This window comes from Waddliaceae bacterium (genome assembly GCA_018694295.1).
Lineage (GTDB): Bacteria > Chlamydiota > Chlamydiia > Chlamydiales > JABHNK01 > JABHNK01.
Genome location: JABHNK010000021.1, coordinates 57,672 through 114,685, shown reverse-complemented (window position 1 = coordinate 114,685; position 57,014 = coordinate 57,672). Strand labels below are relative to the sequence as shown.

The 57,014-nt window shown below is 43.6% G+C and carries 63 protein-coding genes and 1 tRNA gene (2 of these 64 cut by a window edge); 23 read left to right on the top strand and 41 right to left on the bottom strand.

Going from position 1 to position 57,014, the window contains the following annotated elements; translation table 11 throughout:
• Together HN980_02690 and HN980_02685 are read left to right on the top strand one after the other, a co-directional pair.
• On the top strand, positions 1 to 237 hold the end of the coding sequence (locus HN980_02690) for a hypothetical protein (protein ID MBT6928387.1). The gene continues 828 nt to the left of window position 1, outside the view; only the last 237 of its 1,065 coding nucleotides appear in the window; its start codon lies beyond the left edge, outside the window; it ends in the stop codon at positions 235 to 237.
• Positions 238 to 308: 71 nt separating this feature from the next.
• Positions 309 to 692, top strand: coding sequence for a RidA family protein (locus HN980_02685; GenBank protein MBT6928386.1), 384 nt, complete (start codon positions 309 to 311; stop codon positions 690 to 692).
• Positions 693 to 747: 55 nt separating this feature from the next.
• On the opposite strand, the gene HN980_02680 is transcribed toward HN980_02685, so the two are convergent.
• The 5 genes from HN980_02680 to HN980_02660 form a co-directional block, all read right to left on the bottom strand.
• Positions 748 to 1,164: a hypothetical protein gene (locus HN980_02680; GenBank protein ID MBT6928385.1), complete on the bottom strand. Its 417-nt coding sequence runs from the start codon at positions 1,162 to 1,164 to the stop codon at positions 748 to 750.
• A gap of 199 nt (positions 1,165 to 1,363) precedes the next feature.
• Positions 1,364 to 2,539, bottom strand: a complete 1,176-nt coding sequence (locus HN980_02675; protein MBT6928384.1) for a cation:proton antiporter — start codon at positions 2,537 to 2,539, stop codon at positions 1,364 to 1,366.
• A 72-nt stretch (positions 2,540 to 2,611) separates the two neighbouring features.
• Positions 2,612 to 3,361 carry an ATP-binding cassette domain-containing protein gene (locus HN980_02670; protein ID MBT6928383.1) on the bottom strand — a complete coding sequence of 250 codons (750 nt, stop codon included), beginning with the start codon at positions 3,359 to 3,361 and terminating at the stop codon, positions 2,612 to 2,614.
• A complete protein-coding gene (locus HN980_02665) occupies positions 3,358 to 4,248 on the bottom strand; it encodes an ABC transporter permease (protein ID MBT6928382.1) in 891 nt (296 codons plus the stop codon). Before HN980_02665 ends, HN980_02670 begins: the two co-directional genes overlap by 4 nt.
• Entirely contained in the window at positions 4,241 to 5,215 is a 975-nt protein-coding gene (locus HN980_02660) for a hypothetical protein (GenBank protein MBT6928381.1), read from the bottom strand. The genes HN980_02665 and HN980_02660 overlap by 8 nt, the downstream gene beginning before the upstream one ends.
• Before the next feature lie 574 nt (positions 5,216 to 5,789).
• Here HN980_02660 and HN980_02655 point away from each other — a divergent pair.
• Positions 5,790 to 6,242, top strand: a complete 453-nt coding sequence (locus tag HN980_02655) for a hypothetical protein (GenBank protein MBT6928380.1) — start codon at positions 5,790 to 5,792, stop codon at positions 6,240 to 6,242.
• A 12-nt stretch (positions 6,243 to 6,254) separates the two neighbouring features.
• Here HN980_02655 and HN980_02650 read toward each other — a convergent pair whose 3' ends face one another.
• Entirely contained in the window at positions 6,255 to 7,565 is a 1,311-nt protein-coding gene (locus tag HN980_02650; GenBank protein ID MBT6928379.1) for a DEAD/DEAH box helicase, read from the bottom strand.
• Between the two features lie 311 nt (positions 7,566 to 7,876).
• On the opposite strand from HN980_02650, the gene HN980_02645 reads away from it, so the two are divergent.
• Positions 7,877 to 9,205, top strand: coding sequence for an aminotransferase class I/II-fold pyridoxal phosphate-dependent enzyme (locus tag HN980_02645; GenBank protein ID MBT6928378.1), 1,329 nt, complete (start codon positions 7,877 to 7,879; stop codon positions 9,203 to 9,205).
• 382 nt (positions 9,206 to 9,587) lie between these two features.
• Here the strand turns inward: HN980_02645 and HN980_02640 are convergent.
• From HN980_02640 to HN980_02505, 28 genes are all read right to left on the bottom strand, one after another.
• A tRNA-Leu gene (locus tag HN980_02640) sits at positions 9,588 to 9,671 on the bottom strand.
• Between the two features lie 84 nt (positions 9,672 to 9,755).
• The gene (locus HN980_02635; protein MBT6928377.1) at positions 9,756 to 10,673 is read right to left on the bottom strand and encodes a hypothetical protein; all 918 of its coding nucleotides are present in this window, start codon (positions 10,671 to 10,673) and stop codon (positions 9,756 to 9,758) included.
• A 294-nt stretch (positions 10,674 to 10,967) separates the two neighbouring features.
• Complete coding sequence (gene gap / locus HN980_02630; GenBank protein MBT6928376.1) at positions 10,968 to 11,972, bottom strand: type I glyceraldehyde-3-phosphate dehydrogenase; 1,005 nt, start codon at positions 11,970 to 11,972, stop codon at positions 10,968 to 10,970.
• Positions 11,973 to 12,119: 147 nt separating this feature from the next.
• Complete coding sequence (gene rplQ / locus HN980_02625) at positions 12,120 to 12,545, bottom strand: 50S ribosomal protein L17 (protein MBT6928375.1); 426 nt, start codon at positions 12,543 to 12,545, stop codon at positions 12,120 to 12,122.
• 10 nt (positions 12,546 to 12,555) lie between these two features.
• Positions 12,556 to 13,686 carry a DNA-directed RNA polymerase subunit alpha gene (locus HN980_02620; GenBank protein MBT6928374.1) on the bottom strand — a complete coding sequence of 377 codons (1,131 nt, stop codon included), beginning with the start codon at positions 13,684 to 13,686 and terminating at the stop codon, positions 12,556 to 12,558.
• Between the two features lie 48 nt (positions 13,687 to 13,734).
• Positions 13,735 to 14,088 (bottom strand): 30S ribosomal protein S11, encoded by a 354-nt coding sequence (rpsK, locus tag HN980_02615; protein ID MBT6928373.1) that lies wholly within the window; start codon positions 14,086 to 14,088, stop codon positions 13,735 to 13,737.
• Between the two features lie 71 nt (positions 14,089 to 14,159).
• A complete protein-coding gene (gene rpsM / locus HN980_02610) occupies positions 14,160 to 14,543 on the bottom strand; it encodes a 30S ribosomal protein S13 (protein MBT6928372.1) in 384 nt (127 codons plus the stop codon).
• A 94-nt stretch (positions 14,544 to 14,637) separates the two neighbouring features.
• Complete coding sequence (gene secY / locus HN980_02605; GenBank protein MBT6928371.1) at positions 14,638 to 16,014, bottom strand: preprotein translocase subunit SecY; 1,377 nt, start codon at positions 16,012 to 16,014, stop codon at positions 14,638 to 14,640.
• Positions 16,015 to 16,090: 76 nt separating this feature from the next.
• Complete coding sequence (rplO, locus tag HN980_02600) at positions 16,091 to 16,540, bottom strand: 50S ribosomal protein L15 (GenBank protein MBT6928370.1); 450 nt, start codon at positions 16,538 to 16,540, stop codon at positions 16,091 to 16,093.
• A 1-nt stretch (position 16,541) separates the two neighbouring features.
• Positions 16,542 to 17,051: a 30S ribosomal protein S5 gene (gene rpsE, locus HN980_02595; protein MBT6928369.1), complete on the bottom strand. Its 510-nt coding sequence runs from the start codon at positions 17,049 to 17,051 to the stop codon at positions 16,542 to 16,544.
• Positions 17,052 to 17,064: 13 nt separating this feature from the next.
• Positions 17,065 to 17,436, bottom strand: coding sequence for a 50S ribosomal protein L18 (locus HN980_02590; protein ID MBT6928368.1), 372 nt, complete (start codon positions 17,434 to 17,436; stop codon positions 17,065 to 17,067).
• Positions 17,437 to 17,455: 19 nt separating this feature from the next.
• Complete coding sequence (gene rplF, locus HN980_02585; GenBank protein ID MBT6928367.1) at positions 17,456 to 17,995, bottom strand: 50S ribosomal protein L6; 540 nt, start codon at positions 17,993 to 17,995, stop codon at positions 17,456 to 17,458.
• Positions 17,996 to 18,019: 24 nt separating this feature from the next.
• Positions 18,020 to 18,427, bottom strand: coding sequence for a 30S ribosomal protein S8 (gene rpsH / locus HN980_02580; protein ID MBT6928366.1), 408 nt, complete (start codon positions 18,425 to 18,427; stop codon positions 18,020 to 18,022).
• Between the two features lie 12 nt (positions 18,428 to 18,439).
• The gene (gene rplE, locus HN980_02575) at positions 18,440 to 18,988 is read right to left on the bottom strand and encodes a 50S ribosomal protein L5 (GenBank protein ID MBT6928365.1); all 549 of its coding nucleotides are present in this window, start codon (positions 18,986 to 18,988) and stop codon (positions 18,440 to 18,442) included.
• A gap of 10 nt (positions 18,989 to 18,998) precedes the next feature.
• Positions 18,999 to 19,373: a 50S ribosomal protein L24 gene (gene rplX / locus HN980_02570; protein MBT6928364.1), complete on the bottom strand. Its 375-nt coding sequence runs from the start codon at positions 19,371 to 19,373 to the stop codon at positions 18,999 to 19,001.
• A gap of 24 nt (positions 19,374 to 19,397) precedes the next feature.
• Positions 19,398 to 19,766: a 50S ribosomal protein L14 gene (gene rplN, locus HN980_02565; protein MBT6928363.1), complete on the bottom strand. Its 369-nt coding sequence runs from the start codon at positions 19,764 to 19,766 to the stop codon at positions 19,398 to 19,400.
• A gap of 18 nt (positions 19,767 to 19,784) precedes the next feature.
• Entirely contained in the window at positions 19,785 to 20,042 is a 258-nt protein-coding gene (gene rpsQ, locus HN980_02560; GenBank protein ID MBT6928362.1) for a 30S ribosomal protein S17, read from the bottom strand.
• Between the two features lie 16 nt (positions 20,043 to 20,058).
• Positions 20,059 to 20,256 carry a 50S ribosomal protein L29 gene (rpmC, locus tag HN980_02555; protein ID MBT6928361.1) on the bottom strand — a complete coding sequence of 66 codons (198 nt, stop codon included), beginning with the start codon at positions 20,254 to 20,256 and terminating at the stop codon, positions 20,059 to 20,061.
• Between the two features lie 11 nt (positions 20,257 to 20,267).
• Positions 20,268 to 20,687, bottom strand: coding sequence for a 50S ribosomal protein L16 (gene rplP / locus HN980_02550; GenBank protein MBT6928360.1), 420 nt, complete (start codon positions 20,685 to 20,687; stop codon positions 20,268 to 20,270).
• Positions 20,671 to 21,342, bottom strand: coding sequence for a 30S ribosomal protein S3 (rpsC, locus tag HN980_02545; protein MBT6928359.1), 672 nt, complete (start codon positions 21,340 to 21,342; stop codon positions 20,671 to 20,673). The genes rplP and rpsC overlap by 17 nt, the downstream gene beginning before the upstream one ends.
• On the bottom strand, positions 21,342 to 21,704 hold the full coding sequence (gene rplV / locus HN980_02540; GenBank protein ID MBT6928358.1) for a 50S ribosomal protein L22: 363 nt from the start codon (positions 21,702 to 21,704) through the stop codon (positions 21,342 to 21,344). Before rplV ends, rpsC begins: the two co-directional genes overlap by 1 nt.
• A gap of 12 nt (positions 21,705 to 21,716) precedes the next feature.
• Positions 21,717 to 21,980, bottom strand: coding sequence for a 30S ribosomal protein S19 (gene rpsS / locus HN980_02535; GenBank protein ID MBT6928357.1), 264 nt, complete (start codon positions 21,978 to 21,980; stop codon positions 21,717 to 21,719).
• A gap of 17 nt (positions 21,981 to 21,997) precedes the next feature.
• Positions 21,998 to 22,843: a 50S ribosomal protein L2 gene (gene rplB / locus HN980_02530; GenBank protein ID MBT6928356.1), complete on the bottom strand. Its 846-nt coding sequence runs from the start codon at positions 22,841 to 22,843 to the stop codon at positions 21,998 to 22,000.
• A gap of 14 nt (positions 22,844 to 22,857) precedes the next feature.
• Positions 22,858 to 23,208 carry a 50S ribosomal protein L23 gene (gene rplW, locus HN980_02525; GenBank protein MBT6928355.1) on the bottom strand — a complete coding sequence of 117 codons (351 nt, stop codon included), beginning with the start codon at positions 23,206 to 23,208 and terminating at the stop codon, positions 22,858 to 22,860.
• A 20-nt stretch (positions 23,209 to 23,228) separates the two neighbouring features.
• On the bottom strand, positions 23,229 to 23,915 hold the full coding sequence (gene rplD, locus HN980_02520) for a 50S ribosomal protein L4 (GenBank protein MBT6928354.1): 687 nt from the start codon (positions 23,913 to 23,915) through the stop codon (positions 23,229 to 23,231).
• Between the two features lie 23 nt (positions 23,916 to 23,938).
• Complete coding sequence (gene rplC / locus HN980_02515) at positions 23,939 to 24,595, bottom strand: 50S ribosomal protein L3 (protein ID MBT6928353.1); 657 nt, start codon at positions 24,593 to 24,595, stop codon at positions 23,939 to 23,941.
• A 619-nt stretch (positions 24,596 to 25,214) separates the two neighbouring features.
• Entirely contained in the window at positions 25,215 to 25,553 is a 339-nt protein-coding gene (locus HN980_02510) for a hypothetical protein (protein ID MBT6928352.1), read from the bottom strand.
• Positions 25,550 to 26,671 (bottom strand): RsmB/NOP family class I SAM-dependent RNA methyltransferase, encoded by a 1,122-nt coding sequence (locus tag HN980_02505; protein ID MBT6928351.1) that lies wholly within the window; start codon positions 26,669 to 26,671, stop codon positions 25,550 to 25,552. Before HN980_02505 ends, HN980_02510 begins: the two co-directional genes overlap by 4 nt.
• Before the next feature lie 54 nt (positions 26,672 to 26,725).
• On the opposite strand from HN980_02505, the gene lnt reads away from it, so the two are divergent.
• From lnt to rsmA, 11 genes are all read left to right on the top strand, one after another.
• Positions 26,726 to 28,345 (top strand): apolipoprotein N-acyltransferase, encoded by a 1,620-nt coding sequence (lnt, locus tag HN980_02500; GenBank protein ID MBT6928350.1) that lies wholly within the window; start codon positions 26,726 to 26,728, stop codon positions 28,343 to 28,345.
• A gap of 112 nt (positions 28,346 to 28,457) precedes the next feature.
• The gene (locus HN980_02495; protein MBT6928349.1) at positions 28,458 to 29,315 is read left to right on the top strand and encodes a UDP-3-O-acyl-N-acetylglucosamine deacetylase; all 858 of its coding nucleotides are present in this window, start codon (positions 28,458 to 28,460) and stop codon (positions 29,313 to 29,315) included.
• Positions 29,316 to 29,327: 12 nt separating this feature from the next.
• On the top strand, positions 29,328 to 29,783 hold the full coding sequence (fabZ, locus tag HN980_02490; protein ID MBT6928348.1) for a 3-hydroxyacyl-ACP dehydratase FabZ: 456 nt from the start codon (positions 29,328 to 29,330) through the stop codon (positions 29,781 to 29,783).
• A 19-nt stretch (positions 29,784 to 29,802) separates the two neighbouring features.
• Positions 29,803 to 30,597, top strand: coding sequence for an acyl-ACP--UDP-N-acetylglucosamine O-acyltransferase (lpxA, locus tag HN980_02485; GenBank protein MBT6928347.1), 795 nt, complete (start codon positions 29,803 to 29,805; stop codon positions 30,595 to 30,597).
• A 2-nt stretch (positions 30,598 to 30,599) separates the two neighbouring features.
• On the top strand, positions 30,600 to 31,544 hold the full coding sequence (locus tag HN980_02480; GenBank protein MBT6928346.1) for a methionyl-tRNA formyltransferase: 945 nt from the start codon (positions 30,600 to 30,602) through the stop codon (positions 31,542 to 31,544).
• A gap of 130 nt (positions 31,545 to 31,674) precedes the next feature.
• Entirely contained in the window at positions 31,675 to 32,346 is a 672-nt protein-coding gene (locus tag HN980_02475; protein MBT6928345.1) for a hypothetical protein, read from the top strand.
• A 152-nt stretch (positions 32,347 to 32,498) separates the two neighbouring features.
• On the top strand, positions 32,499 to 33,251 hold the full coding sequence (locus tag HN980_02470; GenBank protein ID MBT6928344.1) for a hypothetical protein: 753 nt from the start codon (positions 32,499 to 32,501) through the stop codon (positions 33,249 to 33,251).
• 156 nt (positions 33,252 to 33,407) lie between these two features.
• Entirely contained in the window at positions 33,408 to 34,298 is an 891-nt protein-coding gene (locus HN980_02465) for a hypothetical protein (protein MBT6928343.1), read from the top strand.
• A 134-nt stretch (positions 34,299 to 34,432) separates the two neighbouring features.
• Positions 34,433 to 35,185, top strand: coding sequence for a hypothetical protein (locus tag HN980_02460; GenBank protein ID MBT6928342.1), 753 nt, complete (start codon positions 34,433 to 34,435; stop codon positions 35,183 to 35,185).
• Between the two features lie 124 nt (positions 35,186 to 35,309).
• Complete coding sequence (locus HN980_02455) at positions 35,310 to 36,347, top strand: hypothetical protein (GenBank protein ID MBT6928341.1); 1,038 nt, start codon at positions 35,310 to 35,312, stop codon at positions 36,345 to 36,347.
• Between the two features lie 12 nt (positions 36,348 to 36,359).
• Entirely contained in the window at positions 36,360 to 37,274 is a 915-nt protein-coding gene (gene rsmA / locus HN980_02450; GenBank protein MBT6928340.1) for a ribosomal RNA small subunit methyltransferase A, read from the top strand.
• Positions 37,275 to 37,454: 180 nt separating this feature from the next.
• Here rsmA and HN980_02445 read toward each other — a convergent pair whose 3' ends face one another.
• Positions 37,455 to 38,657: a D-alanyl-D-alanine carboxypeptidase gene (locus tag HN980_02445; protein ID MBT6928339.1), complete on the bottom strand. Its 1,203-nt coding sequence runs from the start codon at positions 38,655 to 38,657 to the stop codon at positions 37,455 to 37,457.
• A 146-nt stretch (positions 38,658 to 38,803) separates the two neighbouring features.
• Between HN980_02445 and HN980_02440 the strand changes: the two genes are divergently transcribed.
• Positions 38,804 to 39,226, top strand: a complete 423-nt coding sequence (locus HN980_02440) for a hypothetical protein (GenBank protein ID MBT6928338.1) — start codon at positions 38,804 to 38,806, stop codon at positions 39,224 to 39,226.
• Here HN980_02440 and HN980_02435 read toward each other — a convergent pair.
• The 5 genes from HN980_02435 to HN980_02415 form a co-directional block, all read right to left on the bottom strand.
• Positions 39,207 to 39,629: an ATP-binding protein gene (locus HN980_02435; protein ID MBT6928337.1), complete on the bottom strand. Its 423-nt coding sequence runs from the start codon at positions 39,627 to 39,629 to the stop codon at positions 39,207 to 39,209. The two genes, HN980_02440 and HN980_02435, sit on opposite strands and share 20 nt — an antisense overlap.
• Positions 39,630 to 39,634: 5 nt before the next feature.
• Positions 39,635 to 40,213, bottom strand: a complete 579-nt coding sequence (locus HN980_02430) for a hypothetical protein (GenBank protein MBT6928336.1) — start codon at positions 40,211 to 40,213, stop codon at positions 39,635 to 39,637.
• A 30-nt stretch (positions 40,214 to 40,243) separates the two neighbouring features.
• Positions 40,244 to 41,248: an outer membrane protein assembly factor BamD gene (gene bamD / locus HN980_02425; GenBank protein MBT6928335.1), complete on the bottom strand. Its 1,005-nt coding sequence runs from the start codon at positions 41,246 to 41,248 to the stop codon at positions 40,244 to 40,246.
• A 65-nt stretch (positions 41,249 to 41,313) separates the two neighbouring features.
• Positions 41,314 to 45,090 carry a DNA polymerase III subunit alpha gene (gene dnaE / locus HN980_02420; protein ID MBT6928334.1) on the bottom strand — a complete coding sequence of 1,259 codons (3,777 nt, stop codon included), beginning with the start codon at positions 45,088 to 45,090 and terminating at the stop codon, positions 41,314 to 41,316.
• A 410-nt stretch (positions 45,091 to 45,500) separates the two neighbouring features.
• Positions 45,501 to 46,871, bottom strand: a complete 1,371-nt coding sequence (locus tag HN980_02415; protein ID MBT6928333.1) for an MFS transporter — start codon at positions 46,869 to 46,871, stop codon at positions 45,501 to 45,503.
• Positions 46,872 to 47,020: 149 nt separating this feature from the next.
• Between HN980_02415 and HN980_02410 the strand changes: the two genes are divergently transcribed.
• The 7 genes from HN980_02410 to HN980_02380 all read left to right on the top strand — a co-directional run bounded on the left by HN980_02410 (position 47,021) and on the right by HN980_02380 (position 55,990).
• A complete protein-coding gene (locus tag HN980_02410) occupies positions 47,021 to 48,937 on the top strand; it encodes a hypothetical protein (protein ID MBT6928332.1) in 1,917 nt (638 codons plus the stop codon).
• Positions 48,938 to 49,182: 245 nt separating this feature from the next.
• On the top strand, positions 49,183 to 49,836 hold the full coding sequence (locus HN980_02405; protein ID MBT6928331.1) for a hypothetical protein: 654 nt from the start codon (positions 49,183 to 49,185) through the stop codon (positions 49,834 to 49,836).
• 413 nt (positions 49,837 to 50,249) lie between these two features.
• Entirely contained in the window at positions 50,250 to 51,530 is a 1,281-nt protein-coding gene (locus HN980_02400) for a histidine--tRNA ligase (GenBank protein ID MBT6928330.1), read from the top strand.
• Positions 51,531 to 51,551: 21 nt separating this feature from the next.
• Entirely contained in the window at positions 51,552 to 53,324 is a 1,773-nt protein-coding gene (gene aspS / locus HN980_02395) for an aspartate--tRNA ligase (protein MBT6928329.1), read from the top strand.
• Between the two features lie 26 nt (positions 53,325 to 53,350).
• Positions 53,351 to 54,121, top strand: coding sequence for an FKBP-type peptidyl-prolyl cis-trans isomerase (locus tag HN980_02390; GenBank protein MBT6928328.1), 771 nt, complete (start codon positions 53,351 to 53,353; stop codon positions 54,119 to 54,121).
• 10 nt (positions 54,122 to 54,131) lie between these two features.
• Entirely contained in the window at positions 54,132 to 55,403 is a 1,272-nt protein-coding gene (locus HN980_02385) for a hypothetical protein (GenBank protein ID MBT6928327.1), read from the top strand.
• 128 nt (positions 55,404 to 55,531) lie between these two features.
• Complete coding sequence (locus HN980_02380; protein MBT6928326.1) at positions 55,532 to 55,990, top strand: tRNA (cytidine(34)-2'-O)-methyltransferase; 459 nt, start codon at positions 55,532 to 55,534, stop codon at positions 55,988 to 55,990.
• A gap of 24 nt (positions 55,991 to 56,014) precedes the next feature.
• Here the strand turns inward: HN980_02380 and HN980_02375 are convergent, their stop codons facing one another.
• A protein-coding gene (locus HN980_02375; GenBank protein MBT6928325.1) for a hypothetical protein crosses the window boundary here: on the bottom strand, positions 56,015 to 57,014 show its 3' portion. Its footprint extends 98 nt past the window's final position; the window shows 1,000 of its 1,098 coding nt (coding positions 99-1,098); its start codon lies off the right edge, out of view — the gene reads right to left on this strand; its stop codon occupies positions 56,015 to 56,017.

Genomic DNA, 57,014 nt, shown 5'->3' with positions numbered 1-57,014 from the left:
TATGGCGACTATGGCACCGACGATATAGCTTGGCTCCTCGAGACTTCTGACGTAAAAGACACTGTACGTGTCGAGACCGATGGCGGCGTATACCACCTGCCTTTAGGACGCTTTGACAATAGGATTGACAAAACAACATTTGCCCATGGTCCCGTCGAAGACTGGAAAGACAGCGACATTGCCGAGATACGTGCTGGCCTCGAAGAGGCTTTTGCTCCTCTTACAGGAAATGGCTAAGCCACAGAGTATATCGAAAAACAGAAGGTCGCTCATCTGGGCGGCCTTCGTTTATATAATGGTAAAGTAATATGACACAAAAAATAACTACAGAAAAAGCTCCCAAGGCGATAGGTCCGTATTCACAGGCTGTCGTTGCTGGAGGTTTTGTTTTCGTCTCTGGGCAGGTGCCTATAGACCCTGACACTGGCGCTCTCGTCGACGGTGATATAACGACGATGGCAGAAAGAATCCTCGACAACATCGAGAACGTCTTAGAAGCTGCTGGTTGCGGCATGGAAGACGTCGTCCGCGTTGATATCTTTATGAAAGATCTCAATGATTTCGTTGCTGTCAACGATGTATATGCTAAGAGATTTACTGGCTCTGTCCTTCCTGCGCGACAGACTGTAGAGGTAAGCAGACTCCCTATCGATGCCGTCCTTGAGATGTCGTGTGTTGCTGTGAAAAAATAGAATCATAAAAAAAACGCCACCTAACGGTGGCGCTTTTATCTACGTTTCGAAACTATCATCTTGTCGTGTGCTGAGCCATCCTAGCAGCTCCAGGCGCGAAAAGAAAGACAGCGGGCAAAGCGTCTTTATGGCTACTGACTTTTAATACCTCTCGAACAAACGTATCTTTAAAAATAGAACACGGTCTAACTGTTTCCGGAATGGCTTTCTTCTTTATATTTTTACCAATAATCACGATATCATGAGAAAGCACTCCCAGCACAGATACTTTTAATCCAGCAAGCAGTAAAGGACCTACGGAAAAAACAGCACCTGCTGCAAGAAGAGCGCCAAAAATTCTAACAGCAATAGAAGCTACTCTATATTTTAATGCATCTCCCTTGAAAACAGTTTTGATGTCATTACCTAGCTCACTTAAAAAATCTCCAGCAATTTTTATTGGTTTGCTTATCATTGGATTGCTTACAGTCATAATCATTCTCCTTAAGTTTGTTGATTCTATGCTACAGTTATAAACGAAAACGGGGATTTTGTCAATAAGATCCTTGATATTCCGGATTGCTATGATATTTAGTACAAAAGGCTTACACGGTGAAATGGGGATTCTACTATACAGTAATCAGCAAGGTACACAAAAGGCGTAAATCGTCGTGGTAAAAGATGGCGTTCTGCTAGACGGTAGGTCTTTTACCTTCTTTAGATTTAATGAGTGCTATCTCCGTCCCTATAGGTCCTATTATTTCGTCGAACACTATCGATGCTAGAACTATAGCTGTTATCGTTGCTGATATTTCTGGGATAATATCTTTCACGATATATATCAGTCCTATTGCCACCCCTGCTTGTGGGACGAGCCCGAGTCCTACATATTTCTGTACGACTTTTGGTGCTTTACTGATACGCGCCCCAAGCATTCCGCCGAAGACTTTCCCGCACCATCGCGTTGCGACATACATCAGCACGAGGTGCCACACCTGTGGTATCAATGCTATCTGCAGTCGTGCTCCTGCTAGGGCGAAGAACAGCACTATTATTATCTCTTCGATATTTTCTACTGCTTTAAACAGTTTTCTCGAGGCGTGGAATGTGTTGGCGACGAAACATCCTGCGACCATATTCGTCAAGAGCGGAGATATATTCAGCGCTATTGATACACCACATCCTAATAGCACCAGGCTTACTGCTATATATATGTGGTAACTATCTTTTTTATTGCCGTTAACAATATAGTTTATGCTAAAGCCGATAAGCATCCCTATAACAATAGCTCCTACCAGCTGCACGAGTGATGTCAGGATGACATGCCAGCATTCTGTCGAGCCATTTCCCATCATCGCCAAGACTATAGCGGCGACGACGCCGAAAAGTGCTAAGCATATCGCATCGTCGATAGCTACTATCGCTAACAGTGTTTTTGCTAGGGGTCCTTTAGCTTTAAGTTCTTTGATTATAGCGAATACTGCTGCAGGTGCTGTTGCGGCGCTTATCGCTGCAAGCAGTGCCGCTATAGGCGCTGATCTGCTGATGAAATATATCCCTATAAAGACGAGGATGAAAGTCGCTAGCGCCTGAAAGACTGTTATGAATATAATGTGTTCTTTTAGCTTGCGTAGTGCGCTGATTTTTATCCTTCCGCCAATGATAAAAGCGATGAACCCTAGGGCGGTATATCCTATGAAGTCGAGGTCTTCGATGATTTTGGCATTGACGATATTTGTCACGGAGGGCCCAAGGACAAGCCCTACGATGATATACCCTATTATTGCTGGGAGTTTCAAGAACGTCATAATTCTGCTAGACGTATATCCCAGAAGAAAAAACAACCCTAGCGCTAAAATATCGTTCATGGCGATGTCCTATTTTGTTTGTATATAGACATTTCTTATCACAAACATCGCTAATGAGACAATGAAAAAACATTAGTAGCACATTTTCAATATATCATCTTTAGTGAGGGAGGATTTATTTTCTTCTCTCATATCACAAACGACCCTCCCCTCTTTCATTCCTAAAATTCTGTTTCCGTAATCGATGGCGTGTTGTATATGGTGTGTAACCATTATCGTTGTGATATTCTTCTGTCGTATTATTTCTGTCGTTATTGCCATTACGTTTTCCGCCATCGTATGGTCTAGTGCGCTGGTATGCTCGTCGAGCAGAAGCAGCTTTGGTGGGTGCATAAGACACATCGCCAGCCCCAGCAGTTGTTTCTCTCCTCCCGAGAGTTTTTTTGCTGGCATTTCCATCATATCGCAAAACCGCGGCAAGAATGTTTTTAGATACTTTCGATATTTTTCATATAGCGCTGTTTTTTTATAAGGCACAGGTTCCGTTCCTTTTGTGTCTGCGAGAAAACAGTTTTCAAATACCGTCATATCTCCAAATGTTGACATCTCGACGTCTTGCGTCAGCGTCCCGACGAACCGTGAGATATCTTTTATCGTCATGGTTTTCGCATCACGCCCATCGACGACGATCTTTCCTTGTGTAGGTTTGAAGGTGCCGTTCAGCATTTTTATGCAAGAGCTTTTCCCTGAACCATTACCTCCGAGGAGGACGATGAAGTCTCCTTGTGACACTGTGAGGTCGAGGTTTTTTATTATTGCTCTGCCATTTTTCGACAATACGAGTGTTGTATCTTCGAATGTGGCGATAATATCTTCTTTCATAATGCTCCCTCCATATGTTTTTCTGGTTTTGCTGTCATAAGAAAAGATGCTAATGTCACTCCCATTATCATCTTCAAATATATGGGGTTTAGCTGCAGTTTTATGAAGAAATTCATCGCCGTGAAATATATTACGACGCCGGCGAAGCAGAACATCAGCATAACATGGTGAGGTTTTTTCTCGTCGCCGAATGCCGCGCCATATAGTTGGTTACCTATTATCACTGTCCCTATACCTATAAGGCCGACTCCTAGCCCCATGGCACTATCGGCATATCCATTGACTTGTGCTGTCAGCGCCCCACACATTGCTGCGAGGGCGTTGCTGATGACGAGTCCTATTATGCGGTACATCTCGGCGTCTTTTCCTATCCTTAGTAGAAACTGTTTATTGTCTCCGAAAGCGCGTAGGAACAGTCCTATCCGCGAAGACATCATCACGCTGAGGAACGTCATCGTCGTTGCTGCTACGATTATGAAGAACAGCGTTTTAGACGCCTTTTCTTGTAATGGCATAAAACCTTGGAAGATCGTTATGATGGTATCTTTTCCTAAAATACTGATGTTTGGCCTTCCCATAACGATAAGCGTCGCCGAGCTCAGTATGAAGATGGCGAGCACCCCTGATATCAGGGGTGCTACGTTACATCTATGCATAAAGCTCGTCATCGTTCCTGCCAACGCTCCTGCCATACACGCTGCTGCCATTCCAACAAAAGGGTCGTAGTTTTCCGTCAAGAGTCTGGCGAACACCGCCGCTCCTATAACGAAACTTCCTTCGACGGTGAGGTCTGGGATTTTCAGTATGTTAAAGCTTAGAGAAACCGCCGACACTAGAGGAAAAAAGATACAGCTTTGCATTATAATTTGTATTATGCTGTTACCCATGGCTTTCACCTTCGGAATCTACGATGATGTCGTGATACCCCTCTTTCTTCGCGCATGTCGCTATTGCATCGGAATCAATTCCTTGTGCTTTGCATGCTGCTGTGTTGATAAAAACCTTAAGGTCTTCGAGAACAACAACGGCTTCGAGGTCTTCACTTTCTCCTTTTAGGATCTTTTTTATCTGTTGTCCGCCGATAACGCCGATATCTTTCTCTTCAACGGCGAGAGCGAAAGCCCCTCCTGTTGCTATAGATCCCAGGTCTGATGTTATCAGTGGAACGCCAAGCTGTGCGGCTTTCTGTGCGAGGGTTCCGCATGCGCTGACGACAAGGTGATCTTTTAAGATAACGATAGCGTCAGTTTTGCTGTCGATGGCGTTGCTTATCGCATACATATCGGCGAGACTCTGAACCATCAATCCCTGCACCTCTATCCCTGCATCTTTCGCCACAAACGAAAACTCGTGTGCATCGTTATATGCCTTCAATGAGGCGCTATATACTATGGTAAGGTGTCGAATATCGACGACTGCCTTCTTTATAAAGTTTAGCTGTGTCGCCAACGATATCTCGTCTAATATCACCGAAAATTTCTCGGGGCTATAATTTTCTTGTTCTTCGACAGCATAGCTTGCAAGTCCTACGACGGGGATATCGTCTGACATCTTCAGCGCCATAAGCGTAGCGTCGGTGCCGATAGGCGCTATGACGTCGACCTTGTTATCGATAAACTGCTGTATGATGCTTCTCTGCATCTCCGCTTCGCCATAGGCGTTCTGTACGACGATATTAATATCGTCGTCATCTAAAGCCTCATACACTCCTGCCACGATCTCGTCCATAGCGACGTGCGGCATCGGGACGACGACACCGACGACCTGTCGATGATCTTTCGTTAGGGACGTAGTATATATGGCATAACTTGTTATCGCCACTGCTATGGCGATGATATAATAATATTTCTTCATTGGTAACCTCATAAATAAATGGTAAAAAAAATTGACGCAGCACATCACGCTGATTGTGCGTACGTATCAATATATTACTGACCTTACGCGCCACTCTCACTTTATTGGCGTGCTGCAAGGAACAATCTACTAAGTATTCCTCCTCACCCAGCTCTTCAGAGCTTGGTTCGTCGGAAATACTTGCATCTTGCCCCTTTCGCTACACCACTAAAGCAAGATTAGCGTGCAACATCAGTATGTTATATGAAAACAGGGAGGATTGTTATGGCCTGGGCGGCCACCAAGAGAAAAACGGCAGTACACTGCTATGCGTCGAAGCGTCGACTTCTAACAAAACAATGCTAGTATCTATAGAGTTTTCCATGAAATGTACTATACCTTATATAATTGACATCATGTTACTTAACTATCAAAAAAAATACAAGGAAATTTTTAGCCCATGATTGAGACCTAATCTCTTCTACCATAGATTCCTCTTTTTTTATTGCAAATAAAGACTATATTCTTTATAATATCCTGATAAACAATGAGATATCGGTTAATAACAACAAAAAACAACGGTAATAATAAAATTATGGAAATACAACCTAAAGCGGCAACTTTTGATCAAGGACACGCCTTACAAGAAGGCGCTCCAGCTGCCGATCGCCAAGAACAAGGTGTTAATTTTTCTTCTGCCAGCAGGGAAACAATTGCGGCGATTAGGCTCCTTACTGGTGACTTTTTTAGTTTGCGACTAAAAAAAGAAGAAGAAGAAGAAGAAGAAGAAGAAGTGAAGATTCTAGTAGGTCTCTGTAAAAAGCAGCCTCCCGCTAATACAGACCATTTAAGAGCTACAGTAATTCCTAGAGGAAATGTTTCTAAATGTCTTAAACCTAGAACTCCGTTCAAGGTTGATAGCTCATTTTACAGAAAACAAGCCCAAAGAAAAGATGAAAAAGCTAGCAAAAAGAAAAGAGGTTCAAGTAGAGATGTATCGTCGATAGAAAACAAACGCCCTCGTTCACTTACTGATAGTAGCCAATAACATATAACTATTTTATCCTGTACGTCTACGTCGTCCTTGTGCAGCGAAACCATGTTTTTCCTGCCTTCCGCCTTTCTTTCCGAACGAGTTCGATTTTCCACGATATGATTGCGTTTGTTTATTTTTGCCTTCTCTTTTGCCATGAGAGGCATTGCGTCCTTGTCTGATAGGCTCAGCCTTTATCGAAGGGTCAGGCTCATATCCTGGCATCACCTCTTTCGGCAATTCACGCTTTATCAGAAGTTCGATATCCCTAAGAAGTTTATGTTCGTCGATACATACCAACGACATCGCCTCGCCTTCCATTCCTGCGCGGCCAGTACGGCCGATACGATGTATATAATCTTCTGGAACGCTTGGCAGGTCGAAGTTTACAACGTGGGGAAGCTGGTCGATATCAAGTCCTCGAGCAGCGATGTCTGTAGCTGCGAGCACACGAACATTTCCAGCCTTAAAATCTGCCAACGCCTTGGTACGTGCTCCCTGACTTTTGTTGCCATGGATCGCCGCGGCGGTGATGCCATCGCTTTCGAGCTGTTTAGCAAGACGATTGGCGCCGTGTTTTGTCCGTGTAAAGACGAGGATCTGCTTCCAATTATTCGAAGTGATAAGATGTGACAGCAGCTCGCGCTTACGCTCTCGGTCGACAGGATGAACTACCTGTCCTATTCCTTCAGCCATAGCATTGCGTCGCGCCACCTCTATAAGAACCGGCGAATCTAACAAGCCATCGGCAAGTTTCTTTATGTCGTTGGAGAATGTCGCCGAAAACAGTAAGTTCTGGCGTTTTTTTGGTAGCAGCGCAATGATCTTACGGATGTCGTGGATAAAACCCATATCGAGCATGCGATCGGCTTCATCGAGGACAAGTATCTCGACCCTAGAAAGGTCAACGCTTTTCTGTCCAGCGAGGTCAAGTAGGCGTCCTGGCGTTGCCACCAAAATATCAACACCTTGTCGCAGCCTCACCATCTGTGGCTTAATATTGACACCGCCAAAAACAACGGTAGACTTCAATGGCAGATGCTTGCCGTAATCTTCTACGCTTTCACGAACCTGAGCAGCGAGCTCTCGCGTCGGTGTAATAATCAGTGCCCGCACACGCCGCGGGCCTTTGCCGGGGGCATCTTTGCTGAGAAGCTGTAGCAGCGGCAAGGTAAAACCTGCAGTCTTTCCCGTCCCTGTCTGTGCGCCGCCCATAATATCGTTTCCCTTAAGAATAATAGGAATGGTCTTGCTCTGTATCGGTGTTGGCTCGGTGTAACCTTTCTCGGAAACAGCACGAAGCAGCTCGGCCAAAAGGCCTAGTGAATCAAATGACATATAAAATACTCCAAAAAATGTCTGCACAAGACTTATGCCCTTGTACGATCCAGACAAGATATGATTTGTTTCGAGGCGAAGCAATCAAGCTTCATACCACGAAAATGTTAGGCGCAGACCGAAAGTGCGCCGAAGATTAAACATCATACCACAACCGTCAACAGAAGTCACTAACAATAAAATACTTCATCGCAAAACACTGTTATATAGGAGCACTTTTTCATTTTCTCTTTAATTTTGCTTAACAATCTGTGGAAGAAAATGGTAGACTCACGATAATCATGCAAGATACAAAAAAGGGAGGGTGTTGTATGAATAAACCCATACTATCGCATCATTTTACGACAAGGCAGCCTTCTTCGATCCGTCTGTCACAGATCGAATTTCTTAAGAGAACAGACGGCGTCGAAGCCATCAATGTCGCCATCGGTAATGTAAGTCTACCGATGCATCCGGCGATGATTGAAAGGATGAAAACGCTTACTGACGAAGGCTCCCCTTTCAGTGAAGGCGTCGTCTCCTATTCTCCTTCTATGGGGGCGCCTGAAGCGAATATAGCCTTCAAGAATATCATTGCTTCTTCTGGTTTCGACACCGCCAACCTACGAACTATCGTAACCGATGGCGGTAGCATGGCGATGGAGCTTATGATCCTCGGAGTCTGTGGCGCTGCCGGCGCCGACGAGAAGCCTCTCATGCTCATCGACGCCGTCTATACCAACTACATCTCGTTGGCAGAAAGAACTGGCAGAAAAACTGTTTCTGTAAGGAGGACTCTGCTTGCTTCAGGGCAGTTCTCTATGCCCGACATTGCCGAAATCGAAGAGGTCATCAAGAAAAACAGGCCCGGCGCGCTTCTCGTGATACCTTACGATAACCCTACGGGGCATTTTATCAACATCGACATGCTTACCGCTCTGGCGAAGCTGTGCGTAAGATACAACATGTGGCTTGTCAGTGACGAAGCCTACCGCGAACTGTTTTACACGGAAGAAGCTGTTTCGAGCATATGGGCTATCGACGACGCCCTTGTCAAAGGCATCGAAGGTCGTAGGATAAGCATAGAGTCGGCATCGAAGGTATGGAACGGCTGTGGCCTGAGGGTAGGCGCTCTCGTCACCGACAACCAAGAATTCTATAACAAAGCTCTGGCGGAATACACTTCGAATCTATGCGCAAATACTATAGGACAATATATCTTCGGCGCCCTTGCTCACGAAAAACACGAAGACATACGCAACTGGTATCAGCAACAGCGCGAGTATTATAAACCGATGATGAACGAAGTCCGCGAAGGGCTTATCAAAAGGCTCCCAGGGATCATCGTCTCATCACCAAGCGCCGCTCTATACTCCGTCATCGACGTACGCGATATCGCCAAGCCATCGTTCAACTCCAAAGACTTCGTGCTGTATTGTGCAAAAAAAGGATCTATAGAAATCGACGGCAAGAACTACACCCTCCTCGTCACTTCAATGTCGGGTTTCTACAAAGTCCACGACGATGAAGCCAACCCCGGAGATTGCCAGATGCGCATCGCCTATGTTCTTCCCCCCGACACGATGCGTCTCGTCCCCGTCCTCTTCGAGAAGCTCTTCCACGACTACGAACGACTACAAATTTCGCATCATACCGTCTAACAATGGCCTTACGCAACAGCCGTTATTATGAACTGATGTTACGCGCTAATCTTGCTTTAGTGGTGTAGCGAAAGGGGCAAGATGCAAGTACTTCCGACAAGCCAAGCTCTGAAGAGCTGGGTGAGGAGGAATACGAAGCAGATTGTTCCTTGCAGTACGCCAATAAAGTGAAAGTAGCGCGTAAGGTCAGTTATTAAGGAATTTCGGAATAGGAATTACTACCACGGAGGCACGGAGTGCACGGAGAAAAAAAGTTTAAAGAAGAAAAATGGCTTATAAATTGAGGTGTAAAAAAAAGAGAGCTACTCCGGCGAAGGTGTAGCTCTCAAAGTGAAAAGGCAAGCAGTCTTGTTCAAGGACCACCGCCTTCTCGCAGTTTGGCTGCTCGGAGCCGGACTCGAACCGGCACAGCCTTGCGGCCGAGGGATTTTAAGTCCCTTGTGTCTACCAATTTCACCATCCGAGCATATAGAGGATGTATTATACTTTTCTATTGATATTGCATCAAGAGAAAGCATGCGCCCTCAGTGTTTTGAGGGCGCATTTTTGTTTATCCATCGAACTCTTCATCGAGTAGCGATAAGAACGACTGTGTTTTTTCTTTGAAGACCTCTTTTTCTACAAGCGCCTTTTTTGGTTTCGGAGGTTCTTGTGGTGTTTCTTTGGTCTTTTCTTTTTTCGTAGCTTCTTTTTTCTTTTTCGGCTTCGGTTGTTTTTTCTCTTTTTTCTCTTTTTTCGGTTTCTTTTCTTTTTCGGAAGTTTCTTCTTTAGGAAGAAGTTCTTCTACATTTTCTGCCGAGGGAGGTTCTAAGAGAATAACTTCTTTGTTTTCTTCAGAAGCTTCTTTGCCTTTTTTTCTGTCGAAGATCAGTGTTTTTGGTGGTGGTATGAGGCTTTTCATTGCAGGCGCTGGAACATCTATTGTTTCATCGCTGCTGCCCCTGCCCATGCCTTCGGCATTGCCATCCTTTTCTTCGACGTTATCGTCTTGTGTACGTTTACGTCGTGTATTACGGCGACGTTCGCGTCGTTTATCTGAACGAAGATCTTGAGTATCTTCGGCAGATTTATCTTCTTTGTCTTCGGTTTTATCTTCTTTCGGTTCTTTTTCGACCTTTTTCTTCGCTGCTGATGTTGTAGTTTTTTTCTTCGCTGTTGTTGTTGCGCTTTTCTTCTTATATGAGGAATCTTTTCCTCCGCCGATTTTTATTGTTTTTTCTACGGCGGTATGTTTCAGTACTAGGCGCGTATCGCGAACTTCTATGACATCGTAGTCGGAGACTGGCAGTAGGAAGGCTTTAGGTTTTTCTACCGATCTGAAGAATATTGCATTTCCGAAGGCTATGATTTCTACGGCGTCGACAAAATATTCTTCTTGTCCTACGCCTTTGCTATTGCGGACCACCAACTTAAACCCTTCGCGGGGTGTAATGACGGTCTCTGTCACTGGTTCTCTTGTAAAATGCACTGGTATATCCGTGGTTTTGTTATTATTCTTGTTATTTTTCAAAATAGAGGGTGTAATTTTCGTTCTTTTGTGTAGCATTCCCTCTACTTTGCTTATCACTGACGTTACGCGCCACTCTAACTTTATTGGCTTGCTACAAGGTGCAATCTGCTGCGTATTCCTCCTCGCCCAGCTCTTTAGAGCTTGGCTCGTCGGAAATACTTACATCTTACCCATTTCGCTACGCCACTAAAGCAAGATTGGTGCGTAACGTCAGTTATCAATGATACATCATTATCTCTTAAGAAACAATTATTATTGTTCTATCATATATAGCATGAGGTCTATGATCCGGCATGCGTATCCCATCTCGTTGTCGTACCATGATACTAGTTTGAAGAAGGTATCGTTTAGCGCTATTCCTGCGTTTTTATCGAAGATCGAGGAGTAGTTGCTTCCTATGAAGTCGCTTGAAACGACGTCATCTTCGGTATATCCCAGGAATCCTTTCATTGGCCCTTCTGATGCTGCTTTTATTGCTTCGCAAATAGCGTCGTATGATGTTGGCTTTGAGACCTTTACTGTGAGGTCTACGACGGAGACGTCGGCGGTAGGAACGCGGAATGCCATACCTGTAAGTTTCCCTTTAACTTCTGGTATACATATTGCTACAGCTTTAGCTGCTCCTGTTGAAGCTGGCACTATATTAAGCGAGGCGCATCTTCCGCGTCGAGGGTCACGAGCGCAAGGCCCATCTACTGAGGGCTGTCCTGCTGTCATAGCGTGTATTGTCGTCATAAGTCCTTCTTCTATGCCGAAGTTATCGAGTACGACTTTTGTTACTGGTGCCAGGCAATTTGTCGTACATGAAGCGTTAGAGACGACGTAGTCAGTTTCTGGATTATATTTAGTGTGGTTAACGCCCATAACGAACGTTGAGACGCCCTCTTTTCCTGGCGCTGAGAGTATTACTCGCTTTGCTCCTGCGGTGATATGTTTTTCTGCTCCTTCTTTGGTACAGAATAGCCCTGTCGACTCTATGACGTATTCTACGCCGAGCTCTCCCCATGGGAGTTGTTCTGGGTCACGTTCTGAGCATACGGTAATTTTTTTGCCGTTAACGATTAGGTTCTTTTCTTCGACGGATACTTCGCCATCGAAGCGTCCGTGTACGGAGTCATATTTCAGAAGGTATGCGAGGTTTTCTGCGGGAACGAGGTCGTTGATAGCGACGATATTAATTTCAGGGTTTTTATTTGCGGCGCGTAATACTAGTCTTCCTATGCGTCCGAATCCATTTATTGCGATATTTATAGTCATATTATATTCATCCTCATTTATTATGGGTTTATGGTTTGTTTATTTGCCATAATAATCGAGATTGTCACGATTGTAAAGGTGAAACAAAAAAAACCTTACGGCCCGAGGGTCGTAAGGTTTTAACATCTTAAATGTCTGTAGTTTTCGTTATTTAACGAATTCTATGATACATGTTTCGGCGTTATCACCGGCGCGTGGTTTGTTACGCATTATGCGTGTATATCCGCCGTTACGCTCTGCGAACATTGGCGCCCATTCTCCGAAGAGTTTTTTTATGACGTTTCTATCGTTATTATATGCTGTGGTGTCGCCATTTTTTACGGCGCGAGCTTCTTTTGTTGTGAGGGTATTATATCGTACCATCATTTTTGCCACAGCGCGTCTTTTATTTGCTACGGAGTCATTTTTCGCCAAGGTGATCATTTTCTCGGCATGCTTTCGTAGTTCTTTAGCTTTAGGCACTGTTGTCTCGATACGTCCGTGCTCGATAAGAGCTTTGAGCATATTGGCCATCATGCATCGTCTATGTGATGATGTGCGGTTCAGTTTACATGTTTGCTTTTTATGTCGCATTGCTTCTTTCCTATACTAAAGGCCCTAGGTCCTTTTCGTTTATATTTGATGAGTTATCTTTTTTTTCTTCGTTATATTTCGTTATGATATCGCGGACATTATCATCGTTGATGCCATATTTTTCCAGGTCCATCCCTAGTGAGAGTCCCATTTCTGTAAGTTTTGCTTTTATTTCGTTGAGGGATTTCTTTCCGAAATTTCTGAATTTAAGCATTTCAGATTCTGGTTTAACGACGAGTTCTCCTATAGTCTCTATTTGTGCTCCGCTTAGGCAATTTGTTGAGCGCACCGACAGCTCTATTTCGCCGATACGTAGTGCTAATTTCCCCATCATCTCGTCATCGGCGGTATCCACTGTAAGCCCGCCTTCTTCGAAGATTAGTCCTTGCTCTTCAACGTGTGCTAGCACTTCTAGGTGTTTAATCCCTATTTGTGCTGCGAATGATATAGCTTCTTGTGGTGTCACTCTTCCGTCGGTGGTGATTTCGAAGATGAGTTTATCGTAGTCAGTATCTTGTCCTACGCGTGTATCTTCGACGTGGTAGTTCACCAATCTTACTGGCGAGAATGAGGAGTCTATAACGATCTCGTCGATGATTTTATCTTGTATATCATGACGTTCTGATGTTACGTATCCTCTTCCGATAGCGACCTTAAGTTTCACCTGCTTTTTTATTGGCTTTGTTACGGTGAAGAGGTGCAGTTCTGGGTTTACGACTTCGAAGTATCCATCTTTGACGATATCGCCGAAGGTGACTTTATATTGTCCGCCATTTTCGTCGATCATCTCTTTCGTCACTATTATTTCCGAGTCGACATTTTTCGGCTCTCGAGTATTTTTCGTTTCTTCGGATGGAAGGTGTCTTAATAGTGCCATTTTGAAGTTTAGGACGATATTCGTCATATCTTCTATTATACCTTCTGCTCCCATATATTCATGAGGAACGCCTTCGATATTTACTGATATTATCGAGGGAGCTTCTAATGAATTAAGCATCATACGACGCATGGCGTTCCCTATGGTGTATCCGAAGCCACGTTCGAACGGTTCAGCGATGACGCGTGCAAACGTCGATGTCATCGTCTCTTTTTCGAACATTATGTTATTGGGTATTTCAAACTTGCCATATTTTACTGACATTTGTTTTTTTCTCCCTGAAAAGTAGTGTTTTTATATATTTTTATTATTTTACGGGCGTCGTCGTTTTTTAGGACGGCATCCGTTGTGTGGTATTGGTGTTTTATCGCGTATTACTGTGACGATAAGTCCTGCGCTTATCAATCCACGTACTGCAGACTCTCGTCCTGCTCCTGGTCCGCGAAGGTTAACTTCTACTTCTTTGAGTCCTAATGCTTGTCCGGTTTTTGCAGCATCTTGTGCTGTTGTTGTTGCTGCGAACGCCGAAGATTTCCTTGACCCTGAGAAGTTCATTTTCCCTGCAGACGACCATGCTATAACTTTTCCTGCAGGATCGGTGATAGAGACGATTGTATTGTTAAAAGTAGCTTTAACGTGTGCAATACCTGCTGGTATTGTCCGCATTGCTTTTTTTCGTACTTTTTTCGTCTTTTGTGTAGCTTGTTGTTTTGCCAATGTTCAGGCTCCTCAATTATTTATTTTGCTGTTGGGGCTTTCTTTCTTCCCGTCATGGTTTTTTTCTTACCTTTTTTCGTACGTGCATTCGTCCTTGTTCTTTGTCCTCTGACTGGTAGTCCTAGTCTGTGGCGCAGTCCGCGGTACGAGTGTATATTGACGAGGCGCTTAATATTATTTTGCACCTGTCGTCGTAGTGTCCCTTCTACGATATAGTCATTTTGCAGCATCTCGTTGAGGTGTGCTATATCCTCTTGTGAGAGTTCTTTTGCTTTCATATTTGGGTCGAGTTTAAGCTTAGCGATAACCTCTTCGGCTAGCGTTGGGCCGATGCCGTATATATATGTGAGGCTTATCACCAATCGTTTTTTCTCTGGGATGTCGATACCAATAATTCGCGGCATTATTCTCTCCTGCCTTGTTATTTTTGTTTCATAATTATAACGTTTTCAAAGGGCTATAACTATACTGTTTTTCCTTTTAACTTTCAACGTATTTTTAGTTACGTCCTCTAATTCTTTTTCCTTTTGTCATAAATCCGTCGTAACGTTTCATTATCAGGTGTGATTCTATTTGTTTCATAGTATCGAGGATTACTCCTACCATTATCAATAATGACGTTCCGCCGAAGAAGTAGCTTATTTTTGCGTCTACGTTCATGATTTTCCCTAATATTGTCGGTGAGACAGCTATCAGTGCCAGGAATATTGCTCCTATCAGTGTTATTCTATTCATTGTGGCTTCGAGGAAATCCTTTGTAGGTTTTCCTTGTCGTATTCCTGGTATGAACGCTCCATTTTTTTTCATATCGGAGGCTATTTGTTCTGGGTGGAACTGTGTTGCTGTCCAGAAGTACGTGAAGAATATTATGAGTATAACGAACAGTATGGTATACGCCACGCTTCCGGGGTATAGCATCCGTGTTACTGATCCTATCACCGAGTTATTTCCTAGGAAGCTTCCTATTGTTGCTGGGAACATAAGCAGTGAAGATCCGAAGATTACAGGTATTACTCCTGCGTAGTTAACTTTTAGTGGTATATGTGCTGCTGTTCCTTGTATTTCTTTATTCCCTACGATACGTCTTGCGTATTGTAGTGGTATACGTCGTTGTCCTTGAATGATGAGTATTGTTCCTATTGTCACGGCGACGAATATTGCCAATAGAACTATTAGTGTAGCGAAGGACATTTGTCCAGCTTCTTGTGAGTCGAGGTTCAGTTGTGTGATGATATTTCCGAATGCTGTTGGCAATGACGACAGGATATTTATTGTGATGATAAGGCTTATTCCGTTACCGATACCTTTTTCTGTTATTTGTTCACCTATCCACATTAGCACTACTGTTCCTGTGGTCATCGTTATCATTACGGTGAGCATAAAGAGCAGTGGTATTCCGAAGACTTGTGCTTCTGCCATTTCTCCGACGATAATTCCCGGCGTTCTCATGTTATTTGCCAGGGCATATCGTGCGAATAGCAATGCTTGGAAGAGTGCTAGTGCTACTGTCAGCATTCTCGTCCATTTTATTACCTTACGTCTTCCTGCGTCGGGATTTTCTTTCATCTCGCGTTGCAGTTCTGGCATTAGTGCTGTCATAAGCTGGAGTATTATCGACGCTGATATATATGGCACTATTCCCAGGGCCATTACTGTCATGTGTGAGAATGCTCCTCCAGAGAAGATATCGACGAGTTGGAAGAGGTTTTGGCTTCCTCCCACTTGTCGTTGGAATATTGCAGTGACGAGTTCACCGTTGATTCCTGGTACGGGGATAAACACACCTAGCCTACATACTGCTAGCAGTGCCAGTGTATATAGAATTTTTTTTCTAAGATCGGGGACGCTAAATATACGTTTTATTGTTCCAAACATCGCAACGGGCAACCTTTTTTTGTGACGTATCGCCATCGTTTTTACGGTGACGTTTTATCATTTTAATTAAGTCTTATTATATAACGCTGAAGGTTATGCCGGCATCTTCGAGCTTCTTTTGTGCTCCTGCTGATATGGCATTTACTGTCATTGTAACTTTCTTCGTTATCTCGCCATTTGCCAGGACTTTTATTCCGTGGCATTTTCCGCTTACGAGGCCGTGTTTACGTAAAGATTCTTCGTTAACGTCTTCGGCATCGTCGTAGAATTTTTCTATCTGCCATAGGTTTACGATATGGAGTTCTTCGCGAAAGCGTGCCCGTGAAAATCCTCTTGTTGGGAGTTTCATATATAATGGGAACTGTCCGCCTTCGTTGCCGTAGCGTTTCTTAGCTCCCGACCGTGCTCCTTGTCCTTTATGTCCACGTCCAGACGTTTTTCCTCGTCCTGATCCTGGTCCACGACCTACACGTTGTTGTCTGTCCTTTGGCTTATTATTTTTCAGTGTGTGTAATGATGTTGTCATATTATCCTCTTAGCGCTTGGACTTTTTCTGGGTTACGCAGTGCTTTAAGAGCTTTAAACGTTGCTCTCACCTGGTTTACCGGGTTATTTGAACCGAGGTTTTTTGCTACGACGTCTTCTATTCCTGCTAGTTCTAGTACAGACCTTACCATCGACCCTGCTACTACGCCGGTACCTTCTGGTGCTGGTTTCATCATGAGTCGTGCGCCGTCTTGTTTCGCTATAATCTCGTGTGGTATTGTCGTTCCATTCTGTTCGAATGTTATAATATCTTTAAGCGATGCTTCACGAGCTTTACGTATAGCGTCTGTGAGTTCGTTAGCTTTTGCGAATCCGTAGCCTACTTTTCCTTTACCGTTTCCTGAGACTATAAGTGCTGAGAAGCTAAATTTTCTTCCACCTTTTAGCACTTTAGCGCAACGGTTTACGAAGACGACTTTTTCTTCATATTCGCTTACTACTTCTTCTTTTGGCTTTCTTCTATTATCTTTTCTTTCGTTATTTTTTTTCATAGTCTACCTTGTATTAAAACTTAAGTCCGGCTTTACGTGCTGCGTCTGCCAATGCTGCCAACACTCCATGATATTTCGATGCTCCGCGGTCGAAGACTATTTTCTCTATTCCTTTTTCTTTAGCTTTTTCTGCTATGGCAGTACCGAGTTGTTGTGCAGCGGCCTTACTTTTACGGTTGAATTCTGTTGTACGGAATTCTTTCGCTAGCGTCGATGTTGCTGCTATGGTGTTGCCTTTATCATCGTCGATAATTTGCACGCCGATATGCTTATTAGTTTTAACAACACAGAGGCGAGGTTTTTCGCTGGTGCCTCTAATGTGTTTACGTACGCGTTTAGCACGCATCGCTTTTTTTGTATGTAAATTCTTTCTTTTCGTTAGCATGATGCTTTTTTCAACCTTATTATTGTTTCGCGGTTTTACCTGCTTTTCTGCGGATATATTCTCCGCGATATTTTATTCCTTTACCTTTGTATGGTTCTGGTTTACGCATTGCGCGGATATCTGCGGCGAACTGTCCAACGGCTTGTTTATCATTACCGGAGAGTACTATGGTAGTATTCTTTTCGACTTTCGCTGTTATTCCTTCTGGAATTTTCCTGCTTGTCGGGTGTGAGCATCCTATTTGCAGGTCTATGGTGTTACCATTTACTGCGGCGCGGAATCCTACTCCTACCATTTCCAGCGTCTTCGTAAATCCTTCTGTCACTCCTATCACCATGTTATTGACGAGCGAGCGGTATAGGCCATGGAAGTTTTTTTTCTCTTCGTGACCTTTAGCAAGTGTTACTGTAGCCTCATCATTTTCGACATGCATTTCTATGCCGTCGATGAGTTTTTGTGTAAGGACGCCTTTTGGCCCTTTAACGGTGATGATGCCATCTTTGACGTTAGCATCTACACCTTTGGGAAGTGCTATTGGTTGTTTTCCTATCCGAGACATAGTATTCTTTTCTCCCTTATATCCTTACCAAATATTTCCGACGTGTTCACCGCCGATCTTACGTTTACGGGCTTCTTGTCCACTCATCACCCCGTGTGATGTTGACATTATTGCCATTCCCATACCGCCGAAGACTCGTGGTACGTTTTTATGGTCGGCGTAGATATGCAGTCCTGGCCGTGAAACACGTTTTATTCCTTGTATTACCGGTAATCTTCCGGAGGCATACTTCAAGAATACGCGCATAATACCGCGGCCATTATCATCGAGATCTTTTGTTATAAAGTTCTCGATATATCCTTGTTCTTTTAACAATTTTACTATCGCGACTTTGAACTTTGACCGGTCAACATCGATATATCGATGCTCGGCTTTAAGTCCATTACGGATGCGAGTAAAAAGGTCGGCTATTGGGTCATTTATTGCTGACATCCTTGGTCTCTCCTATGCAACATTTTTCTTTTTAAAAGGAAGGCCTAGCTGTGTTAGCAGCTCACGACATTCGTCATCGGATTGTGCCGATGTTACGAATGTTATATGCATTCCTTGTGTCCTTTTGACATCATCTAAATTTATTTCTGGGAAGATCTGCTGATCATCGACGCCGAGGCTATAGTTCCCTCTTCCGTCGCATTTAATCGAGAATCCTCTAAAGTCACGGATTCGCGGGCATACGATGTTGAAGAATCTATCCATGAATTCATACATTCTTTCTCCACGCATCGTAACTTTGGCGCCTATTATCTGCCCTTCGCGCAGTTTGAAGTTTGCCACTGACTTTTTTGCCATAGTAAGTATTGGCTTCTGTCCTGTGAGAAGGGTCAATTCTTTAACGCAGTCTTGTATAGCGTTTTTATCTTTGGAAGCTTCGGCGAGGCCCATATTGACAACGATTTTGAGAACTTTTGGTGTCATCATTATGTTGCTATAGCCGAACTTTTCTTTCATCGACGCTTTTATTTCGCTATTGTATCTTTCTTTTAACCTAGACATTTATCACCACTTATTTTTTCTTATCTTTTTTTACTGAGCGATAAACCACATCTTTGTCGCCATCGCGGTAGAAGAGTTCTCGTTCTTTATTCTTATTGACACGCACGGCGAGCTTCACCCCTTTATTTTCTGTAGGGCATAGTTTCACATTAGAGGCGTTTATCGACACTTCGATATCTATGATACTTCCTGGGCCTTGTTGTGTAGCTTTAGTGTGTTTTTTTCTCACATTTATGCCTTGCACAACGAGTCTATCATCACCTTTTCGTGATAATATTGTCCCTGTTCTTCCTTTATCGTTACCTGCGATAACGACAACTCTATCTCCTACTCGGAGTTTTTTGTTGCCCTGCACGACTGGTCTTTTTTTACGCGTTGTTTTCATTAGTATTATCTTCCTTAATATTTATTAGATAACTTCTGGTGCCAAGGATCCTATTTTAGCATATCCACGGTCGCGGACTTCTCGTGCTACTGGTCCGAAGACCCTAGTTCCTTGCGGGTTACCTTTATCATCGATGATGACACAGCTATTGTGGTCGAATCGCAGTTTCGAGCCATCGTCTCGTGATATCGTACTTTTCGTCCTTATTATGACGACTTTTACTATTTCACCTTTTTTTACGCTTGCTTCTGGCTCGGATTCTTTTACTGAGCATACGACGACGTCTCCGACGCGGGCGTATCTTCGTTTCGATCCTCCGAGGACTTTAAAGCATTTAACTTTTTTAGCCCCTGTGTTATCTGCAACGTCAAGTTCTGATTCCTGTTGGATCATATTATGTCACTCCTTACTTTATTTGCTTGTGGGGACGACGCGCCAACATTTCGTTTTCGAATATGGTCGTGTTTCCATTATCGCCACCTTATCGCCGACGTTACATGTATTATTATCGTCATGGGCGTAATATTTCTTTGACCGTGTTATTACCTTCTGGTATTTATCGTGTCGTTGTGTTGAGGACACGGAAACGACGACGGTCTTATCCATTTTATTGGCAATGACGATGCCTTCTTTAACTTTGCGGCTTGTGCGCTGATCTTTTTCTTTCATAGTAGTTTTTACAACCTTAGCTTGCTCGTTTTTTCTCGCTCAACACAGTATATATACGTGCTATGTCTTTGCGGTTATTTTTTAGAAGATGTGGTGCATCAAGTTTCTTATTTTGTCGCAGTTCATTACGCAGTGAGAACAGCTCTTGTTGCAAGTCGAGCAACGAGGCCTCCAATTCTTCTGTAGTCTGATCTCTGAGATCTTTGGCTTTCATGGTATTTTCCTCTACACTGTTTCTACGCGTTCTACGAAGCGTGTTTTTATTCCTAGTTTCCCTGACGCCAATCTTAGCGCTTCTCGTGCTTGTTCGATGGAGACGTTTCCTACTTCGAACATGATACGTCCTGGTCGTATTACTGCCACCCAGTTACTTGGTGATCCTTTACCTTTACCCATACGAACTTCTGCAGGTTTTTTTGTTATCGGCTTATCTGGGAAGATCCGCACCCACACATTACCTTTACGGCTGAAGTGTCGATTTATAGCGACACGACATGCTTCTATCTGCTGTGTTGTCACCCATCCGCGTTCTAGTGCTTGCATTCCGTACTCTCCGAAGTGCACGAAATTTCCCGCTTTACTTAGTCCAGTACACTTACCTTTTTGTATCTTACGGTGTTTTGTCTGCTTAGGCATTAGTGGCATTTTTTTGCCCTCCGGATTTCGTGGTATTAACTTCTTCTTCGCCGTTATTTATCCACACTTTAACACCTATGGTGCCGTAAGTTGTTTCTGCTCGTGCTGTTGAGTAGTCGATATTAGCTTTTATAGTATGCAGTGGTGTACGTCCTTCTTTGTACCATTCGCTGCGTGCTATTTCTGCTCCGCCTAGTCGTCCTGACACTTCTATCTTCACTCCTAATGCTCCGGCGTCCATTGTCGTCTGCATAGCGCGTTTCATTGCTCTGCGGTATGCTACTCTACGTTCCAGTTGTTTTGCTACGCCATCGGCGACGAGGAATGCATCTCTATCGGGTCGTCGAATTTCTTCGACTTCTATAAAGACATCTTTTCCTGTCATTTTTCTTAGTTCGGCTTTAAGAGCGTCGATTTCGGCGCCTTTTTTTCCTATTACGAGTCCTGGTCGTGCTGTATGTATAACGATTTCGATTTTATCGCTGAGTCGTCGTATTGTTATCTGCGACGCTCCTACGCAGCATGGTTTTTTCATAAGGTTTTTCCGTATCGCCATATCTTCGACGAGGAATTTCCCGAATTCTTGTTTATTGGCGTACCATTTCGAGCGCCAATTTTTATTCTTTATCAGCCGGAAGCCTATAGGGCATACTTTCTGTCCCATTATTTTTCTCCTTTTTCCTCTTGAGTACCGACGGTGACGGTAAAGTGGCTTGTTCTTTTCAATATCGGAGCTCTTCCTCCGCGGCATTTTGATTTAGCACGTTTTAGTGTAGGTCCTTCATCGACGCGAACCTCTAGAACTTTAAGGTTCTCACGTTTTGCATCTTCGTAGCGATCTTCGGCATTAGCGACGGCGCTCATAAGAGTTTTCTTTAGGAGCGGTCCTGCTTTCATCGAGCAGAAGTCTAGCTGTATTTCTGCTTCTCCGACGGTTTTCTCTCTCATCAGTGCTGCTGCTAGTCGTGCTTTTCGCGGACTAATCCTGACGTATTTCGATAATGCTTTTGATGTATGTTTTGTCATCTCGGCGTTTCCTTATTTCTTAACGGGGTGGCCTTTGAAGATACGTGTAGGTGAAAACTCTCCGAGTTTGTGTCCTACCATATTTTCTGAGACGTATACCGTGATAAATTTATGTCCATTATGTACTTCGAACGTATGTCCTACCATATCAGGTATTATCATAGAACGTCGCGACCATGTTTTAATGGCGTTTTTAGTGCCTTTTTCATTTTGGTTTTCGACCTTATCCATTAGGTGGTGGTCGACAAACGGTCCTTTTTTTAGTGATCTAGCCATATTTATCCTTTTATGCTCTATTTCTTACGTCGATCTTTAACGATAAAACGATCGGACCTATTTTTTTTCTTTCTAGTTTTGAAGCCTTTAGTATGCTGTCCCCAAGGTGTTTTTGGTAGATATCCGTTATGTCTTCCTTCACCACCGCCGTGTGGGTGATCTACTGGGTTCATAACGGTACCGCGCACTGTAGGTCTTATACCTTTCCAGCGCATACGTCCTGCTTTACCTTCAACGCGCAGACTATTTTCTGCATTGGAGACTGTTCCGAAGGTTGCCATGCAATCTTCTTTTATGAGCCGTACTTCTCCTGAAGGCATACGTATTGTGGCGTATCCTTCGTTACGTCCCATTAGTTGTGCTGACAAACCTGCCGATCGTACGAGTTGTGCTCCGCGTGTTGGGTACATCTCGATGTTATGTATAGTCGATCCTATTGGCATGTGTTTCAATTTCATGCAGTTTCCTACACGGAATGGAGGCTTATCGCTTGTCATCACCATATCACCGGCTTTAAGTCCGTGTGGTGCTATGATGTATCGTTTTTCACCATCTTTATAATTAAGTAGTGCTATATGTGCTGTTCTATTTGGGTCGTATTCTATTGAGGCGACTTTCGCTGGTATTTCGAACTTATCACGTTTGAAGTCGATGCAACGGTAGTGTCTTTTATGTCCACCTCCGCGGTGTCGGCATGTGATATGTCCGTGGTTGTTACGTCCGCTTGTGCGTTTTTTATGCAGCAGCAGCGATTTTGTTGGTTTTACTGTTGCTTTAGAGCCTTCTTTACGTGTAAGGCCTTTATGTTCTGGAAGAACCAGTTGTCGCATACTCGGTGTTGTTGGTCGATATTTCTTCGGCATTGTTAATTGCTCCTTTATACGTTGTCGAGGTTGTCACCAGGCTCTAGTGTTACTATTGCTTTTTTATAGTGAGCTGTTTTTCCTGGTCGTCGTCGTGCTCGTCCTTTTCTTTTAGGCTTTGTGATGAGGGTATTTACGCCAACGACTGTTATCCCTTGTTCTTCGTATATTTTTTCTAATGCTTTTTTTATCTGTGGCTTATTAGCGGACATATGCACATAGAAGACGTATTTTGGCGATTCGCATCTTCTTACGCTTTTGTTGCTATCTGCGTTCTTAAGATTTTCTAATAGTGCTGTTTTTTCCGTAACGCATCGTGATTTTACGATGCTATATGGGTTTTTATCACAAACTTTTGTGCTCACGGTATGTCACCTTATTTTTTTTACTTCAACCAATCTTTTATTTCTTCTAGTGCTGCTTCTGTCATAACGATATCGTGTGCTACCATGACGTCGTAGCCGCTGATATTCTTTGCTAGCGAGAATGTCATTTTTGGTATATTGTTCACGCTTTTTGAGAAGTTCTGGTATCTATCGTTATAGACATCGACGTTTCCGCCACCGTATTCTCCTGGGATTTCTGTTTGGCTACCTTCGCCGAGGAAGAGGATTCTTTTCCCTTTAAGTTCGCTATTTTTTATGAATGCTGCAACGGTCTTTGTTTTTGGCGCTTCTAGGATGATATCTTCGATGATTGTCACGCGTTGTTCTTTTATCATCTCTGCGACGAGGAATTTCGTTACTTTATTTCTTTCTTTTTTATTGATACGGACGTGTTGATCGAATTTCGGTTTTGGTCCGAAGACGATACCTCCTCCGCGGAATTGTGGTGCTACGAGGCTTCCCTGTCTTGCACGTCCTAGGCCTTTTTGTTTATGAGGCTTTTTCGTCGAGCATTTTACTTCGGAGCGATCTTTTGTATTTGCTGACCACTGTCTAGCGTTTTCTCGTAGTGCTACTATGTAGTCTTTGATCATCTGTCCGTTGGCTTTAACGTCGAGCCAGGCGTCGTCGACTTCCGTCGTTCCTGTCTCTTTCCCTTCGATATTATATTTCTTCAATATTGCCACTTTAGTATCTCCTAATTATCTTCTTATGCGCCTTTTTTCACTGCTTTTTGTATAAGGATTTCACGTCCTATATGTCCAGGCACGGCGCCTTTAACGATAAGTATATTTTTTTCTACGTCGATTCTTACGACTTTGACATTCTGTGTAGTAACTTGTGCATTACCTAGGCGTCTTGCTTTCTTTGTCCCCGGAAGTACTATTCCTGGTGAGGAGCACATTCCTGTAGAGCCTCCGCGGCGGTGGAAGTGTGAGCCGTGTGATGCCGGTCCGCCTTTGAAGTTGTGTACTTTTATTACACCTTGAGTTCCTTTACCTTTAGATATTGCTGTAACGTCGACATGTTTAACATCGGCGAAGACTTCTACTGTGAGTTCTTGTCCTAGCGAGAATTCTTCTGTGGTATCGACGCGGACTTCGTGCAGTTGTCGGCGAGGTTCCACAGCAGCTTTCTTGAAATGTCCCATCAGAGGTTTTCCGACGCGAGTTTCTTTAGTGCGACGATCTTTTGTTACGACTTTATCGTAGCCGAGCTGTATAGCGCTATATCCGTCGTTTTCTTTAGTTTTTATCTGTGCAATGACGTTAGGTTCGCAGTGAATGACGGTACAAGGGACTATACGTCCTTTATCGTCGAACAGCTGTGTCATTCCTTTCTTTTTGCCCATCAACGTTGAAGTCATGGCTTTTATTCCTCGTGTAGCATTTGCATTTATGTATCTGTCTTGTGGACTATTTCGAAGTAATCTGGTGTATCTTGCCTTGATTCTTACAGAATTAAGGTGGCTGATACATCGATTGACGTCACTTCCACAAAAGCTCTTTATATCTTGTTAATATCAAGTTTAAAAAGCTGAAAGGAAGAGACTAACAAAAACCGCCTATTCTTCACAACATAAAAAGTGAGCTTTTGTAATTTTATCTCTTAGAGTGTGAAAGATGAGAGTAAACGGAGCTAGGGTTTACCACGAGAATTCAGGGGTTTACCTCGGAGGCTACTTCACTGATGTTGCGCGAAAACTCTTGTTATAGAGAGAGATAAAGCTCTCTATAATGTGGGTGCTGCGCAAGGTCAGTGATAAGCATAAAGAGAATATAAAAATACGGAATATACTACCACGGAGCCACGGAGTTCACTGAGTAGAAGGAAAAGAAGACGGGGAATTGGCTATGGGTTTCACCCCTAGAACCCCGAGGATATATAAATTGTAAACAGTGCGATATAAATGGTGACTTAGGTTGTCGCGTAAAGTCTGCACCTCATTGATCAATGAAGTGGTCTCTGTGGCAAAAGCTCTGAAATTATAGCAGGGTTTTTACTTTGATTTTTTGTCTATTGCGGACTTTTGAGTTGTTTTTGACACGGCGTGTGTCGGCGTTGTCGAGGGGTTGCGCCATAGCTATGGCGTCTTTCATCAGGGTTCCACGTTTTACTGTATATGTTCCTGGGTATTGCACGGCGCCTTCGACGGTGACGGTTATCGTCTCTGTAACGAAAGGTGTTCCTTTGGTGTCGTCTTGTGTTGTCGGGTATGAGCTTGTTATATATCCGTATGTCCCTGTTGCCAGGATAGCTCCTATTGCTATTACTACGACGGCCCATTCGTGGACTTTCAGGTGTGCTGCGGAGTTCTTCATCATTTCCTTCGTAGTGTCGCTCCGAAGAATCCGTCCATACCATTTTGTGTTGGCTGTGATTTAAAGGTGTCGACGAGTTCCAGGTTGTATGTTTCGCTGAAGTGTTTTATCTGTAGTTCGTTTTCTTTTGGGAAGATCGAGCATGTTATATAGACGATATATCCTTTGGGTGCCATGAAGCTCAGTGCTTTTTCGAAGATATGTCGTTGTTGTCCTACGAGGTTTTCTATATCGGTGGCGGAGGTTTTCCATTTCATTTCGGCGTTACGTCGCCATGTTCCTGACCCTGAACATGGGGCATCGACGACGACCCAGTCGAGGTTTTTCTTAAGCTTTTTAAGCTGCGGGCTATCGTTTTTAACGATCTGACAATTATTGACGCCTGCTCTTTTTAGTCGTTTCTTCGCCTGTGCTAGTGCTTTATCACGGACATCGTGAAGGAATATCTGCCCCTTATTATTCATTGTTGCTGCTATTGCTAGTGCTTTACCCCCTGCTCCTGCGCAGTAGTCGAGTATTTGCTCGCTGTCGTTGATTTTTACTAGCGCCGACACTAATTGGCTACCTTCGTCTTGCACTTCAAAGAGTCCTTCTTTGAATTCTTCCATACCTAGGAAGTTGATACGCTTATTAAAGGTGATGCCTGTGGTCGAGTGTTTACATCGAGAGACTTCATAGTGTTTTTGTAGCTTTTTGAAGAGATCGTCGCGAGAAATTTTTATTGTGTTGACGCGTACTGTCGTCGGTGCTGCGCTGTTGCTGGCGAGGCAAATTTCTGCCGCCTGTTCTTTTCCGTAGGTATCGGCTATCATATCGAAGAGATCTTTTGGGAAGCTACATCTTACGTGTTCTGGCAGTGAGGTATCGTGTTGGCATTTTTCTATATCGTTTTTTTTGTATGTATCGAGGCGTTCTGTCCAGGAAGATTTCCCTATGCCGTCGAGGAGCCCACGCCATCGCATCATATTGTATGCGGTATCGACGATATAGCGTCTGTCTTTAGAGCCGCATGCTTTATTGGCGCGGAAATAGTTGCTGATAAAACGGTCGAGCGGCAGGTGCTGCTTCTCGAATTCTTCTAATATCAGTAAAAGGTGGTATTCGCGGAAAGGTTTTGTCATGATAGTTCTCGTTATTTATTCTGTTTATGTTATCATATTACCATGAAAAACACCATGCGAAAGGCTTCGATTGTCGTTATTTCCTTTGTTGTTGTTGCATTTGGTCAGCCGGCGTGGGTGCCGTGGCTTGGTCTTGTTGCTGCGGTTTGTGGTTATGCTCTTCTTTGGAGGAGTCTTTCTTCTGTTGGCAGCAAAAAGCGTCGTTTTTTTGTTGCTTCTTCGTGGTTTTGTTGTGTGCAGCTTATACAGTTGTCGTGGATGACTTCTATAGAGTATGTCGGTGGTGGTCTTATCGTGGCATATCTTCTTCTCAGTATCATGATGGGGTTACAGTTTGGTGTGGTTAGTTTTTTCGTCGAAATTGACAAGAAGGTTCGGACATTTTTGATCGTTCCTGCTTTGTGGGTTTTGATGGAATGGATGCGCCTTTTTCTTTTTTCGGGTTTCACCTTCAATCCTGTAGGCTTGTCTTTTGCTGGGAGCATATATCCTCTGCAGATGGCGTCGTTGTTTGGCGTCTATGGATTGTCGTTTGTTGTCATCGCCACAAATATTCTCGTCTTTTTTTCTATTTCGGCGCCGAAGAAGATTTTATCGTGGGCGATTGTTGGTATTTTTGTTGTGACGCCCTTTATTTTCGGTTTTTTTCATCTTAATGATGGTAGTGATGGTGATGATGCTGTCTCTGTCGTCCTTGTACAGACGGCTCTTACTCCTGAGGAGAAATATGGTCTTTGCCGTGGTGATGGGGTATCGTTATCGCCGTACGACCAGTGGCTTTATATTCTTTCGTATCTCGAAGATTCTGGTGTCGATGATGCAGATTTTATCATCTTCCCCGAGAACACCGTCCCTCTTGGCGTCAGTGTTCCTGCGTATCGTTATGATGAGGTCGTCGAGAGCTTACGTATATTTTTCGGCGACGCTATTTTTGCTGCGCTTCCTCCTTTGTCTGAGCCTTATTATTATGAGGGGGGCCGTCTTGTCAGCAACAGTTTCTGGGCACAGAGCCTTGCTAATGTTTTTGGTGCTGATGTTATTGTCGGCCTTGAAGACGTCGAAGGCTATGATGTTTATACTTCTGCTGTAGTTTTCGTCCCTGGAGGTGCGTCTTTTCGTCGCTATGATAAAAGGATCCTCCTTCCTATGGGGGAATACATCCCTTTTACATTTCTGGAATCTCTTGCTAGGAGGTTCGGCGTCGAGGGTTCTTTTTCTCGTGGGGTTTCGGGGCGTGTTTTCGACCATGATGTCATGCCTTATTCGGTATCTATATGTTATGAGGAGACTTTCGGCAATATCATTCGCCAAGATCGTCGTGATGGTGCGAAGCTTCTTATCAACATCACCAACGACGTATGGTATCCCAATTCTCGTTTGCGTCTTCAGCATTTTCATCATGGACGCCTTCGTTCTGTTGAGAACGGCGTTCCTCTAGTCCGTGCGTGTAATACTGGCGTCACTGGCGTCGTCGACAATGCTGGGCGCGTTCAAGATACTTTCGGTGAGGGACGTTATGGTGAAGAATGGCGGCGTGGCGCTCTTGTTGTCTCTGTTCCTATTTCTTCGTACGATACTTTATATTCTCGTTATGGCGATTGGCTTATTGTCGTGGTGTCGTTCATCATGCTTTGTGTTGGAATGTTAGGAATAGCGTACAGGAAGAGCGGATAGAATAACTGATAACTGGTCACTGGTCACTGGCTGATATAGCTCTTGATTTAAACGTATTATTTTATTATCATTATTAACTAACTGATGTTACTAATATCAACACACGGATAGTATTGTGTCGCACAAAAAAACTTTACGAAAACAAAACACCTTAATACGAGAAGTCTCTTATTCTGGCGTAGGAATTCACACTGGCGTTGACGTCACCATGATTTTATGTCCTGCCCCTGTTGGCACTGGCATTGTCTTTAAGCGAACGGACCTTCCTGACGCTCCTATCATCCCTGCTACTGTCGAGAATCTTCATAGTACTTCTCGCAGCACTAATATTGGTGATGGTGATATTGTCATCAACACTGTCGAGCATCTTTTAGCGGCTCTCAAGGCTTATAATATCGACAACCTAACGATAAAGATTTCCGGTGGCGAAGTCCCTGTTAGCAATGGAAGTTCCGAAGTTTTTGTCGATCTCATCGAAGATGCTGGCGTTGAAGAGCAGGATTCCGACGTTGCCATTGTGTCTATCGACACTCCCCTATTTTTTTCTGACGGCGACATACATCTTGTCGCGCTTCCTTCCGACGAATATCGAGTGAGCTATACTTTACACCATCCCGAGACTGCCGCCATAGGCACGCAGTTTCTCTCAGTCGTCGTCGATGCTGATACTTTCAAAAATGAAATTGCTCCTTGTCGAACTTTCGCCAAACACGAAGACATCGAATTCCTTATGGAGCGTGGTCTTATCAAAGGCGGTAGCCTCGACAATGCCGTTGTTGTCAAGGGCGATACTGTCCTCAACGAAGAAGGTCTTAAATTCCCTGATGAGATGGTTAGGCATAAGATTTTGGACCTCATCGGCGATCTTTCTCTCGTAGGGGTTCCTTTCTGCGCTCATATCATCGCTATAAAGTCGGGACACACCTCTAACGCTTCTTTTGCCAAAATTTTATTAAAAAAACTTACGTAAGGAGATATTATTATGTCTTATGATACTACCGTTTTAGATATTAAAGATCTTATGTCAATCTTACCTCACAGGTATCCTTTTCTTCTTATCGACAAAGTCGTCGAGCTCGACCTTGAGAAAAATGTTATTGTCGGACAGAAAAACGTTACTATCAACGAAGAATTTTTCCAGGGTCATTTTCCTGGAGCTCCTATCATGCCTGGTGTTCTCATCTTGGAAGCTCTTGCACAGACGGGTTCCGTCCTTGTCAGCAAGAAGGTTGGTAATGATGGTGTCGCCGTCCTTCTTAAGATCTCTAATGCCAAGTTCCGACGCCCTGTACATCCTGGCGACGTGTTATATCTTCATGTCGAGGGTCAGCATTTAAGTGATAAAGGCGGGCGTGTTTTAGGAAAGGCTATCGTCGATGAAAAAACCGTTGTCGAGGCGGAGATAAGTTTCGCTTTCGTCGACAAAAAAAACATATAAACAAGGAAATTCGATATTTATGACCACTGACATACATCCTACTGCTATTATTGAAGAAGGCGCGACTTTTGGTGAAGATGTTATTGTCGAGGCGTATGCTATCGTCAAGAAAAACGTCGTCCTTGGCGATGGTGTTATCATAAAGGCTCATGCGTATATCGACGGCAATACTACGATAGGCTCTGGTACAACGATATGGCCTTCTGCAGTGATAGGCACACAGACGCAAGACCTGAAATATCGCGGAGAGACGACATATGTTTCTATAGGGAAGAATTGTAGTATCAGGGAGTTTGTTACGATAAACTCTTCATGTGGCGAAGGGTCGACGGTCTCTGTTGGCGACGACTGTCTTATCATGGCATATTGTCATATCGCCCATCATTGTACTGTTGGCAACAATGTTATTATGAGCAACAACGCCACTCTTGCTGGCCATGTTACTGTCGAAGACCACGCTATCATCGGCGGCCTTACTCCTATACATCAATTTTCTCGTGTCGGCTGCCATGCTATGGTTGGCGGCATGAGCCGTATCATCCGTGATATCCCTCCATATACTATAGGCGGTGGAATACCATATAAGATGGGAGGGATCAACCTTGTGGGTTTGAAGCGTCATGGTTTCGACCGTGAAGCGCGCAGTGTCTTGAACAAAGCTTTTAAGGCGGTGTATCGTTCGAAGATGTCTTTGGAAGAGGCGTTGCAACATATCGAAGGAGAGCTTCCCGGCACTCCCGAAATAAAACATTGGCTAGAATTCTGTCGTTCTTCGGAACGTGGTCTTATCGGCCTTAACGGTGAGAAAGAATAACTATGAAGATAGTATATTTTGGCACTCCTGAGTTTTCAGCGAAGGTTTTAGGATATCTTATTGACAATGGCATCGATGTCGTCGCTGTCGTCACTGCCATCGACAAGGCAAAAGGGCGCTCCGGAATTCCTACTCCTTCGCCAGTGAAGGCTCTCGCAATGGAGAAGATCCCCGGCGCCGACATCTTACAGCCTACGAAGCTGCTGCCTATGGTAGACACTCTGTCATCGTATGATGCTGATATGTTCGTATGTGTAGCTTATGGCAAGATCATCCCAGAGGCTGTCTTGGCTTTGCCGCGTCTTGAATCGATAAACCTTCATACCAGCCTTTTGCCGCGGTACCGCGGTGCTGCACCGATACATCGCGCTATAATTTCTGGAGAGAAGGTGTCTGGTGTAACAATTATGAAGATGGTCAAAGAGCTCGATGCTGGGGATATCATCAGCGTCGTCGAGACTCCTATCGGCGAGAATACGACCTTCGGCGACCTTGAAGAGACGTTATGTGTGTTAGGGAGCAAGGCACTTCTTACTGCTCTTTATGGACTAGAAAACGGAACTGCTACGATGACGCCACAAGATCATAGTCTTATGACATACGCCGCTAAAATAAGCGTTGATGATTCCAAAGTTTTATGGGAGAGCACTGCCGAAGACATCCACAACCTCGTCCGCGGTGTAACACCATCGCCTGGAGCGTGGTGCATGATATCGGTGCGCGGCAAATTGCGTCGGCTCAAAATTCTAAGCACTCTCATATCAGAAAACGCCTACTCTGAAGCAGCGCCAGGGACGATACTCTCTGCCGATGACAAAGGTATTATCGTGGCTTGTTCGGAAGGAACTATCGCGATAACATCGTTACAGCTCGAAGGCAAGAAGCCCACGACGGCGGAAGAATTTTTACGTGGATTCCCTATCGATGTCCTTTCTTTTATCAGCTAATTTTATCAAGTAAAAATTTTATTATTTTTTTGCTATACTCTTTTTTGTGCAAAGGCGTATAATTGTCGTGCAAATGCTTATATATCATTATTATAAGCATATTTTTTCACGTTTAAAAGAGGAATTTATTATGAACGCATCAGCAACAATACAACAAATTGGCATACAAACGGCACAGATAAAAAGTTTCTTTCATGAAGCTTCTTCTGAAAAAAACCGTACTATCATTAAAGGTGATTTACAAGTTGTTCGCTGGTGTGCTGAGGCTACCAACAATAAAGTAGTAGCAACATTCTTTAATTTTATCCGAGAGCTAGTTTGTCTAGCAGACCTTCGTGACGACTACAAGTTTTTAAAAGAAAAAGAAAAAAACGTTACCAATCTAAGTATTGGCATTAACGGCAGCATTGCCGACGTTGTTAATACCGTCCTTTTCGTCAGCAGTACCAAGCTTATATCTCTAGGCAAAAGCACTGCTAAAAAGATGGTACACACTATAGGCGTCACGGGATCCGTTGCCTATGGCATAATAGGTGCTATGAAAGCTAAAGAGCTATGCAATACTATCAGCGAAAAGAAAGTAGGCTGGAAGTTCACTGCTCGTGTTCAATTTCTGTCGGTGGCAACGAAAGCTACTCAAGTAACATATTTCCTCTTCGCATGTTTCGGCGGAGGAATTCCTGGAGCTGCTTTTTTCGGAATAGTCTCTGGAGCACTAGCTCACGCTGATGCTCACTACGTCGATGTGTTGAAAAACCAAAAGGTCGTAGTAGTAGTAGAAGAAAAAACAAAACAAGTATAAAAAAATATTTATCATTTTTTTGTTTATGGTGCCCTCCTAATATTTATTTAGAAGGGCATTTTTTGTATATTTTCATTTACCTTTTTCATGCGTTTTTATACTCTAGTTTTGTTTCTAAATATCTAGCCAACAACTTTTAAGGTGAAATCGTTATGAGTCAAAGCGAACAATTAAAATGGGAAACAAGTTTTCCGTTAAAATGGGAAGCATTCTCCTTCTTTAATACTCTTGTATCTCCTTCATGCACTATCTCTGGCGAACGTGATGGCATGAAAAGCCTTTTAATATTTTTCACTGGTTTTTTTCATGATTTAAAGCTTAAAACAGCAGTGGAGTATGCTTCTCACACCCACGATGTAATTTGTTGTGGTGATGTTTTTGAAGACTATAAATGGTGGTCTACTAAGAGCATCGGCATTCCAAAAAATCTATTCACTAAAGAAGCTGAAGAGCAAGAGATTCCAAGAGAAGGCCTTGTCAACGTATGTGCTCGTATTGCTGTAACCGTTGCCGATATTTTTTGTTTTATGCTCGTCATCGAAAAGCTTGCTATCATCTCCCTTGGCAAAGCTTCTTCTAAGATAGGAGGCGCTGTAATTGGTACTGCCTCTGTTGCGCATGGCTTAAAAGCGATAATAAACGCGAGCGATTTATACAAAACGATTCGAGACAAACGGGGTGAAGAGAGAAAGTTCACTGCTTCAGTACAATCTGTTGCTATAGTATCAGAGATTGCAAATATGTTCTACTTCATCTTTGCAGAGACGGCACCTGCCGTTGCTCTTCCTGCTGCTTGTGCTTTTGGCTTGTTCTCAGGATCCATTGGATGTATCTCTGTTTTTCTTAATAAAGATTTAGAAAATCTAAGAGAAGGACAAGAAGAAATGGCAACAGAAGCGGCATAGTCTCTATAACTATTTTTTGATCTTTATGGCTCTCTTTTAGTTAAGAGAGCTTTTTTTTTATTATGAGATACATTTACGTTTACATTTTTCATGTGTTTTTATAATCTAGTATCGTTTTTAAACGTCTTGCTAACAACTTTTAAAGGAGAAATCATTATGGTCACCAAAGCTGGCATACAACCCAACCCTACAGAAGGAAACACAACAAGAACTGATAATCCTGCAGCATATATAACAGTAGCACTAGCGACTGATGAAGCTCCTCGTTCTCCTGAAACGTTTTTTGGTCATAGTATCACTGTCGTTACTACACCTTTTAAAGCTGTAGGCTTTGTTGCTGACAAGATTTTTTCTGCTTTGGGGCTTATTGCTGGAACTGCTTCAGGTCGAGAACGCTTGTTTAAGAGTATCTTTCCTTTTCTTCTTATATCTAATCCTTCTTCTGAATCGGCTGCTTTGATGAAAAGCGGACGCTCCGCAATAAAATTTGCCGACTCCTTCAAGGAAACGATGTTCTTTAAAAAGGACGGCAAATGGTTTGACAAAGAACGTTTCACCTTTTCGAAACTTTTCACAGAAGACGGTAGCTCTAAAGAAGGAATTGTCAGCACTTTCCGCGGAACATGTGCTGCAATAGCGACAAACTGCGCTTCACTGCGTTGGCTCGAATCTATAAAAATAATAGATTTGGGGAAGAAGGCCAGTGCTGTAGGCCTTACTCTATCTTGCAGTGCCCTCGCATCGTTAACATCGGCGTTATTGCTCAACGTGAAAGCAGTTTCCAACATTCTACACGACACGGAAAAGCACAGTACTATCTATAAAGTACGAAACATCGGAAATGAACTTATCTCTTTCATAAAAAACACTGTCGACACTGCCGCTCTTGTCTTCACAGCGAAAAAGAGCAATTTCCTTAATGTACTCACTTCTTTCAATACAGCAAATGGTCTTTATGCCGCTTCCGGTATCATGGGTTGCGTCTCGATACTCTCCCAAGACTATAATAAAAGAAAAAATGCTGAAGAAGAAGCGGCAACAGCATAATCGTTTTTAAGCATTTTTTATATATGCCGGTGAAGAAATCTTCGCCGGCATTTTTTTTATTTTTTTGCTGTACATTTCCCTGCCAATCTTCTATCATATGTTTTTACAATTCGTTTTTATAAGGTATATTATCAGTGGCATTTAGAGATGCTTCAGCAGATCGTGTTTCCTCAAGTTTCCCTGCAACTTTATGCTGTAAATTTACTACTGCCCTTAAGAATTCCATCAATGCCTGTGGAGTCGCTTGTTCTACTTCTAAGAACACTATGAAGACAGCAAAGTTCGCGAAGGATTTTTTCGGTTTATTAGCAGCGGTTCCTCGTTTTAGCTCTTGCTCTTCTTTTTCCAGAAACCGCAACTTTTTCGGTGCAGCGCATACCACTATACGTTTTTTTTCATACCCTAATGTTTTAAAACCTTTCGATAAGCCCTCTTATTTTTCCTCAACTTTCATAAGAACAATCGTATTAGACTGTGTTGATTTTTTAGCACCAACACTTAGCCTTGTTTTTTGGCTATCTTCTGCTGAGATAATAAAAATAAGTGCTCGTACCAAAAAATCTATAGGGCAAGGTTTTTCTTTCTTCGACACAACGTCCGAAAGCGTTCATTTTATTAAAAACCTCGAAAAGCTCAATGAGCGCACAAGAGTTGCAGTCTCTGAGGCGCGCAATCCTATAGTGTTTCTTCAGGCTATGCAGCGCAATCCAGACTATAAAATAGAAGTCTCTTGCTTATTTTTATCTACAATAAAAGTTTTCCCCGTTATTTTAGCGGAAATTGTCTCGGCAGGAGGTCTTTATCCCTCATTACTTTCTTCTGCTTTTACTCTCACTGCTTCTACCCTTGGATTGGGGAAAGTTTTATACGAAAATTACTATGACTGACACTCGCCACCAGAGCCTTAGATGTCTTCTAAACTGTTGCGATATAATTTCGTTTGTCTTGCTATTATCGTGACGGTATTTTATACTATAGCATCATTTATCTATGACAAGGAGAGTGGCTTTTATGAAAAAGGGTATCGTTATATTGTATATCATTAGTGTTATGGTGTTTTTTGTTACGCCAGCACTTTTTGCTTCTCAGGACATTGGCGTCAACAATCGCATTTTAACGAAAGTCAACGGCAAAACCATCACTGTCATGGACATTGCCGACAAGATGGACGTTATTTTTTCTCGAGAGTTCCCTGAGCATACTGACTCTCTTGAATCCCGCTATCAATTTTATATGGCAAACTGGCAATATATTCTTCGGGATATGGTTGACAAAGAGCTTGTTCTCTCCGATGCTCTTGACAAGAAGATCGTTATAAGCGATGGTGACATCCGCGAGGAGCTTGAAGACATGTTTGGCTCCAACGCTATAGAGGCCGTCTCGCAGCTTGGCATGACATATAATGAGGCGTGGTCGATGATCCATGAAGACATTATGGTACGTCGTATGATGTTATATGCTGTACACTCTAAAGCGATGAACAAGACGTCGCCGCAAGACCTTCGTCGTGCTTTCGAAGGATATCTTCTTGACAACCCACAAAATGACGAATGGACTTATCGTGTTCTTTCTATCCGCGACAGTAACAATGGCAAGGCTATTGCCAATGCCACTATAGCGAATATTCTTCTCACTGAAGAGGGGGTATCTTTTGAAGAGCTTTCTTCGGAGCTTTCTAGCCGCGGTCTTATTGAAGATTCTACTGAGGTAAAGGTCTCCGCCGAATTCCATCATAGTGATAATATGTTATCGTCGTCGTATAAAGAGGCTCTTATTTCTCTATCTCCTGGTGAATACAGCGAGCCTATAAAGCACCAAAAAGGTGGAGACCATTCTCCTGTATATAGGATTTTCTTTCTTAAGGAGCATGTTGTTGCGGAGCCAATAATATTTTCCGACATCGAGGAAGGGCTAAAGAACCATCTTTACAATGCTGCTATTGCCGAGGAGACGGAGCTATATATGGCATCTTTAATGAAGCGCTATGGTTTCAACGAAGATCGCTTCCTCGCTGGGATCCCTAAAAACTTCGAACCTTTTATTCTTTAAACCCGAGTTTTAATGCCTTTATATCGTCTTAGCGACCTAAAAGATTTTCTCGATGATGTCGGTGTTCAAGCAAAAAGAAGCATGTCGCAGAACTTCCTCGTCGATGGTAACATCGTCAAAAACAGTATCGACATTGCCGCTGTTATTGCCGATGATGTTATTGTAGAGATAGGTTCTGGTCCTGGTGTTTTCACTGAAGAGCTTTTGTGTCGTGGTGCTACCGTCGTTGCCATAGAGAAAGATGACGTCTTTGCTAGGGCGCTTACACGCCTGCAGACCGCTGACAACAGGCTTCACATCGTCGCCGACGACGCTCTTACCACCGACATTACGGCGCATATATCCCCTCTTCTTCGTGGTGGTGCCAAGGCGAAGATCGTTGCGAGCATACCTTATAGCATCACAACGCCATTGTTACAGAGATGTATCGCTTTGCGTGATATTTTCTCTTGTGCCGTCTTCATCGTCCAGGATGATGTTGCCAGCAAGGCGGTATCGCGTCCTGGCGACAAGAATTATTCCTTTCTTTCAGTTTTCTTGAAGAACTACTGTCACGTGAAATATTCTTTCACGATAAAAAATTCGTGTTTCTATCCCCGTCCGAAGGTATCGTCGGCGGCATTGTCGTTAGAGTTCCGTGACGAACCTCTTCTTTCTGAAGAGCTTTTAGGGCATGTCCGTGAAGCGTTTTTACAAAGACGTAAGATGCTAAGGTCGTCGCTGAAAGAGTATTATTCTAGTGAAAGTATCATGGCAGCATTGGAATCGATAGGGAAGCCTTCTACGGCGCGCCCTGAAGAGCTTTCTCTTGAAGATTTCGTGAACATCTTTCAAATTTTGATTATTGATAACGAAAAACAGAGCCATGAAAGCTTCAGAAGACAGGATTTTTCACCACAGAGCCACAGAGAACACAGAGAGAAATAGGGCGGGCTAGGGGTTTCACCCCTAGAACCCCGAGGGCATAATATTCAGCATTCATTAATCTGCATTCATTATTTTTCTTTCCTAACGGGGTCTGGGGGAGACCCCCAGCCAGATTGCATTCTTTCTCTGTGTTCTCTGTGGCTCTGTGGTGAAAAATCCTACTCCTAATTCCGAACTATTTTATAGCCAACTTTTGAGTTTGTTATACCATGCGATATTTACGTCGTGAATTGCTTTCAGTGGAACTTCTTGTATTGTTTCGTTGCGCTCGTTGACGATATGGATATTTCCGACGTGTTGTCCTTTATTGACTGGGAGTGTTATGTCTTTGTTCCAGTGTACAAGGGCCGTTAATTTTTGTTCTTCTGAGGGGTAGCTATCGAAGACGACATCGCTATCGATAGCGACTTTTAATGTTCTGTTGCTTTTTTTTAGTTTCAGCGAAGCTTTTTGCATTCCTTTTTTTAGAAGTCTTTTCTGTATTTTCTTTTCACGGAAGGCTGTTTCAAACATCATGATAATATCTTCGAACATTTTATCACGTTTGTCATAATGGAACACTACAGCTATCAACGTTCTTCCATCTTTTTCTGCGGCGGCCACTAGGGTATTTTGTGCATCGGTGGTATATCCTGTTTTTATTCCGAAAGCATGAGGGTAGTAGTGCTCGCTTTTCTTTTTAACGAGCCTGTTAAATGCGGGCATCCATGTAGATTTTTGCATATTGGTCTTAGGCCGCTGATATTTCGTCATAAGGATAACTTCGCGGAAAAATGGTATCTTTATAGCCTCTCTGGCTATTAATGCCATATCGTATGCGGTGGTATGGTGTCCCGGAAAATATAGTCCATGTGGGTTATGGAATGTAGTATTTTTACATCCTATCTCGTCGCGGAGGTATATGTTTAACTCTTCCATGAAGGTTGGTATGCTACCGCTAACGTATTGTGCTATGAGGTTTGAGGCATCGTTTGCCGAGGACAGAAGCATCCCTTGGAAGAGCACGCGAAGATGTAGTTTCTCTCCTTTTTTTATTCCCATATGTGAAGAGCCGAATTCCAGCCAGTATGCTGGTTTTGTATATTTCAGATGTTTCTTTGCCGCTGGCGATATAGCACCTATAGCTTCTTGTGTTCCTTCGAGGACAACGTCGAGGTTATCGATATTTTTAAGAGCATATAATGCCGACGCCACCTTTGTTATACTGGCAGGGTCTTCGGGTTTATGGGCCTTTTTTTCATATATGATAGCTCCGGTGTCGGCATTCATAATGATTGCTGACCGTGCTTTCGTTGAGAAGTGTAGCTGTTCGGCGTAGCAAAGGGCTGGCATAAGAGCCATTATCATAGTAATAATTATAATGTTATAACATCTTCGAAACACGCGCGCTATCTCCGTAATATTTTTATATGTAGTAGGTTATGCTACCTTATATACAATGAATTTTTTCGCTAAACAAATTATGTAGAATGTCGATACCTACTATAGGATAAAAACCGATATAAACACAACAAAAGGGAAGCGATTATATGGAAGCACCAACAAATCTTAAAGCGTCGTATCATGAATGTTTAGAAAGTCTTTCTCATATGGCTCCCGACGATATTATCAGTGTTGATTTAGAGCTTTTACATTCTCTAGACCTCGTTGACCAGCTTATTCTCCATAATCGTCGTCCTTCGGAATTCAACGCCATGTTTCATATCATTGAATCTTCTGAGAAGATAACGCTTTTCAACGAACGTTTTCTCATATGGCTTGTTCCGCAATATGTTGAGGATTGTCCTGTAACGTTTGTGATGATAGCTTCTAACACTGAAGGCTCCCCTAACTCTTTAGAGATGGTTTTTTCGACGTCGGGGATATACAATTCTTCATTTTTGATATTGCGTATTCTTGAGAAGCTTCTTTTTGACATCAAAGAGAACGACGTTATTTTTTCGTCATTGTGAGGATATTGGAATCATTTTCTCTAGAATACAACACGTGATCCATTATTTTTTGCATCATAAAAATTCCTAGTCCTCCTATTTCCCTTTCTTCTATTGGTGCGCTGACATCGATTTCTTCGTCATGTTCAAGTGGGTTGAATGGGATTCCTTTATCTTTAATGATTATTGTTATCCCGATTCCTGAGTTACCTTCTGGTGAGCATCTTATCTCTATATCACCGTCGCTGTTGGGGTATGCGTATTTTATAATATTTGCAACGGCTTCTTCTACGGCGAGGATTATTTCTTCGATATTTTTATCCTCGAGGCTTTGTTTTTTTGCGCTTTCGGCGACGAAGACCATCATGTCGTGCAGATTTTCTAGTTTCGCAGGAAAGTTTTTTTTCTCTTCATCTATTTCCATATATTTCACCATATGTGGTTTATATAGCTTACGATTTTACGTGCTAGCGCGACATTTAGCGGATCTTCTACTATACCGCGAGCATTTTCATTTGTCGTCATCTGCCCTAATGAATAAGCGAGTAGATTTGTTCTGTTGCTATCGAAGTCATAGTCGTAATCGACAGAGTCATCTATTAGTGTTGGTCCAGAGATTATTTTCCCTGTAGCTGTTTCTTCTATTGACACTTCGACTTTTGTTATGAGCCGACTTTCCACTTGTATAATATTTTCCAGGCTATCGTCGTTGTCATCTTTTTTGTGACGATATCCGATATTTTCGCTGTAGGAGTCGAGGATCTTGACGTGTAGTATAAGCTCGCCAGAGTGTTGTTGGTATGACAGTCCTCCTGTCGAGGTTTCAAGTTCGCGAACTATAGCGGCGGTGAGTTTCCCGTCGTTATCGCCGTCGACATACGGAGTGTGTATAGTATTATACGAATGCGACAACGTATTGGCGCTACCCCATTGGTATCCATTACCGCATGAGAGCGTCATCATTGTCAAGATACAAAAGAGCGCTATATTTTTAAAATATTTCATCATCACATATTATATTGTGTCACTTCACGACGACTATGCTGAAGGGTTTTCGCTTGCATCGATATGAAGTTCTAATTCTGCTACTTCTTTATGTAGCGCATCAAGTCTTTTATTACAATCTTTTGCGCTTGTTGTCGATGGAAATTGTTGTAATACTCTGAAATAGTAGAGTGCTGACGCTTTTGGTTTTTTTATTTTCTCGTAGAATTTCCCTGTATTATAAAGGTTTTTCGCGTAGTCTTCTTCCATATCGGCAACGAATGCGTTAACTTCTTTTGTTTTTGGATTTTTAGGGAATTCCTTTGCAAAGCATGCGGCGTTTATTTTGGCGAGCTGAAGTACGTCGAAGTTATTTGCGCTTTTAGCGCTCTGTTTTTTATATAGTCGTGCTACGGCGAGGAAGCTTTCTGCTGCGAGTTCATGTTTGGGGTGTTTATGTATTATGGTATTATAGACATCTGCAGCTTCGACATTGTCATCCATAGCTTCGAGTAGCTGTCCTTTTGAAAACATAGCTTTTATAGCGACTTCTTTCCCTGGAAGTGCTGTTATCAAAGAATCATAGATCTCTAATGCGCTGCTCCTATCTACGACGATTTTCGGCATAGCCTCCAGCCCGAAGAGGTGTTTCTGCGCACCTTTTCGCAATTTTTCTGCTACGGCGTAGCGGAATTCCCATGTTTTCTCGAAGAAAGTTGTATGGTCGGGCATATTGAGATATGCTATGAAGTGTTTATTTGCCATATCGATATCGTTGTTCTGGAAGTATGCTACTCCCAGATAGAATATTGACGACGGGATGAGAGTGCTTTCTGGGTAGTTGACTTTCAATACCTTGAACTGCTCTATAGCTTTCTTCCACTTTTTCTTTTCCAAGGCTTTAAGGCCTAGGTCATAGTGGTCTTCGGCAGAGTATTTTGCGGCGTATTGTTTTTTTATCAGCCTGCCTTCCCTAACGACATATGCTGCCTCGGCGGGGGCTGCTGCTGCTATCATTATACTGGTTGTTATAAGGGCAAAGATTACATTTTTTTTCATTGTGGTATCACTGCTTAATTAATATACGGTAACGATTGTAATATCTTCGCGTGAAACGTTCAAGGTCAAACTTTCACGGTGTCGATGACGCCTGTAACATTTTTCACGATATCGTGTACTCGTTTTTTGTCGTTGACGTGATATTTTTTTCCTACTGCTATCTGTGTTGTTGTGTTGTCGTCACATATGTCGAGGGTTACTGGGATATCGCCGGAATGTTTCAGTAGGACATCTTTTATTACGAGTATTGTTGTGAGGTCGGCGTTGTTGGCATCGACGTTGATTGTTAGAGAGGGAGTGTTTATTTGTTGTTGCTGTTGTTGTTGCGGGGCTTTCGGCGGTTTTTTCGGTTGCTGTCGTTTTGTGCCACTGTCTTTACTGCTTTTGTTGTTATCGTTACGTCGTGTTATTTTCTCTGAGAATTTTGCTTTGTCGTAGGCATTATCGCATGAGCGTATCATCGTCTCGTTGACGTCTGTAAGGTCGTCACACCAGCGACATTGTAGTTGTCTATTGCCTTCACGTTCTTGTACGTTGACGACGGCGTATATCAGTTTATTTGTATCGAACAGGTGTGTTTTTTCTTCGTACATTTCTGGCCATATTGGCAGTTCGTAGCGTTCTTCTCCGTCGCTTATTGTCAGGATGGCGAACTTACGAAGGCTTTTCGAAGAGATCTTTACGTTACTATCTTCTATTATAAACGCTGTTCTGAAGGTACCGCCGATATCGATATCTTTCGATGTCTTCAGTGGCACACACGAGAGTTTTTCCATGGTATCTTCGTAGGAGTCCATGGGGTGTCCTGTTAGGAAGAATCCCAGCAGATCTTTTTCTCTCATAAACGTCTCATTTTCTGTACTTGGCGCTACGACGTCTGGCGGCGAGGAGAATAGATCTTCTTGATCTTCTTCTATGAGGGTGAACAGTGATATTACGCCGTGAGTTTCATCTTCGCGTTCTTTTGCAGCAGAGGCATACATTTTTTCTACGCTTTGTCGCATAGCGTCACGCGTCCATGTTGTGAAGTCGAAACATCCTGCGTCGGCGAGGTTTTCTGCGGCTTTTTTCCCTACTTTTTTTGTGTCGATACGTTTTACGAAGTCGTATAGTGTGGTGTATTTTCCGTTCTTCGTTCTTTCTGTTACTATAGCTTCGACGGCGCCTTCTCCTATGCCACGTATTGCTGTCATTGCGAAGCGTATACCTTTGTCGGTGGGGGCGAATTCTTTCCCTGCGTCGTTAACATCTGGCGGAAGCGTTGGTATTCCCATTTTATGTGCTTCGTTTATGAACTTAGCGACTTTTTCTACGTCGTCGCTGTCGCAGCTCATCAATGCTGCCATCCATTCTGTTGGGTAGTGAGCTTTCAGGTATGCTGTGGTGTATGCTATATAGGCGTATGCTGCTGCGTGGGATTTATTGAAGCCATATTCAGCGAACTTCTCCATCTTATCGAAGATAAGTGCCGCTGTTTTCTCATCGATATCGTTCTCTGCTGCTCCTTCCTGGAATTTCTTCCGCATCTCTGACATCTGTTTCATATCTTTTTTTCCCATAGCGCGCCGTAGCACGTCACCTTCTCCTAGGGAAAAATTTGCCAGGGAGCCTGCTATCTGCATAACCTGTTCCTGGTATACCATGATACCGTATGTTTCTTTTAGGATATCTTCAAGCCACGGGTGGTCGTATTCTATCTCTTCGCGTCCGTGTTTTCTGTTGACATACGACGGTATCATATCCATCGGCCCTGGGCGGTACAATGACACCATAGCGATTATCTCTTCGAACTTATCGAGGTGCAGATTTCGTGCGAGGTCGCGCATGCCACCGGATTCCAGTTGGAAGACTCCTAGGGTATCGCCTTTGTTAAGCATTTCGAAGGTTTCGGCATCGTCGAGAGGGAGTTTTGCGCTATCGATATCTTCGCCGGTACGTTCTCGTATAGAAGCAACGGCTTTCTGTATTGCCGTCAGTGTTTTAAGCCCTAGGAAGTCGACTTTAAGCATCCCCACAGCTTCTACAGGCTTCATAGCGTATTGTGTCAGTGACATCTCGGAGTCTTTGGCGCGGCATATTGGAATCTTTTCGATTATGGGTTCTGCCGAAACTATTACTCCTGCAGCGTGGACGCCAGTGTTACGTATAGAGCCTTCTAGCTTCCTTCCGATATCGATAACCTGGTGTGCTTCTGGGTCTTCATTATATTCCCTTAGCAGATCAGGGTCGATTTCCAGTGATCTTTCGATGGTGATATTTAGCTCATCGGGGATAAGTTTCGTCAGGGCGTTGACTTTTGCTAGAGGCATACTCAAGACTCTTCCTACGTCTTTTATCGCCATCTTCGCCTTCATCGTCCCGAAGGTTATTATCTGTGCTATATTTCCTTGACCATATTTCTTTACCATATAGTCGATTACTTCACCGCGGCGTTCCATACAGATATCTACATCGATATCGGGGTATGACATACGTTCTGGGTTGATAAAACGTTCGAAGAGGAGGTTGAATCTTAGTGGCTCGATGTCTGTTATACCGATGAGGTAGCATATTATCGAGCCGGCCCCTGATCCACGTCCTGGTCCTACAGGGATGTTGTTATCTTTAGACCATTTTATGAAGTCGTATACTATAAGTAGGTAGTCGCACAGCCCTTTTGGTGCTATGACGCTCATCTCATATTTTAGGCGTTCTTTTATTACGTCGAGCGGGGCTTTATCGGGATATTTCTTCTGTACTTCTTCTAGGCTTTCTGTGTTGTAGCGTTTTTCTATGCTCTCCGAGCATAGTTTTACAAGGTATTCTGCTACGACGTCGTTATGTTTTTCCTTTGTCAGCTTTTTATCGCCATAATCTGGCGGATAATACATGGGGTAGTGTTTTGTTTCGAAGTCGATCTCGACGTTACACATCGCTGCGATGTCTGCCGTCGCTGTTATTGCGTCGGGGACATCTGCGAAGAGTTCTGCCATCTGTTCTGCGCTTTTGAAGTAACATTCGTGTGAGGAGTATGCCCTTCTTCTGGGGTTAGGAACTTTTGTTGTAGCGTTTCCTGCGGCATCGCGTTCCCATATCTCGCAAGGCTCTCCTGACTGTATATTAAGGAATATCTCATGTGCCCGCCATTCTTCTCTTTCGATGTAGTGGCTATCGTTTGTGGCGACGCAGCGAATTCCTAGGTCTTTCGATGCCTGTATAATTCGTGCGTCGGCTCTTTCTTGTTTTTCTATGAAGCTCTTGTAGTCGTGGTAAAGCCATGTTTCCATGTCAACGCCGTCGGCGACGATGGCGTCGTGGGACATACGATGTCGGTGTAGTTCTAGGTAATAGTCTTCGCCATAAAGTTTCTGATACCACTGTATTTCTTCGTAAAGAACATCGTCGGTGACGGCCTCGTCGGCAGCAAGGGCTGTTACTCTGCCGCTAAGACATCCAGACAGGCATATCACTCCTTCGCTATACTGTTCTAGGGCTTCTTTGTCGACGCGAGGGACGTAGTAGAATCCTTCGAGGTGTCCTATCGACGAAAGTTTGCATATGTTATGGTATCCTTCCTGGTTTTTTGCAAGAAGGACGAGGTGATAGGCGTTTTTCTTTCCGGCGATGCGCTGTTTCTCATGGCGCGATGTTGTAGCAACATAAACTTCACAGCCTATTATTGGTTTAACGCCTTTAGAAGAGCATGCTTTGAAGAAATCTACTGCGCCGAACATATTTCCATGGTCGGTTATTGCCACTGCAGGCATCTCTAATGCTGCGGCTTTTTCTGCTATCCTCTTAACCGATGCTGTAGCGTCGAGGATAGAATATTGCGAGTGAACGTGTAGTGGTACCCAGGACATCTTTACCCATAATTGCGACCTATATTTCCTTTAACACCATAGAATTTGGGCAAGATGGCTCAGTGAGCGACAAGCAAATAGTTGTAACTATTCGCGAGGAGCAAAATGAGTCAGGTTGCCTGATACTATGGATGCTATAGGAAACAAGACCTTTTTTTCATTTTTAAAAAGCTCTGACAAAAATATAAACGTGTTAAGATAAATATCTTAAGCCATTACTATTTCTTATTGTTTTTCTTTGCCCATTTGCTATTATTTGGCTTCACCATATATCTTTTTGCAGCAGCACATTTGCTTTGATTCTATTCTCGCGAATGTTTTAACATTCGCTCGTCTTTCATCTTCGCACCTATACTACTGCAAAAACCCTATGGCGAAGTATAGGTCGCAATCATGGGTTATACTCCTAACTATGCGTATTCTTTAGCTTCTTTTCTTTCTTCTTTGGCATCGCTATCATCTCTGATGCTTATATTTATAAGTGGTACCATTAGTGCTATTGTTATTATGCTACACCCTGCCATAGCGTATAAAAAGCCATCCCATCCCCACAGTTTAATGATATATGTCAAAGGGTATCCTGCCACTGCTGCGCCGATATAAGCGAAGCATCCTACGAAACCCGTCGCTGTCGCTGCGGCTTTTTTGTGTGAGAAGTCTGCCGCTGTACATCCTATAAGCATCTGCGGTCCGAAGATGAAGAATCCTATAGCTCCCAGCAATATTATATCGAGAGTTACTGCCGTTGTTTTTATCATAATCAACCCGAGGAATGGTATTAGTATCGCCACCATATATAGCACCATTACAGGGACTCTACGTCCTTTGAAGATATAATCCGACGCAAATCCTGCTACGAGCATCCCGAAGAATCCTCCTATCTCGAAAGCGGTAATAGTAAGGTTAGCAGAGACCTCTTTGTATCCTTTAGTGTCGATGAGGAACATAGCACTCCAGTCGTTAACTCCCTGCCGTACTATATATACGAAGAAATACGAAATACCTAGCATCCATATTATCTTATTTTTTAGGATGTATTTGAAGAGGATCTCCTTGACGGTGAACTCTCTTTCTTTTTTGTCGCGCGCTTCGCCTTTGACATGGTCGTCCTTGAAGTTCTCTATCGAAGGAAGCCCTAGTGATTGCGGGGTGTCACGGAGTCTGTTCATTATGAAGAGCCCTACCACGATACAAAGGACTCCTGGGACATACATAGCATACCGCCATCCGTAATGAAGCACACAAAATGCTACTAATAGCGGGATTATCGCTCCCCCGACATTATGCGAAGTACTCCACAGCGACCACCACGTCCCTCTTTCTTTTTGTGAATACCAGTGTGTTAGCAGTCTACATGCCGGCGGCCATCCGAACCCTTGGAACCATCCGTTCAGCCCCCAGAATATTGCGAAAGCATATATCGACGAAGACATCCCGAAGAAGATATTTATAAAACCCGTTATTATTAGTCCGAAGCTCATAATATATCGAGGGTTTGACCTGTCACCGAGGATGCCGCTGGCGAACTTGCTGACGCCATAGGTTATAGAGAGGATACTCGCCAGTATTCCTAGGTCTGTGATGCTAAAGCCAAGGTCGGCGATTAGTGCCGGCATGGCGAATATGAAGCTTTTCCTTGTGAAGTAATAAAACACATACCCTATATACATCGCGTAGAAGGTTCGTATACGCCAATATTTATAGCTTTTCTTCACCTGCTCTTCGTCTGCCATAGTCTCGATGAACGGTGCGGGCTTAAAGATATTTATCAACTTTCTCATGGATTTTCCTCTTTTGTTAATATCTACAAAAAACAAAACAATTTGTCCTACGATGACGAATCTTACGATTAATGTCAAACCATCATTGACGCCTTATCCTCCTTATGATAAAACTTCCTTTATCTAATATATAGAAGGGAAATGCTAATATGGACAACGACAACTTCACATCGAACGACGACTTTGACGATATTTTCGGCGACCTTTTGCAAGGCGCTACTAATCCTGCCTCTTCTGATGCGGCGTTCGAAGAAATCCTTGAAGACGTGGTCTCCGAGACCATAACACCTTCAGCCAAATATTCTTTCGATGAAGACTTCTCTTACGAGAAGCCTCGCTCCGATAAAAGAGTCGACATCGACACCCTCCTCGATGAGGTCGTCTTGTCGCCTTTAAAACCAAAAAAGCGTCGTTCTGATTTCGTTTCTCCTTCGGAGGAATCTTTTTTTGCAGAGATCGACAGTCGCTATGGCATCGACACCGCTTCGTCACCGTCGAATAATGCCACCGTTGCCGCAGCAAAACCCTCTCCTACATACGAAGAGCCATACTACGAGAAGCCCGGAGAAAACTTTCCTGCTCGGCGTCCTCGTCGCAGCTTTAATTTTTTGAAACCTCTCAGAAAAGTTTTTACGCTGTGGCGTCATGCCGCAGTTTTTGTCGTGGCACTGTCCGCTGCTTTTGCGTTATGGCACGGGTATGATGTTATGTCGCGCAACACCGCCGCCGCAGAACATAGCGCCGCACGCGACCTCGTTGATATCTCCATGGCTCTCGCCCATGCGCAGCTTACCCGCAGCGATGATCCCGGTGCTGCCAACGACTACACATCGCCATTGCTATTAAAAGCTCACTACGATGCCGTCCTTCCCGACGGCTACAGGACTGCGTTCCCCATAAGCAGCCGTGGAATATTAGGATCGTCTAAGTACAAAGTCAACATCATCACCAACAGTAACCTATCGCACTATGCCCTTCTTGCTACGCCATCGCCATCGCCGATGCAGAGTATTTTCCCAAAGGCCTCGTACCTCCTCGACAGCACGACGATGATATTGCACAAAGTTTCTAACGTAAAGGCCTGGGAAGACCTTTTTAACAACACCCTCTTCATAAACGCATCTCTTGCTTCAGACATCGCCGCTCTCGCAAAAAAAGAACCCGTAATAACACTATCTTCTCTCGACGACGGCAATGGCATGGGCTTCGCCCCTCCAGAGTCTCTCGCCATAGAGCATCCTGGCGCAAAGAATGTCGTATACAACGCACCACGTTTCTTCCCCTTCAGCACCGCCGTACTAAAAGAAGTTACTAGTAATATCTTCCCTTCAGACTCCACCGTCTATGACAACGAAGCAGCGTCTTTCATCAGCAAAAACCTCGCTTCCCGCAACGATACCGTGTTGTATATGCCGATAACGACGAAGAAAGGCTACGAAACATACCTAAAGCTCGCAGGCCATCCTGCGCTGAAAGGTTTCATCATGGGACACCTCACCTTCGACAGCACCTCCAAAAAGATAACACGTAGCGCTTTAGTAGAAGCCCCTATCTCCAGCGGCGCTATGCTCTTCATCGACGACGACACCATAGACATCGCCATGCCTAGCATCCCCTCTTACGATGGCGAAACCACCGCCCTCAACGTCTTCGAAGGCGAAGGCCTCGAAGATGAGAACGCCATAATATATCGTACCATGATGCACGAAGCCCTAGCACAACTAGTTAAAACACGCCACGCTTCACTAAACATCATCTCCGAAGATATCGTCGCACTCCTGGCCTCATACAACAGAAAACCCTTCGAAGACTTCGACGAGCAATACTCCCTAATAGAACAACGCTACAAAGAAGAAGCACTGACACACCACAATATCATCGAAGGAGCACTAGAGAAATTCTTCGCGTCATACGTAAAAAAATCCCCATACGAAAACTTCCCCGTCTTCAAAACCGTCGTAGAATCCATGAGCCTACACGACTACGTCAGCAATAGCCTCTACAACGATCTCAATAGCCTAATCTCAGACTCCACTACTACAATGTCAAGGGTTCCGCACCCTTGACAAACCGCGCCAGAGGAGAAATTCTCCTCTGGACTCCCCATGTAAGCGACAAAGCAAAATGTAAAGGCGTTTCGCCTTTACATTTTGCTTTGTCGCCGCCGTCATCACCATCGAAACGATGGCGATGAAAATTTGACCTTACAGCTTTTTTTAAACCCAGCCCAACAAGAAATCCTTTTTTTTATATTCTGTTAAGCGCTAAACTTTTGCTTTATTTATATAAAATCGAAAGAGGTTTATGGGATATGGAGTTAGAAATAGTAGGACCAGAAATATTAGTAAGGACACAAACACCAAGCAAAGAACAATCAGAATTAGCACCACCACCACAACGAGAAGATGGAACGCGTGCCAGACAGGAAGCACAAGTAGATTCGTTAGGTCAAGAGGCTTTTGACCTTGTCTATGAACATAGAAAAAAAATGTTTCTTACTGCTGATAATGAAAAAACTTCTCATTATTATGACGGTACATGTTATAAAGGATATAAATATTCTGAAAGATATACATATCCTACTGATTGTTTTATAGAAGCTACGGCGAAAGTGACTAAAACAGGCATAAAAACTGTTAAGAGCGCTCTGAAAATCTTGTATGACTCTGGACAAGAAATCACTACTTTACCTATCTTAGCACAAACTATTTATAACCCTAATAAAGGCCTTGTGTGTTTTATTAAAGAAGATTCTCCTACTCTTGAGAGCTATCAACTTAGTTTTGACAAAGTTTTTGTAGCAAAAAGAGCAGAAACAATAAAAAAAACGCTTACAAAAAACAAATTATTTAAAAAATGTGAGGCCAAAAAGACATTTGAAAGTTTAGTCGAAGAGGCATTTGAAAGTTTATTACTTGAGTATAAAAACCTTGACGACTTAGGGCTGTTAATGAAGGAATTGTGAATCGATCCATCTCCTGATTCTTCTACAACAACAGGTTATAATCTTAACTGGCAATCACAGGTATAAATTCCTCATCGCCATCGAACCCGCGATTATTACCAAATCTGTGGTCAACCGCTACAGATGGAGGTAAAATTTTATACATTTTGACAAGGGCATGTCTTGAGACATGGCCGAGGAGAAACGTATAAAAGGTTGCCTTCAGCTGTAGATGGTTGGCCATGGATTTGGTAGTAATTGCGGGTTGAAACGATGGTGTTGACATCGAAGGCAAAGCACGGCGCGAGGGCGTTTCGCCTTAGCGCTTTGCTTTGTCGCGGGATTGTTAAGGGTGCGCGGAGCACCCTTAACTTGACGATTTTGTTTGTGGTGGGTATAATCGTGGCATCTATAAAGGTGTATAAGGTTTTGCTATGAATATTTCTATTCCTAAGGGTGTCTTTGATATTGTTCCTAATCCCGTCAAAGAAGAGTTATCTTGGCAGGCGTCGGACTTATGGGCTTATGTTGAGGGTGTGATACGTCGTATTTCTTATGAATATGGTTTCCGTGAGATCAGGACACCGCTATTCGAGCGCACGGAACTTTTCAAAAGGGGTGTTGGCGAGACGTCGGACATCGTCACCAAGGAGATGTATACCTTTGATGATAAGGGTGGACGTTCTATGACGTTACGTCCTGAAGGTACTGCTTCTGTGTTACGTTCTTTTTTGGAGAAGAGCATGCACCACAGTTCTCCTTTAAACAAGCTATTCTATATTGCTCCGATGTTCCGCTATGAGAGGCAGCAGGCGGGACGGTATCGCCAGCACCATCAGTTTGGTGTAGAGGCTATTGGTGGTGGCGCTCCTGAGCATGATGCTGAGGTCATTGCTATGATGTACAATTTCTACAAACGCCTTGGCATCGAGAAATTTTCTATAAAGATTAATTCCGTCGGCGACGCCGAAAGCCGCAATCGTTTCCGTGATGTTTTACAAGACGTCTTACGTCCTCATCTTCCTGAGCTTTCTGCCGATAGCAAAGAGCGCTTCGAGAAGAACCCTCTACGTATTTTGGACTCCAAAGCTCCCGAAGACCAGCAATTTATTCGTGAAGTTCCTTCTATTCTCGATAGTCTCAACGACGAATGCCGCGACCATTTTTCTCAGGTGTGTTCTTTACTTGATGATCTTTCTATTCCTTATGATATCACGCCTAGTCTCGTCAGGGGTCTTGACTATTATAGTAATACTGTCTTCGAAGCTACTGCCGACGATCTCGGCGCGCAGAACAGCATCGGCGGTGGCGGTAGATATGACAGTCTTATCAAGACTCTCGGCGGCCCTGATCTCCCTGCTATAGGCTTCGGCATTGGCATCGAGCGTGTCATCATGACGATGCTTTCCCAGGGGGCCAAATTCCCTGAAAAGCCACACCCTACACTATATATAATACCTCTTGGCGACGAAGCACGAAGCCGCTGTTTTCTGGTGCTACAGAATCTTAGGGACAAAGGCATCGCTGCAGAGATGGATTTCTCTGGGAAGAAGCTCAAGAAAGTCATGGGATATGCCGACAGCATTGGCGCCAAGTATTCTGTCGTCGTCGGCGCCGACGAGCTTGCTTCCGGCACTGTGAAGGTCAAAGAGATGTCTTCTGGCGACGTCCGCGACGCCGCTCTCGATGCTCTTGCTGACATTTTAACATCATAACTCAAGGAAACAGAAATTTCTATGTTTGACTATCGCAGAACACATACTTGTGGAGAGCTTCGCAAAGAAGACATCGGCAAAGAGGTAACGCTTTCTGGGTGGGTACATCTCCATCGCAACCTTGGAGGTCTTATCTTTATAGATATCAGAGACCGATATGGTTTCACGCAGGCGGTCTTCGACCCTGAAGTCGACAAAGAACGTCATGCTATTGCCGAAACTTTCCGTTCCGAGTGGGTTGTTTCCGTTAAAGGCACCGTCATCGCCCGTGCCGACGGCATGGCGAACTCCAGCCTTGACACTGGTGACATCGAAGTAGAGGTTAGTGACGTTGCTGTGTTGTCGAAGTCCAAGACGCCACCGTTCTCCGTTTGTGACGAGGTAATAAACGTCAACGAAGAGCTACGCCTACGTTATCGATACCTTGACGTCCGCCGTGGTGGAATAATAAAAAACCTTGCCCTGCGTCATAGTGCTATGCTTGCGACAAGGAATTTCTTCGACTCTAAGGGTTTCATGGAGATACAGACTCCTATCCTTGGGAAGTCTACTCCTGAAGGCGCTCGCGATTATCTTGTTCCTTCGAGGATATATCCTGGCTCGTTCTATGCGCTTCCACAGTCGCCGCAGATCTTCAAACAGCTACTTATGGTCTCTGGCCTCGACAAATATTTCCAGATAGCTCCATGTTTCCGCGACGAAGACCTTCGTGCTGACAGGCAGCCAGAATTTACACAGATAGACATGGAGATGTCGTTCTCTACTACCGAAGAGCTCTTCGATATTATCGAAGGCCTTGTTGCTACGATCTTCGACAAAAGTTTAGGAGTCACTATTGGCGGTTCTTTTCAAAGGCTCACCTACGACGAATGTATTGGTTCGTACGGCACCGACAAGCCTGACCTACGTTTCGGTATGAAGCTCATCACTCTTGACGATATCGCCAAGAGGTCGACTTTCTCGATATTCCTCGAGAACCTCAAAGGTGGAAATACCGTCAAAGGTCTGTGTGTCAAAGGCGGCACTAACATCTCACGCCGACAGATCGACGAATATACTGCCTTCGTCGGGGAGTTCGGCGTAAAAGGCCTGGCTTGGATGAAGCGTAATGATGAAGGCGTCCTTACTTCCAGTATAGTTAAGTTCTTCGACGAGGGTCTTCAGCAGGAGCTTATCGACGCTCTCGACATCGCCCCCGGAGACCTTATCTTCATCGTCGCCGACGAAAAAAATAGGACCAACCAGGCTCTCGACCACCTACGTCGTCGTCTTGCCAAAGACCGTGACCTCATCGAAGCAGGAAAGTATGAATTCTTATGGGTCACCGACTACCCTCTTATGTCGTGGAACGCCGAAGAAGAGCGTCTCGACAGCGAGCATCATCCTTTCACAGCGCCTCATCCCGAAGACGCCCATCTTCTCGACAGCGACGCTACGAAAGTTCGATCTCTGAGCTACGATCTCGTCGTCAATGGCTACGAGCTTGCCTCGGGATCGCAACGCATCCACGACGAGATGACGCAGAAGAAGATCTTCGAGCTTCTTAAGCTCTCCGAAGAAGAGATACAGGGACGTTTCGGCTTCTTCGTCGAGGCTCTAAACTACGGAACACCGCCGCATATCGGCATAGGAATAGGCTTCGATAGGCTCCTTATGGTGATGATCGGCACTGAAAACATCCGCGATGTCATTGCCTTCCCAAAGACGCAGAAAGCCTCAGACCTTATGTCCGAAGCCCCTAGTGCTGTCGATGACATACAGCTCCAAGACCTAAAGATAACCATTAAAGATTAATACAATTACTTGAAGGAACTTCTCCTATGATAAAAAAAACAATCGTACCATACCTTATAGGCATAATAATATTAATGTCCGGAACGTTATACCTATATGCAGGATCTTCCAGCGACAACAGTGTCACAAAAGATACCGCCGACAATTCCGAGCAACAAGTTCCCAAGAAAGAATCTTTTTCTAATGACGACATCGCCAAGGTGTCCGAGACTTTCGGACATTTCATCGCCAAGAACCTCGAGACTCCTGGTTTCACCTTTGACCTCGACGCCATAATACGCGGCATGCACAATGCCCTCGCCGGTGAAGAGCCTCCCCTCTCAGAAGAAGAATACGAAGCGATGGTAACCGTCATCCAGGAAAACGCCTTCCTTGAAATTTCTGAAAACAACCTTTCTGATGCCGTTGCTTTTATGGAAGAGAACATCGAGAATGACGACGTCGTAGAAATCGAGGCCGGCAAGCTACAATATATCATCCTCGAAGAAGGTTCTGGCGCCGAAATCGCCGAAAACGGCACAGCGACAATACACTATACCGGGAAATGTCTCGACGGTACGGTATTCGGAAGCTCGCTCGACAGCGGAGAGCCTATAACATTATCGCTAGACCAAACGGTCCCTGGCTTCAGCAGAGGGCTCGTCGGTATGAAGCAAGGCGAGAAACGCCGTATCTTTATACACCCTGACATGGGATACGGAACGGCAGGGCAACTCCCACCGAACAGTCTCCTTATCTTCGACATCGAAGTCGTTGACGCCAACGCAACAATCGTCGACATCGACGCCGAAGAGTAGAAGATAGCAAATGGAACCGAACTTTTTTTCTAGTGCGCCAAAAAGTTTCGCCATAGAAACATTTCGACATCTCGGCTGTGACGTCGAAGTTTGGGAAGAACCTAAGCTTGTCACCATCAAGGTAGAGCCTTCTTCGCTAGAACGCATTACTAATATTATGGCGACGTGTCTATTGCCGCATATTGCTTTCTGGGAGTCTGTGAAGTTCTGCAAAGACCGCAGACTGTCGGAGAGACTTTTAAAAATAAGTGTGCAGTCTACCTTCGTCACTCTTTGCCCCTGGGCATGTTTAGCATATTATAAAACTCTTCGCTGTAGCGAACGTTTCATACGCAGTGGCTTTCCGGAAAACCCTCAAAAACTTACGAGAAGTTACCTCAACATGGCGAGGTTTATGGCTTCCTGTTCTGACATAGAAGGTCGTGATGATATATACCAAGCGTTGACTCAAGAGCTTGGAAGTCACATCACCAACATCGAAAACGCCACGAACCACCGCCTAGAAGCTGCCAGGATTTTTAGGCTGTTCGCTACGCATTACGACGTTTCTATCAAGCTGTCAGCCGTCAAGGCGATTCCGACAAAAAGCATTTTCTACAAACCAGGCGATTGCGTTCCCCTCGAAAATGCCATACGACGAGAGCGTATTGACACCTTTATTCTTCTAGCTGGGGCCGTTACTTCTCAGGACTCCCAAAAACCTTTAGCCAACAAAATTATGGCGATCATACAAGAATGTTATAGTCTATGTCTGTCGACGGATGCAGCAGTGGAGAGGCCTGTTCAGCAAAAGGCGCAATCACTTCCCGATGTCGTAAAATTAGCACGGGCTAAAGAATCTATTTCAGACATGTGCCTACAAACGGCTGAAGATCTCTGCGATGCTATGATAACTTTAATTGGCTACATTGAATCAACAAATGTCTTTGAAACATTGACCACTAATATCGAAAATATAATAAAAAAGACTACTTACAATGTCGAAGGCGAAGAAATTCTCATTATGTTTGCCAAGATATCATTAAAAATAGCCGATACGGTGAAAAATTTACATCTCAATACAGCCCTCATAAGCAGCTTAGTAACTATGACGAACGCTGCTCTTATTATTCCCTGCCTCGACTACGTCACAAGAAATCAGCTAGAACAACTCAACCAAGACTTTAAAAAAGCAGAAAAGTCTGGTGACGAAGAAATCACTCTGTGCACTACGCGCACTACGCGCTCAAGGCGTGCTATTCCACTTCCCGGAGCTGTTGATAGCAAAGGGTATCAGTGGTAGATATCCAAGACGCGCAATGTAATTTTTTGACGAAACAGTGCTAGATTTATAGCGTTTTTCATGTTATGCTAAACCTTTAAATGTTAATCAATGACACCTCAACGAAGACAAAAATACGGGAGATTTTTATGAAGGTAGTATTGTTTCAGCCTGACATCCCGCAGAACACCGGAAACATTGCGCGCACCTGCGCAGTAACGGGTTCTTCGTTGACGCTTGTGAAGCCACTAGGTTTCAGCATCTCAGATCGTTATCTCAAGCGTGCAGGCCTCGACTACTGGAATGACGTTAACGTCGACACCATCGACAACCTTGAAAGCTATCTCGAAGGACAAAATAATAATTTCTATTTCTTTTCTAGCAAAGCGACGAAGCTCTATACCGACGTTACTTATGGGTCTGATGATATCCTTATATTCGGCTCGGAGACGCAAGGGCTGCCGCAACATTTCTACGAAAAGTGGCCCGAGAAGTTCGTCACGATACCTATGGTCGACAACTCACGCTGCCTAAACATCTCCAACGCCGCCGCCGTCGCCGTATACGAAGCCTTGCGCCAATTAACGGAAACTATTATTAGCGGATAGTTATAGCATTTATCGAGTAGAAGCCTAAACATCAAAGTCTTGAAGAGCCTTAATAGCTATGTTAATGAGGACTTTATCTTTTAAATGCTGCGTAACCTTTCTTAGCCCTACGATAGCAGGTTTGCTTATTGCTGGATTCGGGTTTTTTGCGAGCTCTATCAGCACTTCAAGAAATATCCTGCTATGCTTTAATTCCTTTGCATTCCAAGAAAACAATATTAATCTCTCTCTAGATTTTTTGGTTATTATCGCTGGGTCCTGGTTGTTTGCGAGTTCTTTAAGAGCTTCAAGAGCATTCGTACGGTTGTCTTCATATTTTGAACAACAAGCAACATTTAATAATTCATCGACAATTTCTGTGCGAACATCCTCTGATAGTTCGTCTTCTTTTGATAGTTTTATTATAATAGAAAGAGAATTTATAAGGCTGTGTTGATATTTTGAAAAATAAGCACTCCGTCCTAGCCCTTTGATAGTAGATTTGCTTATCTCCAGATTATCGCTTCTTGCTAGCTCTATCATCACGTCAGGACATTTATCTTCATGCCTTATCTCTATTGAATTATAGTAAAAAGAACTAAATGTGACTATTTCTATAAAACCTTGGGTTATTATCATTTCGCCGTGGTCTGCCACTAGCGTTTTAATAAAGTCAATAGATTTAATGACATTTTCATAATTGTCGCTGCTAATGATTAAACGATTAATCTCTTCTGATAATTTCTCGACAATTAATATACGAACATCATTTAAAGGATCTTGTAAAGGGCCTTGGTTTTTTGCTAACTCAATAAGAGTATCAAAATCGTAAACTCCATTGCCAATATCTATCTCTAAAAAAACAGCTTTTATTAGCACCGTGATAGCAGCTTCTCTTATTTTCGGATTCTGTCCTTCTGCTAATAATTTTAAATTTTTAATAGTCTCTTTTCTAATCTCTGTATTTTTTGCTTCTGAAACAACGTATTTCATATCAAAATGAATCGCCTCTAAAGACGATTGTTTTGCGCTCTCTATAATTTTA

Coding starts and splice junctions, on each gene's coding strand:
- HN980_02480 (MBT6928346.1), top strand. CDS start 30,600: ATGAAGATAGTATATTTTGGCACTCCTGAGTTTTCAGCGAAGGTTTTA.
- HN980_02430 (MBT6928336.1), bottom strand. CDS start 40,213: ATGATGAAATATTTTAAAAATATAGCGCTCTTTTGTATCTTGACAATG.
- secY (MBT6928371.1), bottom strand. CDS start 16,014: ATGTTTGGAACAATAAAACGTATATTTAGCGTCCCCGATCTTAGAAAA.
- HN980_02385 (MBT6928327.1), top strand. CDS start 54,132: ATGGAACCGAACTTTTTTTCTAGTGCGCCAAAAAGTTTCGCCATAGAA.
- HN980_02475 (MBT6928345.1), top strand. CDS start 31,675: ATGAACGCATCAGCAACAATACAACAAATTGGCATACAAACGGCACAG.
- HN980_02465 (MBT6928343.1), top strand. CDS start 33,408: ATGGTCACCAAAGCTGGCATACAACCCAACCCTACAGAAGGAAACACA.
- HN980_02505 (MBT6928351.1), bottom strand. CDS start 26,671: ATGACAAAACCTTTCCGCGAATACCACCTTTTACTGATATTAGAAGAA.
- HN980_02405 (MBT6928331.1), top strand. CDS start 49,183: ATGGAGTTAGAAATAGTAGGACCAGAAATATTAGTAAGGACACAAACA.
- HN980_02675 (MBT6928384.1), bottom strand. CDS start 2,539: ATGAACGATATTTTAGCGCTAGGGTTGTTTTTTCTTCTGGGATATACG.
- lnt (MBT6928350.1), top strand. CDS start 26,726: ATGCGAAAGGCTTCGATTGTCGTTATTTCCTTTGTTGTTGTTGCATTT.
- rplP (MBT6928360.1), bottom strand. CDS start 20,687: ATGCCACTAATGCCTAAGCAGACAAAACACCGTAAGATACAAAAAGGT.
- rplV (MBT6928358.1), bottom strand. CDS start 21,704: ATGACAAAACATACATCAAAAGCATTATCGAAATACGTCAGGATTAGT.
- rplN (MBT6928363.1), bottom strand. CDS start 19,766: ATGATCCAACAGGAATCAGAACTTGACGTTGCAGATAACACAGGGGCT.
- HN980_02380 (MBT6928326.1), top strand. CDS start 55,532: ATGAAGGTAGTATTGTTTCAGCCTGACATCCCGCAGAACACCGGAAAC.
- HN980_02440 (MBT6928338.1), top strand. CDS start 38,804: ATGGAAGCACCAACAAATCTTAAAGCGTCGTATCATGAATGTTTAGAA.
- HN980_02680 (MBT6928385.1), bottom strand. CDS start 1,164: ATGACTGTAAGCAATCCAATGATAAGCAAACCAATAAAAATTGCTGGA.
- rplF (MBT6928367.1), bottom strand. CDS start 17,995: ATGTCTCGGATAGGAAAACAACCAATAGCACTTCCCAAAGGTGTAGAT.
- HN980_02435 (MBT6928337.1), bottom strand. CDS start 39,629: ATGGAAATAGATGAAGAGAAAAAAAACTTTCCTGCGAAACTAGAAAAT.
- rpmC (MBT6928361.1), bottom strand. CDS start 20,256: ATGAAAGCCAAAGATCTCAGAGATCAGACTACAGAAGAATTGGAGGCC.
- rsmA (MBT6928340.1), top strand. CDS start 36,360: ATGCCTTTATATCGTCTTAGCGACCTAAAAGATTTTCTCGATGATGTC.
- rpsC (MBT6928359.1), bottom strand. CDS start 21,342: ATGGGACAGAAAGTATGCCCTATAGGCTTCCGGCTGATAAAGAATAAA.
- HN980_02415 (MBT6928333.1), bottom strand. CDS start 46,871: ATGAGAAAGTTGATAAATATCTTTAAGCCCGCACCGTTCATCGAGACT.
- HN980_02665 (MBT6928382.1), bottom strand. CDS start 4,248: ATGGGTAACAGCATAATACAAATTATAATGCAAAGCTGTATCTTTTTT.
- HN980_02590 (MBT6928368.1), bottom strand. CDS start 17,436: ATGCTAACGAAAAGAAAGAATTTACATACAAAAAAAGCGATGCGTGCT.
- gap (MBT6928376.1), bottom strand. CDS start 11,972: ATGACTATAAATATCGCAATAAATGGATTCGGACGCATAGGAAGACTA.
- HN980_02455 (MBT6928341.1), top strand. CDS start 35,310: ATGAAAAAGGGTATCGTTATATTGTATATCATTAGTGTTATGGTGTTT.
- HN980_02670 (MBT6928383.1), bottom strand. CDS start 3,361: ATGAAAGAAGATATTATCGCCACATTCGAAGATACAACACTCGTATTG.
- rpsH (MBT6928366.1), bottom strand. CDS start 18,427: ATGTCAGCAATAAATGACCCAATAGCCGACCTTTTTACTCGCATCCGT.
- aspS (MBT6928329.1), top strand. CDS start 51,552: ATGTTTGACTATCGCAGAACACATACTTGTGGAGAGCTTCGCAAAGAA.
- HN980_02660 (MBT6928381.1), bottom strand. CDS start 5,215: ATGAAGAAATATTATTATATCATCGCCATAGCAGTGGCGATAACAAGT.
- fabZ (MBT6928348.1), top strand. CDS start 29,328: ATGTCTTATGATACTACCGTTTTAGATATTAAAGATCTTATGTCAATC.
- rpsQ (MBT6928362.1), bottom strand. CDS start 20,042: ATGAAAGAAAAAGATCAGCGCACAAGCCGCAAAGTTAAAGAAGGCATC.
- HN980_02620 (MBT6928374.1), bottom strand. CDS start 13,686: ATGTCAGTAAAATATGGCAAGTTTGAAATACCCAATAACATAATGTTC.
- HN980_02390 (MBT6928328.1), top strand. CDS start 53,351: ATGATAAAAAAAACAATCGTACCATACCTTATAGGCATAATAATATTA.
- rplX (MBT6928364.1), bottom strand. CDS start 19,373: ATGAAAACAACGCGTAAAAAAAGACCAGTCGTGCAGGGCAACAAAAAA.
- rpsM (MBT6928372.1), bottom strand. CDS start 14,543: ATGCCGCGAATTATTGGTATCGACATCCCAGAGAAAAAACGATTGGTG.
- lpxA (MBT6928347.1), top strand. CDS start 29,803: ATGACCACTGACATACATCCTACTGCTATTATTGAAGAAGGCGCGACT.
- HN980_02400 (MBT6928330.1), top strand. CDS start 50,250: ATGAATATTTCTATTCCTAAGGGTGTCTTTGATATTGTTCCTAATCCC.
- dnaE (MBT6928334.1), bottom strand. CDS start 45,090: ATGTCCTGGGTACCACTACACGTTCACTCGCAATATTCTATCCTCGAC.
- rplC (MBT6928353.1), bottom strand. CDS start 24,595: ATGACTTCAACGTTGATGGGCAAAAAGAAAGGAATGACACAGCTGTTC.
- HN980_02645 (MBT6928378.1), top strand. CDS start 7,877: ATGAATAAACCCATACTATCGCATCATTTTACGACAAGGCAGCCTTCT.
- rplE (MBT6928365.1), bottom strand. CDS start 18,988: ATGTCTAGGTTAAAAGAAAGATACAATAGCGAAATAAAAGCGTCGATG.
- bamD (MBT6928335.1), bottom strand. CDS start 41,248: ATGAAAAAAAATGTAATCTTTGCCCTTATAACAACCAGTATAATGATA.
- HN980_02650 (MBT6928379.1), bottom strand. CDS start 7,565: ATGTCATTTGATTCACTAGGCCTTTTGGCCGAGCTGCTTCGTGCTGTT.
- rpsS (MBT6928357.1), bottom strand. CDS start 21,980: ATGGCTAGATCACTAAAAAAAGGACCGTTTGTCGACCACCACCTAATG.
- HN980_02410 (MBT6928332.1), top strand. CDS start 47,021: ATGGACAACGACAACTTCACATCGAACGACGACTTTGACGATATTTTC.
- rpsK (MBT6928373.1), bottom strand. CDS start 14,088: ATGCGGACAATACCAGCAGGTATTGCACACGTTAAAGCTACTTTTAAC.
- HN980_02655 (MBT6928380.1), top strand. CDS start 5,790: ATGGAAATACAACCTAAAGCGGCAACTTTTGATCAAGGACACGCCTTA.
- rplQ (MBT6928375.1), bottom strand. CDS start 12,545: ATGCGACATAAAAAGCAAACATGTAAACTGAACCGCACATCATCACAT.
- HN980_02470 (MBT6928344.1), top strand. CDS start 32,499: ATGAGTCAAAGCGAACAATTAAAATGGGAAACAAGTTTTCCGTTAAAA.
- HN980_02685 (MBT6928386.1), top strand. CDS start 309: ATGACACAAAAAATAACTACAGAAAAAGCTCCCAAGGCGATAGGTCCG.
- rplB (MBT6928356.1), bottom strand. CDS start 22,843: ATGCCGAAGAAATATCGACCAACAACACCGAGTATGCGACAACTGGTT.
- rpsE (MBT6928369.1), bottom strand. CDS start 17,051: ATGAAAAAAAATAACGAAAGAAAAGATAATAGAAGAAAGCCAAAAGAA.
- HN980_02510 (MBT6928352.1), bottom strand. CDS start 25,553: ATGATGAAGAACTCCGCAGCACACCTGAAAGTCCACGAATGGGCCGTC.
- rplO (MBT6928370.1), bottom strand. CDS start 16,540: ATGACAACATCATTACACACACTGAAAAATAATAAGCCAAAGGACAGA.